The organism is Corynebacterium gottingense (genome assembly GCF_002285125.1).
In the GTDB taxonomy this organism is placed as follows: domain Bacteria; phylum Actinomycetota; class Actinomycetes; order Mycobacteriales; family Mycobacteriaceae; genus Corynebacterium; species Corynebacterium gottingense.
This window is the reverse complement of record NZ_NSGN01000003.1, coordinates 171605-227587: the sequence shown is the minus strand read 5'-3', so window position 1 is coordinate 227587 and position 55983 is coordinate 171605. Positions and strand designations below refer to the sequence as shown.

Genomic DNA, 55983 nt, shown 5'->3' with positions numbered 1-55983 from the left:
AGATCCTGCCCGCCGAGGTCGCCGCGCGCGAGGAGGCCGGCTTTGTCCTCCCCGAGGGCGAAGGTGAGGTGTACGAGGCCACCGCGGCGCTGTACGCGGAGCTGGAGAGTTTCATGGGCATCCAGACCTCCATCAAGCAGTCGGCCGAGGAGCTCTCGCGCGCCTGCCAGACCCTGTTGGAGGAAAACGCTGTGACCAACCGGGTCAAAGGCGAGATGGAAAACGTGGTGGCGGAGGGCGCCACCCGCACGCTGTTGCTCGCACCGCTGCAGGTGTGGGCCACCATGCGTGGGATTATTGATGAAAACGCGCAATCGCTCGCCGAGGTCGCCGAGGAACTCCAGGACCGCGCGGCGAAGGCCCGCACTGCGATCGCCCTGGCCCGCCTGCACGCCGCGCAGACGGCGACGTTCTCCGCGGAGGAGGACCGGATTGAGTCGATGCAGATGCTCTATGACGCCATGGAGGTCGCCCTCCGCGACATGGACAACGCGGTGTTCCTGCACTCCTCGCTGGCCAACCGCGTAGAGCTGAAGGTGAACTCCATCTCCGAGCTGACCAAGATGCCGCTGGAGATGATCCGCCGCTGGTCCCAGTCCACCGCGCAGCAGCCGGTGGGCCAGAACATCGACCCGCTGGTCGCGCAGGTGGAGCAGGCCATTCAGGCTGCCGACGCCTCCATCGCCCAGCTGCAGCTCTCCTCCAAGGACCTCGGCGAGGACCCCTCGGTCGACGGCGTGCACGACGCGCTTGAGCGCCTTCGCCGGGCCGTCTACTAGGCGCGCGCACGCACGGGCGCGCCGCTTCCTATGGAATTTTGCGCCAACGCCTACTAGTTTTTATGGAAGGCTCATGCGCCCCCTTCTCTGGCGCGTGTCGTGCTCTAGTCCGGCGGAAAGTTTGGGAGAACTGAAATGCGTGGACGGATTGTTCGTTCTGCAGTAGCACTTGTCACCACCACCGTGACTGCCGTCGCGTTGTGCGCGCCGCCAGCGTCATCAGCCCCTGCGGCCTCCAACGTGTCCAACTCGGCTGAGGCACCGCTTGGCGACGCCGGCGCGAGCGATTACCCCCTGTTCACCTTCTACCGGCCCGAGTTTGGCAACTGGCTGTACGTCCTGCGCGACCAGGTCGAGCGCGGCGACGCGTTCAACCCGCCGGTGTACGCGCACTTCATCCCCGAATACGAGCGGGTGACGCCGCCGCAGCCGCTGACCTACACCAAGCTCGACGGCCCGGAGTGGTTGGAGGTGGACTCCAACACCGGGCAAATCCGCATCACCAACGACATCTCCGCGTACCTCCGCATGACCAACAAGCTGACCACGCCGGAGCAGGTGGCGTCGCTGAGCGTGAAGGTGACCTACCCGGACGGTCACGACTGGACGCAGCACCTGACCGTGGTGTTGTTTAACAACGAGGAGAGCTACGAGGCGTACAACAACCCGGCCACGGTGGAGGAGCCGCGGTTTGCGCGCCGCCCGATCCCGCTGACCCCGGGAGAGACGCTCACGCTGACCCGGAAGGACATTTCGTGGAAGGACCCGCAAGTACAGTGCGGGGAGAAGCCGGGCGAGGAGCTGGTGCGGTGCAAGGAGCGCGAGACGCCGGGGTTCTGGCCGGACGGGATCTGGGACGCCGACCTGGTGGTGGAGCCGCAGCCGCAGGAAGAAAACCCTGGCAATCCGCTCCTTGATCCCCAGTACGTCAACGTCGAGGTGGTCAACGACGCGAACGGCCAGTTCCAGGAGCTGCGCATCCACGCGGAGAAGAAGCTGGAGGAGCTGACCAACCAGGGCTACGCGGGTGGGGCATTGCCGGTCCGCTTCCGCTGGAAGGCCCGCGACGGCGAGTCCTTCACCACGTTCAACGACAGCACGATGGAAGAGGCGTGGGACACCGTCCCGCTCTACGTCTTCTTTGGCAACCTGTCCGACAAGGACAACTACGTCCCCCGGGCGGTCGCACCGATCACCACCGTGACGGGGCAGGAGGGAAGCGCCGCGCTCCCGGAGTTTGATTCCGCCGGCATCGCGGGCGACCCGGAGCAGCCGGTGAACCCCACGTTCACCGTGGTTGGCAAGGACGCCGAGTGGGTATCCGTGGAGGATGGCCGCATCGTGGCGCGCCCGACCGCGCCCGAGCATGTGGGTAAGCACAAGGTCCAGATGCGGGTGGACTTCCAGGACGGGTCGCACTCCCGCTTCGGTGTCGACGTGACCGTGACCCCGCTGGCCGCCGAGTACGAGCCGCGCTGGGAGGACGCCACGCTGGAGCGCGGAACGACCACGGTGCGCGTCCCGCTCGCCGGCACGCTGCCGGGCGAGGACGCCACGACTTCGGTCGCGGCCGACACCGACGGGTTCGCCGCCACCGCCAACGCGGACGGCTCCATCGACGTCACCGTGCCCGCCGACGCCAAGGTCGGCACGACCGCGACGCTCACGGCGACAACGAAGTACTCCGACACTACGGAGGGCAAGCCCGACACGGTTGACACCGACACCTTCACCGTCACCGTCGTCGCACCCCCGGGGGATAACGTCGCTGACCTGGGCGATGCCCCTTACCCGCCGCAGCGGATCACCCGCGACGAGGAGCGTAAGGTCGCCGCCCCCGCGGGCGAAAACATCGCGTTCGCGCCGGTCACGGAGGCTGACTCGGGCGCGCCGGGCTACACCGGGCCGACGCCGACGTGGGCGCAGGTAGACGCCGACGGCACGATCACGCTGCGCCCGGACGCGAAGGTCCCGTCGGGCCTGGTGCGGGTGCCGGTGCGCGCGGAGGATGGCAGCGGCAACGTCCGCATCATCGAGGTCCCCGTCACGGTCGGCGCGAACCGCTCCGAGGTTGCCTACCCCACGCGGACCGAGGCGCAGGTGGGCGAGCCGGTGACCATCGCGCCGCTCGAGGGCGTGCGCGAGGGGTTGGAGTTTGCGGTTGTTGGGGGTGAGGGGAGCGTCGATAAGCAAGGCACCATTTCGTACACCCCGAAGCTTTCGCAGGCCGGCGAGCGGACGCTGCGCGTGCGCGTGACCGACCACAGCGGCGCGACGCGCGACATCGAGGTCCCGGTGACGGTGCGCACGGTCAGCGACCGCACCGCGCCGACCTGGGCCGATGCCAGCGCGCCGCAGGGCGAGCCGATCGAGGTCGCCAACTCGGGCGACTCGGTGGAAGGTGCGGTGGTCGAGGCATCGCTTATCGACGCCACATCCTGGTCCACCTCCGCCAACGGCGACTCCGTCACCGTGCACCCCGGCGCGGGCGCGAAGGCGGGGGACCGCGCGACGCTGCGCATCACCGCCACCTATGGCGACGGCAGCAGCGACACGCAGGACGTGACCGTGCGGGTGACCGACGCGCGCGCCTACCCCGAGGGGACGGTCGTGGCGCCCGCGGGGGAGACAACCCGGTCTGAGGCCCCGGGCGGGTTCGGCGAATCGGCCACGTTCGCCCTGGCAGAGGGCTCGCCGCACGGCAACTGGGTGGCGATCGACCCCGCCACCGGCGCCGCGACGCTCACGCCCGCCGCACGGAAGCGCGACGCCGAGTTCGTCGCGGCCGGGTCCTACGACATCCCGGTGGTGGCCACGCTGCCCGGCGGCGAGCGCGTCCAGCTGACCCTGCCGGTAGCGGTGACCTCGCTGGCCGCGAACCTGCACCCGAAGTGGCGCGACGTCGCCGGCGCCGCCGGGGCGCAGTTGTCGTCCGCGAACGTCGGCGACGCGCTGCCGGAGGGCACCGTCGTCGCCGCGACCGGCCCCGGCGGCTGGGACGTCGCGCTCGCGGACGGCGCGGGCACCGTGACGCTGCGCCCGCCCGCCGGTGCGAAGGTCGGGGACGCCACCCCGGTGCGCCTGACGCTGACCTACCCGGACGGCAGCACGCAGGACGCGGCGTTTACCGCGAAGGTGGCGCGCGGCGGCCAGTCGACTACGGCGGCCCCTCAGACGACGCGGGCGACTGCGACGACGCAGGCGGCTGCGACAACGCAGGCGAGCGCGATGACGCAGGCGAGCGCGACGACCGTGACCGCAGAACCAACAGCGACTGCGCAGCCTTCCGGGCCGGCGCAGACTGCAAAGCCGGTTCGGTCGACGGCCACGACGCCCGCTGCGCCGACAACCGCGACAACTGAGGCGTCGTCAACGACAACGACCACTGTCACGGCTCACACGACAACCTCTGTGCCCACCACGGCGCCAACCACCACCCCGCCGCGGGACGGGGTGCAGGGCAAGCCGGGCTCGTCGAGTAGTGGGTCTACGGGGAGTGGGGTCGGCGGGTCGTCGACAAGCATGCTCCTCGCGCTGGCGGCCAGCCCGCTGCTGCTGCTCGTCCCGATTGCGCTGGCACAGCAGGTACAGGTGCCGGGGCTGACACCGGCGCTTGATGAGCTCGACGCGCAGCTGCGCGCGCTGCCACCCGAGGTCACCGGTGCGCTGGATGCTGCGCTGGAGGGTTCAGGCTTCCATCTCGGCGGAGCCGCCGCCGCTGGCGGAGTGGTGCTGACCAGCATCGTTGCGCTTGGCGTTGCGGTTGCGGCGGGTCAGGCGCAGGGGCAGGGAGGATCGTCGGCCCCGCAGTAGGCCGCGGTAGACAGGGCCAACTGGGCGCGCGTGGTGCCGCGGCGGGGCCGTGGGCTAGACTCTGTGCCGTGACTACTCCGCAAAATCGCCCCGTTCTTGTCGTCGACTTCGGCGCCCAGTACGCGCAGCTCATCGCCCGCCGCGTGCGCGAGGCTCGCATTTACTCCGAGGTCGTTCCGTCCACCATCTCCGCCGCTGAGGTGCGCGAGAAAAACCCGGCCGCGCTGGTGCTCTCCGGCGGCCCGTCGTCGGTGTACGCCGAGGGTGCGCCGCAGCTGGACCCGGAGATCTTCGAGTTGGACCTGCCCATCTTCGGCATCTGCTACGGATTCCAGATCATGACCCAGACGCTCGGCGGCAAGGTCGCCGAGACCGGGTCCAGGGAGTACGGCCGCACCAATATGCTTGTCGACGGGGGCGTGCTCCACGCCGACACCCCGCAGGAACACCCGGTGTGGATGTCCCACGGCGACTCCGTGACCGAGGCGCCGGAGGGCTTTACCGTGACCGCGTCGACCCCGGGTGCACCGGTGGCCGCCTTCGAGTGCGTGGACAAGAAGCTCGCCGGCGTGCAGTACCACCCCGAGGTCATGCACTCCCCGCACGGCCAGGAGGTGCTCACCCGCTTCCTCACCGAGGTCGCCGGCCTGGAGCAGAACTGGACCGCTTCCAACATCGCGGAGCAGCTCATCGAGCAGGTGCGCGAGCAGGTCGGCGACGGCCGCGCCATCTGCGGCCTGTCCGGTGGCGTGGACTCCGCCGTCGCCGCGGCGCTGGTGCAGCGCGCGATCGGCGACCGCCTCACCTGCGTGTTCGTGGACCACGGCCTGCTGCGCCAGGGTGAGCGCGAGCAGGTGGAAAACGACTTCGTCGCCGCCACCGGCGCGAAGCTGGTCACCGTGGACGAGCGCGAGGCCTTCCTGGGCAAGCTCGCCGGCGTGACTGAGCCGGAGGCGAAGCGCAAGGCGATCGGTGCGGAGTTCATCCGTTCCTTCGAGCGCGCCGTCGCAGGCGTGCTTGAGGGCCAGCAGGTTGACTACCTGGTCCAGGGCACCCTGTACCCGGACGTGGTGGAGTCCGGCGGAGGCACCGGCACCGCAAACATTAAGAGCCACCACAACGTCGGTGGCCTGCCGGACGACGTGGAGTTCGAGCTGGTTGAGCCGCTGCGCCTCCTGTTCAAGGACGAGGTCCGCGCTGTCGGCCGCGAGCTCGGCCTGCCCGAGGAGATTGTGAACCGTCAGCCGTTCCCGGGCCCGGGCCTGGGCATTCGCATCATCGGCGAGGTCACGCAGGAGCGCCTGGACACGCTGCGCGCCGCCGACGCGATCGCGCGCGAGGAGCTGACCAAGGCTGGCCTGGACGAGCAGATCTGGCAGTGCCCCGTCGTGCTGCTTGCCGACGTCCGCTCGGTCGGTGTCCAGGGCGATGGCCGCACCTACGGCCACCCGATCGTGCTGCGCCCTGTCGCCTCCGAGGACGCGATGACTGCGGACTGGGTCCGCGTGCCGTACGAGACGCTCGAGGCGATCTCCACCCGCATCACCAACGAGGTCGCGGAGGTCAACCGCGTTGTGCTGGACGTGACGTCCAAGCCGCCGGGGACCATCGAGTGGGAGTAAGCCTGCGTTTGTAGGCGTGCACGCGCCGCTGGCCGCGTGAGGACACCGACCATCCGTGTCCCAGGCGCTGGCCAAAGCGTGAACGCTAAATAGCATTAGTTGGACCCCATCAATATGCCCCAACCGCAATGAATAACTACATGAATCATATCCTGCCAAAGACCCAAATATACGGAATGATTCATACCCGGTGGGAGTAGTTACAGCTTGGTGCTCCTCCGATCCCGGGGGTGAGCGTGTGGAGTCAACGGGTTCTCGCTGTCCTAACTATGTCAACCTCTACAACCAACTGCGCCTCTAACTATCAGGATAATGCTATTAGATACAAGTCGACAGCTTGATGAGCGGTTCTTCCATTCTTGCCAGGGGCTCAAATCAAGGTCATCACTCGTACGTCTAGCGTCAGTGTTTGATTTGCTTCATATCGCTGATGAATGGGCAGCGCTGGACCCCGGCTCTGTTGCGGGTCGGTTACAGGAGATCGTTGATGTTTTGATCACTTTCATTCACTCAGGCGATCCTCAACAACAGGGCCAGGATCCGACTTTGCGCGCCCGCATCGCCGCTTTCGAGGGTCTTTCCGCAAGGTTGAGCGCCCCGTTGCAGGGCGAACAGGCTGGCATACCCACACCTGCGAGTTGGGATGAGTTTTCCCCCAACTACAGCTGGGCATCACTGGCTCCCGGGTCGGGGGTGCGAAATGCGCAAGTTCGGGTGAATTTCTCGGATATCAACCTGAGGGGTGTGAGGGTGCGCGGCGCCCGACTATCGGGGTTGATGTGGCAGGGTGCGTGCCTGAATTACGCCGAATTCAACAACTGCGTGTTGGACGAGGGGAATTTCAAAGGTGCGTACCTTGATTCGACGACGTTCAGTGGGAGTCTGAAATGGTGCACTTTTTCCCATGCACACGTCAACGCATTGATCGTTCAACAAGCCGATATGCGTGGTTCGGACTTCACGATGTGCGACTTGAGCATGTCCCTTTTCGAGGATTCAAAATTAGAGGAATGCGATTTTCGAGGCGCGATTCTTGTCGCAGCGAATTTAAACGGGTGTAGTTGCGACGCGAACACTTTTGATGGAGCAACGATTGACGAGCGGACGGTGTTCCCCGATGGGTCCAGTCTGCAGGAAGTGGGCAAAGCGGAAATCTGCGAGAGGTGGCCCGGCATCATAATTAAGAATGCAATCTATTAAAGACGCTCCGGCCCCCTGGACCGCCCTCGTCATGGGCAACCAATCACACACGATGGCGTTCTTGTTCACACCGTGTTCCGCATATGAAAAGGTATCTTAGTCGCGCCCCGGGGGTCCCCTAACGGGGTTTAGCTAATGGGGTCCAACTAATGGGGTTTAGGTAACGCTATTTGGCGGGTGACTGCCACGGCCACGTGACCGTTCGGGGCTGCGTTACTGCTCGCGGACGGTGACGTTGCCGATGTTGGTGGTGGCGTTGATACGCAGTGTCTTGCCTGGTGCATCGGGGTTGACGGTATCGGTGGGGCAGTCGGTCGAGCCGAGGTTGGTCGAGCAGTGCACCTCGACCGGCACGTCCTTCGGCAGCACGACGTCCACGTTGCCGATGTTGGTGTGCAGCGTGGCGGTGCGCTCCTGATCGAGGGACGGGAGGTCGCGATAGTCCACGTTCACGTCGCCCATGGTCTCGGAGACGTCGTTGACCTCGGTTTCCGTGGTGGTGGTGATATTGGAACCGCCGAACATGTTGCCTGCGTTTCCGCTCTCGACGACGGCGGAGATCACTCCCAGGACGAGCACACCGACTACGACGGCGATGGCGATCCACCAGCTGCGCTTGGAGCCTTTCGGGGGCGTGTCGTCGTCGGAGGCGTCGGCCTCGCTGTTCGGATCCGGCAGGTGCCACAGCTCCGGTGCAGCACCGAGTGGGTCCCACGCCGGCGGGGTGGCGGGGTGCGGGAATTCCGGCGGGGTGGTCAGGTTCGCCGTGGCGGATTGCGCGTAAGGGTTCTCTGGGGATTCGGCCGCGTCTGCTCGCCACGCGGTGGATCCGCCTGTGTCGGTGTTACCGGGGGCGGTGTAGGGACCGGACGGGTGAGCGTCGTGAAGCGTGCGCCCCTGCTGCGGCACGAGCAGACCGGCGGGTGGCTCCGGGGCGCGCTGGTAGAGCAGGTACCAGCCCAGTCCGAAGAGCGCGAAGGTGATGGCGGCGCTGTAGATGGTGGTGCCGTCGCTGGCGTAGGACAGGGACGGGAAGAAGACGAACATGCCGATGAGCAGCCAGATCGCCAGAGTGCGTTCCTTTTTGCCCGTCTTCGACTCGCGCGCGATGTTGCCTCGGCCGGTGGCGAGCGCGGACCAGGGGCTGAACGGGACGCCGAAGCGGCCCATGTTGATCCAGCACAGGAAGTAGAGGAACAGGCCGCCGCCGAAGCAGAGGGTGAGGACGACGAAGGCGATGCGGATGATCACGGGGTCGATGTTGTAGCGTGCGCCGAAGCCTTCGGCCACACCGGCGAGGACCGCGTTGCCGCCCTGGTCCTTCGGGATGCGGGGCGGGCGGGTCTCCCACATCTTGGTGAAGGTCTGTGTCGTTTCCATACCTTCATTATCGCCGGTCAGAGGTGGTTCGACCATCCGGAATTCCCCTGAACTTTGCGCGCGGCGGGGTGTGCGGAAAAGTCAGGGTTGTCCCCGATCCGCGCTGCAGGTGCGGGTGGAAGAATTGAGGGCATGGCAAAATCCACCCCGTACGCAGCGCAGCCCCCCGCACTGTATTCGCGCTTCACCCGCAGCCGCCGCAACCTCATGGTGGCAGGCATCGCCTCGGGCCTGGCGCGGTATCTCGGGGTGGACGAGCGCTGGGTGCGCCTGTTTTTCATCGTTGGCGCATTCGTCGGCGGCGCTGGCGCGTTGGCCTACGCGGCGCTGTGGATGACCACGCCGCTGGAGCCGAAGACCACCGACGCTGAGCCGGCGGTGACGCCGGAGATTGTGGGACATCAAAGCTGGACGCGGGTGGTCAACCTCGTGCTGGTGGCGGTGGCGGTCGCGGGCGCGCTCGTCTCGCTGAAGGTGTCGAGCGGCTTCGGCAGCTCGGTGGTGCTCGTCCTCGGCCTGTTTACCGTGGGCGCGGTGCTGGCGCTGCAGGCCTACGACAGGGAGATGGGGACGACGGCGAACGTGATCGCCTTGTCGGTGGGTGCGCTGCTGGTGATGGGCGGGGTGTTTGCAATCGCGATGCTGGGCGAGCGCGCAGGCATCACCGGGGTGGTGGTGTCGGTCCTGGTCACGGTGTGCGGCGTGGCGGTGCTGGTCATCCCGCTGCTGATGCGCCTGACTTCCTCGCTGCTCGCGGAGCGCGAGGCGAAGGCGGTCGCGGATCAGCGCGCGGAGATCGCCGCCCGGCTGCACGATTCGGTGTTGCAGACCCTCGCCCTGATTCAAAAGCAGGCCGAGCACCCCGAGGAGGTCGCCCGGCTTGCGCGTGGCCAGGAGCGCGAGCTTCGCGCCTGGCTTTTCGACGCCCCCGAGCACCCCTCGACGACGCCCGCCTCACTCTTCCAGGCGCTCAACCGGGCGGCCGGGGAGGTCGAGGACGCCTTCGGCGTGGTGATCCGCCCCGTCACGGTGGGCGAGGACCCCGCGCTCACGGAGGACAACGAGCCGGTGGCGCTGGCCGCGCGTGAGGCCATGGTGAACGCCGCGAAGCACAGCGGCGCCGAAGCGATCGACGTCTACGCCGAAAACCTCGCCGGCCAGCTCGCCGTGTTCGTGCGCGACCGCGGCGCGGGCTTCGACCAGCGCTCGATCCCGGAGGACCGCCACGGGGTGCGCGACTCCATCGTTGGACGCATGGAGCGCACCGGCGGGACTGCCCGGATCACGTCGGCGCCTGGAGAGGGGACGGAAGTGGAGCTGACGCTGTAGGCACCGTTAGCCTGGTTGTTATGGTTCGCGTCTTTCTTGTAGATGATCACTCCGTGTTCCGCGCCGGCGTGCGCGCCGAGCTGGCGGAAAAGGTCGAGATTGTCGGCGAGGCCGGCACCGTCGCCGAGGCGATCGAGGGCATCCGCGCGAGCACTCCGGACGTCGTGCTGCTCGACGTGCACATGCCGGACGGCGGCGGGCTGGCGGTGTTGCGCGCGGTGCAAAAGACGCAGCAGGCCGCGAAGTTTCTGTGCCTGAGCGTGTCCGACGCCGCCGAGGACGTCATTGCGTTGATCCGCGCGGGTGCCCGCGGCTACGTGACCAAGAACATCGACGGCGCGGAGCTCGCCGAGGCGATCGCCCGAGTTGACGGCGGCGACGCGTACTTCTCGCCGCGCCTGGCCGGCTTCGTGCTCGACGCCTTCGCCTCCGGCGGGGTGGTCGAGGACCCGGCGGGCGAGCCGGTCAAGGTGGAGGACCCTGCGGTGGACGCGCTGACCCGGCGCGAGCTGGAGGTGCTGCGCCTGCTCGCCCGCGGCTACACCTACAAGGAGATTGGCAAGCAGCTGTTCATCTCGGTGAAGACGGTGGAGACGCATGCGTCGAATATCTTGCGCAAGACGCAGACCTCCAACCGCCACCAGCTCACCCGCTGGGCTGCGGACCGGGACTTGGACTAGCTAGGCGTAGGCGAGCCGCCGCGAGCCGTCGACGTGAGGAAATAGTAGCCACGCGAGCGCGAAGAGCCCCACGAACACGAGCAGCGCGCCCCACACCGGCCACTGCAGCAGCGGCGCAAGCATGAGCAGCAGCCACCACAGCATCAACGGCACGAGCATGCTTATCGACGCCACCGTGGACGCACCCTTCTGTGCCGCGTACTCGCGCATCGCGCGCCGGTAGGGGTGCGCAAGCGTCACACCGAGCGCCACCGCGATGCAGGCAAGCGCGACGCCCGCCCGGACCGCGATTGGCGCCGACGACGCCATGATGGCGACCGACCCGGCCACCCCCGCGGACCCCGCGGCGCGCACGGCGAGTGGGGTGGGGATCGGGGTGACGTGGGAGCGGATGTCGCTGGGGAACATGGGCAGTACTGTAGCAGGGGTAGGTGGGGTGGCGGAGGGGGTGGCGTCGAGAAGCGCGGCTCACTATATTCGCAAACCCGTGCGACCTCGACGGTTGCTCATGTTCGGGGCGGGGTGCATACTATGTGGCGTGAACAGAACGTCCATTCGAGCGCTCAGCGGGGTGCAAAACGGCGCAGGTCAGGGTGTGGAAAGTGTCCCTGACGTGGATCGGCATGCCCGGATTGCGCAGCTCCGCGCTCGGATGGCGGAGATGGGCGGGCAGGCAGCGCCGAACGTTGTGGTGGGCGAGGATGTGCTGCCTGTGGGCGGCGGTTTTTCGCAGGTGTTGCCGAATGGCGGGCTGCCGCGCCACGCTGTCACGCAGGTGAGCGAGACGCCCGCGCTGGTAGTCGAGCTGCTCGACCGCGTTGCCGGGGCGGGAGGCAGCGCGGGTGTGATCGGGTGGCCGGAGCTCTCGTACGCGGGCGTGGCGGCCAGTGCGCTCGAGCGGGTGATCGCGGTGCCGGAGCCGGGGATCGAGGACCTCGCGGTGGCGGGCGTGCTCGCAGAGGGGCTCGACCTGGTGGTGCTGCGCACCCGGACTGCGCTCCAGCTGAGCCCGGTGCGCGCCCGGCCACTGCTCGCGCGACTGCGCAAGGGCAACGCCGCGCTGGTGGCGGTGAACGTGTCGGTGCCTTCGCCCGCGCTGCGGGTCACCGGGCAGATTGCGCAGTTCCACGGCATCGGCCGAGGCACGGGGCGCATCCGGGGGATCGACGTGCGCGTGCGCGCCGAGGCGAAGGGGTGGCCGGGCGCGACGGTAACGCTCACGCTCGGCGCAGGTGCTGCGAGCGCTGTGGGTGCTGCGAGCGCTGCCCCCGGCCGCCGTCTGAAGGCGGTGCCTTAAATGCGGGTGGCGGCGCTGTGGTTCCCCGACTGGCCCGTGCAGGCCGCCACCCTAGACGCGGCCGATACGCTGCAAGAACCGCTAGCCATTGCCGCGCAGCACCGGATCAAGGTGTGCTCGCAGGCCGCGCGCCGGGCGGGCGTGCGCCGCGGGATGCGGGTGCGCAACGCCCAAGCGCTCGCGCCGGAGCTCACGGTGGTGGAGGATAACCCGGACCGCGACGGGCGCATGTTCGCCTCGCTCGCCGGCGGGCTCGACGACGTCGCCGCGTCCGTCGAGGTCTTGCGCCCCGGCCTGATTGTGGCGGACCTGCAGGCGGCGGCCCGATTCCACGGCAGCGAGGACACAGCGCTGGAAATGATGCTGGACGCCGCCCAGCGCAGCGGCATCGAGGCCTTCGTGGGCGCCGCCGACGAGCTGGCCACCGCAGTGATTGCCACGCGCACCTCCCAGCTCGTCGCCCCGGGCGCGTCCGCGCAATTCCTCGCGCAGCAGCCGCTGAACATCCTGGTCGCGGAGGTGGCGCTCGGCGCGGACATCCCGACCGTCAACGCGCTCGGCCAGCTGGGCATCACCACGTTGGGCCAGCTCGCGCAGCTGCCTCCGCAGGCGGTGACCACCCGCTTCGGCGCCGGCGGGATGCGCATCCACCGCATCGCGAGCGCCGCACCGGACCGCCGCGTCGCCCCCGAACTCCCGGCCGCGGACCTGGCGGTCGGGCTGACCCCGGAGGACCCGATCGAGCGCGTCGACGCCGCCGCGTTCGCCGCCCGCGCGCTGGCCGCCACGCTGCACGAGCGGCTCGCCGAGCGCGGCGCGAGCTGCCTGCGCCTGAAAGTGATTGCGGAGCTGGCCACCGGCGAGCGCGTCGAGCGCGTCTGGCGCACCCGCGAAGCACTTACCGAGTCCGCCACCGCGGACCGGGTGCGCTGGCAGCTCGACGGTTGGCTCACCGGCGGCGGCGCCGGCGCGATCACCTCCCTCATCCTGGAGCCACTCGAGCTGGCCGCGCCCGAGGCGCGCGAGCTCTTCGGCGGCGGGGCGGCGCAGACGCGAGGCGAGGCGCGACGCGTGATCGAGCGCGTGCAGTCCCAGCTGGGCATCGACGCAGTAGTCCAGCCGCGCGCCGTCGGCGGCCGCGGCGTGGCCGAGCGCATCGCCTTTTCCCCCTTCGGCGAGCAGCCACCCGCCACAGCCACCCAGCCGTGGCCGGGCGCGATCCCCGCGCCGCTGCCAGCCCGCCTCGGCGGCGGCATCGACCACCCGGCCTCGCGCATCATGCTTATCGACGCCCACGCGCACCCCATCACCGTCACTGCCGAAGCCCTCCTGTCCTCGGACCCCTACGCGCTGGCCTGGGGCGAGCACAAGTACCTGGTCACGGGGTGGGCCGGCCCCTGGCCCGTGGACGAGGGCTGGTGGGGCGCGGCCGGGCAGCGCGTGGCGCGACTCCAGGTCGTCGGCGAGGAGCCGGAGGCGGGCAGCGCCGTGGAAGCCTGGCTGCTGGTGTGGACCCGGCGCAGCTGGCGCGTCGAAGCGGTGTACTGAGGTGGTGTATTAGGGCCGTGTATTAGGGCACCCTAAAGGTTGTAGGGTAGAGGCCATGAGTGAGGAAACGTTGACCAGTACCCCGGCCGCGTCCTGTTCCGACGTCCAGGTCGAGTCGCTTCCCGGCACGGCGAAGCCGGGCTCGACGTACGTGCTCTTCGAGTGGCCGCACGCCTGGACCCACGACGTGCTCGACGGCGGCACGCTCGGGGAGGAGCTCACCGAGAAGCTCAAAGCGCACCTCGCCGAGTACGACGCCTCCCTGCTCCTCATCCGCCACCCCACGCGCGAGGGCCGCCAGATCGACGACCACCACGTCTACCTCGTCTTCGCCGAGGACGAGGCCACCGAGGTCATGCACGTCGACGGCCCCGAAGCACTCCTGGAGCTGGACCTGTCCGGCCCGGGCAAGAATGCCGCAGTGGGCGCGACTGCGCGCACCAAGCCACTGCTGCTCGTATGCACGCACGCCAAGCGCGACCGCTGCTGCGCGGTGAAGGGCCGCAGCATGATCAACAAGCTGGTGCAGAAGTACCCGTTCGGTAAGGGCAACGACGTGGTGTGGGAGACCTCGCACATCAAGGGCCACCGCTTCGCGCCGACGATGCTGCTCATGCCGTGGGCCTACAGCTTCGGCCGGATGACGTTCGAGGCCACCGACGCGATGCTGGAGGCAGCGCTGCGCGGCGAGTACTTCGTCCCCGGCAACCGCGGGCGTGGCACGCTGAGCGCGCCGGCGCAGGCCGCCGAGGTCGCGGTCGCCGCCGAGCTTTCGCGTGCGGGCGAGCAGGTGCGCTACGGCGAGCTAGAGGTCACCGACGTTGCGGTGACGGGTGATGGGGGATACGTGCGCGTCGATAAGCACGGGGCGTCCTACACCGTGGAGCTGGCGCGCAAGGAGATTTCGGGGGTCGTGCCGTCGTGCGGCAAGCCCGCGAAGGACGGCGAGAGCTGGGTGCCTACCGCGGTGACAGCGCGTCCGCCACGCGCCTAATCACGTGGTCGGTGGCCGCGCGGACATCGGCCGGGGAGTGGGTGAAGCTGTGCGAATGGTCCGCGATGGTGTGCATGGACATGTCGTTCCATGAGTCGCCGAACGTGTAAAGCTCCACGTCAGCGCGGTCAATGTGCAGGCGATCGAGGAGCTCAAGGATGCCGGCGCCCTTCGTGCGACCCGGCGCCATGATGTCCACGTACTGCTGGTTCTGCGCGACGGTGTAGTCCCCGGCAAGCGACTCGCCCCAGGCCACGACCTCGCGACGCAGCGCCTCATCCGTGGGCACCCAGATCGGCACCACCGCGAACTGATGCTCCGGGATGTCCGCGCGAGTCATGGGGGTGAAGTGCTCGGTGAAGTGGCTCACCCCGCCGGTGTTGTCAGCGAAGACGCCGTCGACGGGGCCGATCGTCGTGCCGTAGATGGCCAGGCCGGCGCGCTCGCCGAAGGCGTCCAGCGCGACGAGGAGCACGTCCGGGTCGATGGTGTAGCCGAAGAGGAGCTCGCGGTTGTCGCCCGTGGTGGCGGACGCGCCATTGGAAAGGACCTGGTAGTCGAAGGCGAGCGTGCTGCCACGCATGCCGTAAGCGAGGGCGGAGCGGGAGCGGCCCGTGGCGGAAATGGCGAGGTGGCCGGCGTCGCTCCACGCCTGGATCGCGGCGAGGTCGGCGGGGCTGAACCCGTTCGGTTCGTCGGGGTGGTGGAGGGTGCCGTCGAAGTCAAAGGCCGCGATCTTCATACTGACGAGTCTAGGGGTGCAGCACGAGGCCATGAACTTGCACCGACAGCATCGCGTCCGCGCCCATATACTTCCCATATGGCTATCGCACAATGGGAAACACAAGCTGGCGGCGCACCCCTGCAGATCCAGGCCGAGGTCGCGCCGCGTTTCTTCCGCCCCGAGGACGAGGAGCAGGCGGAATTCGCGCAAGCGCTCGTCGACGCGGTGCGGGAGGCCGCGGACGAATACACCGGCTCCGAGGAGCTGCCGACCGAATACCCGAACGAGGCGGTCGAGTCGCTGGCACACACGCTCAACGGCATCGGGGAGCTGCGCGAGGCGCTCGACGAGGGGATCTCGCCCGCAGAGGCAATGTTGCGCCTGAACCGGATCGACAAGGAACTGGCGCGGCTGTCGGAGCTGGACCCGCGCTTTGTCCCGGCTCGGTACTTCGCCCGCCGCGGGTGGATCGCGGCCGGCGACTTCGACCTGGGCGCGGTCGAGCAGGTCTGCGCGGAGCTGCCGGGCCTCCTGCCCGCGCCGGAGCAGACCGACGAGGGGCTGGCGTTCCACGCCTCGCTCTGGACCGAGGACCCGGCGCCAGAGCTGGAGGTGTACGCCGAGGTTGCGGACATCATGGCGGCCGTGACGCTGCGCACCGACGGCCCAGCGTTCGGCGTTCTCCGCGCGCTCGCCGCGGTGCCCGAGCGCATGCTCGACGCCCTCCCGGGCCTGCCTCCCGCGTCTTTCTACGCCGAGGCGGCCTATGCCAAGCAGGTCAGCGACCTGCGCTTCACCGACGCCTTCCAGGAGGACAACGCCTATCGACGCCTTGTCATCGACGCCCTGGCGCAGTCCCTGAAATTCCTCGCGGCCCACTCGCCCCGCTACGAGTTCCCCCTGCACATGTCGGACGTCGTGGCCAGGATGGCCGAGCGGACCGAGCCGGAGGCGCTCGGGCTGGACGCGCTGATGGGGCTCCTCGAGCACATTCAGTCCTGGCTGCCGCGCGCCGTGAACGACCTGGTGCCGCCGTGGTGGTTCGGCGAGGACAACGAGGACACCATTGAGGGCCTTGTTGCCAGCCTGACCGCCGACCAGTACGTCCGGATGGTCGCTGTGATGGACGCCAGCGCCGGGCAGCTTACCGACGAGGGCCTGCCCGACCGCGCGGCGTTCCAGGCCATCCCCGTCGACGACCTGACCATGGAGATGCTGGCCGCAGAGAACGTCACGCTCTTCGCCGAGGAGCTCTAGGCTGACCGTCGGGCTGCGGGGGCCACGGGGTTGCGCGGCCGACGGGACGTGCGCGGCCCCGACAAGACACATGACGAGAACCCCTTGACGAGATCGCTGGTGAATCCCAGCACCTTCGTCAAGGGGTTCTCGTCAAATAGAACCGGCGCAGCCTACACCTACCGGCGCATGACCTTCTTCGACAGCACGTTGCCCAGCAGCTGCGCGAGCTGGACCACGACCACGATGACGATCACGGCCGCCCAGGTGACCTGCGGCTCGAACTGGCGGTAGCCGTAGACGATGGCGAAGTCACCGATACCGCCGCCGCCGATGTAGCCGGCCATCGCGGACATATCGATCACGGCGATGAAGATGAAGGTGTAGCCCAGGATCAGGGGCCCGAGCGCCTCGGGCAGGATCACGGACTGGATGATCTTCCACGGGCCGGCGCCCATGGAGCGGGCCGCCTCGATCACGCCCGGGTCGATGGCCACCAGGTTCTGCTCCACGATGCGGGCCACGGTGAATGTGGCGGAGAAGCACATGACGAACGTGGCGGCGCCGCGGCCGATGGTCGTGCCCACCACACCGAGCGTGATGGGGTAGAGCATGGCGATCATGATGATGAACGGGATCGGCCGGAAGAAGTTCACGGCGATGTTGATGATCCAGTACACCACCGCGTTCTGCAGAATGCCGCCCGGCCGGGTGGTGTAGAGGAAGATACCCAGAAGCAGGCCGAAGAAGCCGCCGACGACCATGGTGATGCCCACCATCCACATGGTGTCGCCGATGGATTCGATGAAGGTGGGACCGAGGCGGTCCCAGTCGGGTTCGGCGAGGATCATTTCGTTCATCGGGTGATCTCCTCAATGTCGGTAGTGGACTGCAGGGTGTGGAGGAACTCGTTGATGGCGGCGTCGTCGCCGTTGAGGCGCACCGTCATCTTGCCGAAGGAGTGCGACTGCAGGGTGGCAATGCCCGCGTGCACGGGCTGGATGCTCACGCCACGTTCGCGCGCCTTAGAGGCCGCGCCGAAGAAGCCGGAGTCCTCGGAGAGGTCGACGGTGAAGAGGCGGCCGGGTGCGGCGTCGAGAAGCTCTTGTGCCTCGACCTCGTTGGGGGTGTTGCGCAGGCTGGTGGAGACGAAGCGCTTGGCCACCGCGGTTTGCGGGTCGGAGAAGACGTCGTAGACGCTGCCGTACTCGACGACCTGGCCGGCCTCCATGACGGCGACCTTGTCGGCGATGGAGCGGATCACGTCCATCTCGTGGGTGATCACCACGATGGTGATGCCGAGCTCTTCGTTCACGCGGCGCAGCACCTCGAGGACCTCGTGCGTGGTCTCGGGGTCGAGCGCGGAGGTCGCCTCGTCGGCGAGCAGCAGCGAGGGGTTGGTGGCCAGGGCGCGCGCAATGCCGACGCGCTGCTTCTGTCCGCCCGAGAGCTGCTCGGGGTAGTTCTTGCCGCGCTCGGCCAGGCCAACAAAGTCGAGCAGTTCGTTCACGCGGCGTGTGCGCTCTTGCTTATCGACGCCCGCGAGCTTCAAGGGGTACTCAATGTTGCCAGCGGCGGTACGAGAATTGAAGAGGTTGAACTGCTGGAAGATCATGCCAACATTGCGGCGAATGTTGCGGAGCTGGCGCTCGGACTTGCCGACGACGTCGGTGCCGTCGAGAAGCAACTGCCCACCCGTGGGGGAATCGAGGCCGTTGATGAGGCGGACCAGCGTGGATTTGCCGGCACCCGAGTAGCCGATGACGCCGAGGATTTCACCCGGCTCGACAGTGAGCGTGACGCCGTCGACGGCGGTGACTTCGCGGTTGCCGGTTTTGAAGACCTTGGAAACGTCCCGGAACTCGATCCGGGTGCCGGTGTTGGGCATTACTTGTACTCCTCCACAAGCTCATCGAGGATCTTGTTCAGGTCCTCCTTGGAGCGCTGGACCTGCACGGCGGTGCCGTTAGAGTCCTCGTTGAGCGCCTCGGTGACCTCGGCGGACTGCCAGATCTCCACGAGCTTCTCGTAGGTCGGGTTGTCCACCTCGTCCGCCTTCACGGTGAAGACGTTGATGTACGGCTCGGCCAGCTCGGAGTTCGGGTCGTCCGCGGCGACGGAGGAAGCCGGGTCGATGCTGGCGCGCTGCAGCCAGTTGTTGTTGATGATCGCCGGGCGGCCCTCGTGGTACGCGTTCGGCGTCTGGGAGGCGTCGACGGCGACGACCTTCACCTTGGAGGCGGCCTCGTCGATGTCTGCCGGGGTCGGCGTGAGCTTCGGCGCGCCCTCCTTCAGCTTCAGCAGGTCGGCCTGGACGAGCACGTTGATCGCGCGGCCCTGGTTGGACGGGTCGTTCGGGATCGCGACCTCCTGGCCCTCGATGCCGTCGACGGAATCGTGATCCTTCCAGAACAGGCCCAGCACGTTGATCTCGCCGGAGCCGACGATGCGGAGATCCTCGTCGGAGGTGGCGTTGTACTGCGCCTGGTAGTTGATGGTCTGGAACTTCGACACATCCATCTGGCCCTCGGTGTGCGCCGGGTTGACCTGCGGGTACTCGGAGAAGCGGACGATGTCCAGCTTGATGCCCTGCTCCTTGGCCTGCTCCTCAAACACGGACCACGCTTTCAGATCGGCGTCGGTGGTGCCGATCTTTACCGTGGTGGTATCGCCGGAGCTATTCGACGAATCCGACTCGGAGCCGCACGCCACAAGGCTCGTCGCGGCGATAACGGAGGCCGCTGCTGCGGCGAGGAAACGGTTGGTACGCATGACGGTAAATTCCTTTGCTAACTACTTGCTCTGCAGGCGGTCGAGGATGTCGTTGAGCTCGTTGGCCGGGCGGCTGACCTCAACGGCGGTGCCGCGGGAGTCCTCCTGGACCGCCTCGGTCACGGCCGGGTCGTGCCACAGCTCGGCGAGCTTGACGTAGGTCGGGTTTTCCACGTCCTCGGCGCGGGAGGCGAACACGTTGATGTACGGCTCGCCCTGCTCGGAGCCCGGGTCGTCCTGGAAGATGGCCTGATCCGGCTCGATGCCGGCGCGGTCCAGCCAGGAGTTGTTGATAATTGCCGGGCGGCCCTCGCCGTACGCAGACGGGGTCTGGGATGCGTCCACCGGGACCACGGAGACCTTGGACGCCTCGGTGTCTACATCGACCGGAGCCGGCGCGTACTCGTCAGCGCCGTCCTTCAACTCCAGCAGGCCTGCCTGGACCAGCACGTTGATGGCGCGGCCCTGGTTGGTGTCGTCGTTGGGGATGGCCACCTCTTCGTCCTCAATGCCGTCGAGGGAGTCGTGATCCTTCCAGAACAGGGCGAGCGGGTAAATCTCGGAGGAGCCGACGACCTTGAGGTCGTTGCCGGAGTCCTTGTTATAGGAGGACAGGTAGAGGATGTGCTGGAACTTGTTCAGGTCCAGCTCGCCCTGCGCGAGCGCCTCGTTGACCGGGGCGTAGTCGGAGAACTGGACGATGTCCAGGTCGATGCCCTCGTCGGCGGCTAGGTCCGAGAAGACGGACCACGCCTTCTGGTCCGCATCCGTGGTGCCGATCTTGACGGTGACGTTGCCGTCGCCGTCGGTGTTCTGGCCGGCCGTGTCGTCGGACTCGTTCGAGCAGGCGACGAGGCTGGTGGCAAGAAGGGTGGAGGCCGCGATCGTGGCGAGAGTGCGCGAGATACGCATGTTGGCTCCTTTGTTGAGTTCGGGAATTGTTGACGGATAGAAATCTAGCACCCAATATACCGCTTAGTCTATTTTTGCGGGATATTGCTTACTAAGCTGTCTATCTTGTCTTTGGAATTGGCCCATGCGTATCTCTGCGAGCTGTGTTTGCTTCGGCATTTTGCGCGTCCGTTGCGATGCGTCGCAGTGCGTCGCGCAGATGGTCGGTTTCGGGGCTGGAATCCATGAGTAGTTGAGTGTCTAAATCGCGATATACCCAGAGCAAATGCCATGCAAGATCGTCCCAGTCCGGCGCACCGGTGATGAAGCTAGAGCCGTGATCAGTAGCTTCGATCTCTGAGCGGTACGGGGAGGGGATTCGGGCGGCGACTTCTTCCGGGGCCGCTGTGAGTTGGACGCGAGCCACGCAGCTGAAACGTTGTGCGATGTTGGCGCTTAAAGCTGGAGGTGGGGCTTCTCGAGGGCTAAACCTGCCGCAAGTTCCCCGGCCACAGCGTGATCACCGGCGTCGATGGCGTGCTCTGCCCGCCTGGCATGGCCATTCGTCTCGTCGAGCGGCACCGATTTTCTGGTCGTTGCACCGCGCGCAGACGACGTCTGGCTCAACCACTGCGCGCTGCGCGCCGGGTACGTCTGTCGCAAGTGAACCTCTCCGGCGGTAACGACCCCAAATCGCCGCGACGTATGCATGAGAAGACGTGGCCAAGCTACGTGCTGCGGGAGTTAGAGGGTCTGTGCCCGTTAGTCTCAGTCCATCTGGAGCACGGTGCGAAGCTCCTCGAACAGCTCTGGGCGCAGCCGGTGTATGACCGTCCTGCCCTGGCGGCTCTTTTCTAGGAGACCGGCCTCGGTAAGCATTTTGAGGTGGTGGGAAACTGTCGGTTGGCTTAGCCCAGAGCGCTGCGTGAGTTCGCCCACGCTCATCGGTTCGCAGCCATCTTCGGCGATCCTGGAAAGTAGTTGCAGCCGGCCGGGGTCCGCTAAAACTTTGAATAGGGCCGCGTAACGCGTCGCGTCGTCTTCGGAGAGCAAGCCGGAGCCCAGCGAGCAGCAGTCGAGGCCGGTGTTTTCTGTGGTGGCGACGTAATCGTTCATTCTTCCTACCTCGTCATATTGACAGTGATAAATATGCTGTTTAGTGTTCGTTTTGAATGCTGTCAATAGATAAGGATTCCAGATGGAAGACACAACCTCTCAGCCGGTAGAGCGTATGTCGTTTCTTGACCGCTTCCTGCCGGTGTGGATCATGCTCGCCATGGCGGCGGGCCTCGCCCTCGGCCGAGCGGTGCCGGGGCTTTCGGGCGCACTTGAGAGTCTCGAAGTCGGAAGCATCTCGCTTCCGATCGCGCTCGGCCTCCTGGTCATGATGTACCCGCCTTTGGCCAAGGTGCGCTACGACAAGACCCGCGAGATTGCCACCGACAAACGTCTCATGACCGTGTCCATCATCTTGAACTGGATTGTCGGCCCCGCGTTCATGTTCGCGCTCGCCTGGATCTTCCTGCCAGATGCCCCGGAGCTGCGCACCGGTTTGATCATCGTCGGTCTCGCCCGCTGCATCGCCATGGTGTTGGTGTGGTCCGACCTCGCCTGCGCTGACCGGGAAGCCACCGCAGTGCTGGTAGCTATCAACTCGGTGTTCCAGGTGGTCATGTTCGGCGTACTCGGCTGGTTCTACCTGCAAATCCTGCCTGCCTGGCTGGGGCTGGAAACCACCTCGGTGAAGTTCTCGTTCTGGGCGATCGTGTCCTCCGTGCTGGTCTTTTTGGGTATCCCGCTGTTGGCCGGGCTGCTGTCTCGCATTATCGGCGAGCGCACCAAGGGCCGCGACTGGTACGAAAACACCTTCCTGCCCCGGATCTCCCCACTCGCGCTGATCGGCCTGCTGTACACAATCGTCCTGCTTTTCTCGTTGCAAGGCGACCAGATCCTCTCCCAGCCGTGGACGGTGGCACGGGTGGCGATCCCGCTGCTGTGCTACTTCGTCGGCATGTTCGCTATTGCACTCGTGGTAGCCAAACTGTCCGGCATGGACTACGCCCAGTCGGCCTCGGTGGCGTTCACGGCTGCCGGCAACAACTTCGAGTTGGCCATCGCAGTGGCGATCGGCACGTTCGGCGCCACCTCCGCCCAGGCGCTGGCGGGCACCATCGGGCCGCTTATCGAGATCCCTATCCTCGTCGGCCTCGTCTACCTCATGCGTGGGATCGGCCCGAAACTGTTCCCGGGTGACCCAACCCTGCCCAAATTGTCCTAAGGAGACGTTATGAAGCCCTCAGTCTTGTTTGTGTGCGTCGGCAACGGCGGAAAGTCCCAGATGGCGGCGGCGCTCGCCGAGAAGCACGCGGGTAGCCAGCTCGGCATCCACTCCGCGGGCACCAAACCTGGCACGTCGCTGAACCAGGAATCGGTCGAGGCGATCGCAGAGGCCGGCGCCGACATGTCGCACGGCACGCCCAAACCCATCGATCCGGAACTGCTGCGCAGCGTTGATCGCGTTGTGGTGCTCGGCGAAGACGCGCAGGTGGACATGCCCGACGACGCACGCGGCACGCTGGAGCGCTGGCGTACCGACGAACCCTCGCTCCGCGGCATCGAAGGCATGCAGCGCATGCGCCTCGTACGCGACGACATTGACGCCCGTGTGCGCTCGCTTATCGACGAACTCCTGTAACGGCCTTTAATACGCCGGAGTCATCGGGATGCGCTGCTTATTGCGGAACCGTGACGCCTGCATGCGTGCCGGCGACGTGCCGCGGTAGTGGGTGGTGGAGGGGGAGGTTGCGTACTTCGGATTGCTGGACGGTTTTCGGGAGCGTTGCTTCTCGATCCTCACACCGCCGCATTGTGGCACGAATTAAACGATTGTGCTTTGTGAGTGGTTGCTTTGTGACCCTTCGGCCTGCGCCCGCAGCCCGTCGATAAACACGTCTACGAGCCACCCCCTGCTACGGGCGAACACCTCTTCTGCGATGGTTGGCAGCGGCCGCGACAGTGTGATGATGCCGAAATGGAAGTCTAGGACGTCGAGGTCGCCGGGGCACAGCCCGTACTTTTTCGCCTCCGTGAGGAGGGGACGGTAGAGGGCTTTTACCTTTTCTATCAGTATGTTTCGTTCCTCTTGGCCCATGTGGGGTGCGAACACGGGCAGGAATTCTTGGCCGACGGCAGGGAAGCCGTTGTCCACCATCTCAGTGATGGCGCAGCGCCACGTCGCCTCGGGGGCGCCGGGGAGGCGGGGAACGTGCTTGTCTACGATCGCGCGCATCTTGTCGATGATGTTTTCCAGCACCGCGCGGTAGAGGTCATCCTTGGTAGGGAAGTGGCGGCTCGCGGTGGCAACACCCACCTCTGCTTCCTTCGCAATGGTGCGCAGCGAGACCTTCGGCCCCATCTGGGCAATGAGCGTCGTGGCCGCCTCTACAAGCGCTTTGTGGTTTTCAGCAGCATCTTTTCGCATATCCGGCACTTTACCCTTGACAACCGAAAAATGAAACAATATGATCCACTTCGTAAAAGCGAAACAGTCTGTTCCACTTGGAGGAAACGATGAGCACAACCGTGGTGCAACAGGAAACCGCCACCACCGATGGCAGCCGCATCAACAACACCAACAGCACCGTGAAAAAGACCATCGCCCTGATTTTGGGCCTGCCGATAATCCTCGGCCTCATGCTGTGGGCGTTTCTTGCGCCCACCTTCGCCTCCGGCCCGGACGGGGTGCCGGTGGCAGTGGCGGGGCCGGAGCCGGTCGTTGAGAAGCTGCGTGCTCAGGCGGAGCAGCAGGAGGAGCACCCGGACTTCGTCGTGGTGAGCTCACAGGACGAGGCTGAAGATATGGTGCGAAACCGCGACGCGGTCGGCGCGATCGCAATCGGGCAGGGCAGCGCCACGGTCTACACCGCTTCCGGTAACGGTGCACCGTACGTGCAGATGCTCAATGGCCTTGCCCAGAACATGCAGTCCTCCGGCATGCCGGTGGAGACCGAGGATCTCGCCCCCACGACCGAGGATGACCCGCAGGCCCAGGGCCTCGCGTTGCTCGGCCTGCCGCTCGCGTTCGGTGGCGTGATCTCCGGAATGCTTGCAACCGTGCTGCTTCGTGGCCGCAAGTGGTCGAAGGTCGCAGTCATCACGGGTGTGTCCATCCTCGGCGCGGGTGTTGCGGTTTGGATGCTGCACGGCATCTACGGCTCGCTCAGCGGCAGCGTGGGCATGGAGTGGCTGGCTATCGCTGCCGGCATCGCCGCAACCTCGTCGGTCACCGCCGGTCTTGGCGCACTTCTTGGCGTGCCGGGTGCTGGCCTCGGCGCGGTGCTGACCATCTTTGTGGCTAACCCGCTGGCCGGCCTGGCCACAGGCCCATGGCTGCTGCCGGTCGGCTGGTCCGCACTGGGCCAGCTCATGCCGATTGGTGCGACCGGCTACCTCGTGCGCTCGCTGAGCTTCTTCGACGGCGCGGACGCGCAGGGTTCCTGGATCGTCCTGTGCAGCTGGATCGTCGTTGGCCTGATTCTGCTGGCCTTCGACCGTTCGAAGGAGAAGACCGCGTAGGTTGTCTCCACCCAAACACCCGTCGAGCGTCGGCGGGTGTTTCTCATGTCCTGTTAGATTCGGCGCACATGGCAACGACGACACAGCTCTATGTTTCTTTCCCCGGCAACGCACGCGAGGTGCTGGAGTTCTACCAATCCGTCTTCGGCGGCGATCTTGAGCTGCTCACCTACGGCGAACAGCTGGATCAAGGGGTGAAGTTCCCCTTCGACCCGCCGTGCGAGGCTATCGCCCACGCCACGCTTACCGGTCCGTTTTCCATTTCGGGCGGAGACGACCTCGAGCGCAATGAAACCAGCCTCAACCGGGGCGACTTCGGCTTCACCGCGTACGTGGAGACGCCGGAGGAAGGTGAGGCGCTCTACGCAACGCTTGCCGACGACGGCGGCAACGCCGTGATCAGTAGCTTCGATCTCTGAGCGGTACGAGGAGGGGATTCGGGCGGCGACCTCTTCCGGTGCCGCTGTGAGTTGGACGCGAGCCACGCAGCTGAAACGTTGCGCGATATTGGTGCTTAAAGCTGGAGGTGGGGCTGCGTGAGGGCTAAACGTCCATGTAGTGACGTGGGGCTCTGCTATCCGGTCGAGTCGGAACGTTCGCCAGTCGTTGCGGCCTCTGTCGAAGGCTTGGAGGTACCAGTACTCTCCTTGGGTTAAGAGCTTGGCTGGCTCAACCTCGCGCTCCGTAGGGGTGGCGGACGGTTTGTGGTACGTAAAGCGCACCAGTACGTGATCTCGGAGAGCGTTGGTGAGCTGCTGGAGCAGCTTTAGATTGCTTTTTTGTTGTTGCTGGGTAGCGGAACCCTCGTGATTGAGTGTGGTCGAGGCGCCTGTGAGCGTATGCGTGATGGCTCGCAGGCGTGGCGGCATGACGTGGTCGAGTTTGGTAAGGGCTCGGAATGCGGCCTCGCCGAATTCGTCGGTGCCGGAAAGGGCGTTCATACGCAGACTGGCCACGAGTGCGATGGCTTCGGAATCGTCGAGCAGGAGTGGCGGTAGATGTCGGCCTGCGCCGAGCTGATAGCCGCCGTCAAGACCGCGGCTCGAATGGACTGGATAACCGAGGTCTCTCAAGCGAGTGATGTCTCTGCGAACCGTGCGTTCCGTGACGCCGAGTTTCGCTGCGAGCTCGTGTGCCTGCCAAGTGGCGCGCGCTTGCAAGAGTCCGAGGAGTTGGAGGACTCGCTGTGTTGTATCCGCCATTGCTCTATTGTGCTTCACACTGCGGACAAGAGCTGTCCGGAAGGCATTTTAGGGTATCGGTGTCATCGTTCGACAGAAAGGAAACCTGATGTACTTCCCACGCAAGGACAATGAGCTGGATACTCTGTGCAACTACCTCGATGCGCAACTCGATGCGGTCCGTGCCAGCGCCTACGGGCTTGATGATGCCGCTGCGCGCCGCACACCACTGCGTAGTGATCTGAGTGTCAGTGGCATTCTCAAGCACGTCACGTTTGTGATGGCACAGTCGCTCTCCCGAGCCGGAAACGAAGGTTACAAGGATGCGGCTGTGGACTTTGCCTCGAGCTTTGTGCCGACCGAGGAAGAAGTGCTGGAGGTTTTGTTGGAGCGCTTCGATGTGGTTCGTGCTGACTTTATGCAGATGAGTCGTGGCGGCGACTTGGAGGCGGAGCTGCCTGTCGGCCCCTTCCCCTGGTATGGCATGGATGAGGCGCGTCCGGCGAAGCTGCGTTACCTCTATGTGCACTATGTGGAAGAGTTCGCGCGGCATGCGGGACATGCGGACATCATGCGCGAGGAACTTGATGGCGCGCAGGCGGCTGAGCTTCTTGCCGCAACCGAGGGGTGGGAGCCTAACGAGTACGTCACCCCCTGGGCGAGGTAGCACGGAGGTTCGAAACCTGTTAGCGTTTCGAACATGCGATTCAATGGAGGCGCGCCACTTTCGTGGTCCAAGCTGGAGCGGATCCTCTCCGGCGCGGAGACGGCTGCACCCGTGCCGGTGCAGCACACCGCGCCTGCTCAGAGCCCGCAGCGCGTGTCGAGCACCTCGCGCGTCCCGTTCGCCGAGCTCCACGCCGTGAGCGCCTACAACTTCCTCTCGGGTGCGAGCGAGCCGGAGGAGATGGTCGCGCGAGCCGCGGCACTGGGCGTCGAGACGCTCGCGCTGCTGGACAGGGACGGTTTTTACGGGGCGGTAAAGTTCGCGGAGGCCGCCGCGGCTGCAGGAGTGGGTACCGTCTTCGGTGCGGAGCTGACCCTGGACGGGCGCGTCCTCCCCGTCATCGCACGCGGGCCCGAGGGCTACAAGCGCCTGTCGCACCTCATGGCGGAGGCGCACATGGCAACGCGCGAGAAGGATAAGGTGGCCTACCCGCCGTTGGAGCTGATCGGCGAGGAACTCGGCGGGACCTGCGTGGTGCTGGCGGGCTGGCAGTGGGCAGAGGAAAAGGGTGCCATCGATCGTCTGGTCGATGCGTTCGGGCCCGGAAACGTCGTGCGCGAGTATGAGGCGTCCATGACCCCGCAAGACGCGGAGCACCACGAGCTTTTGGACCGTCACGACACACTGCCCGCCATTGTTACTGCCGCTCCCGGCGCAGCCACGCGGGAACACGCGCGCCTCGCGCAGGCGAAGCGCGCGCTGGCCAGGCGCGACTCGCTCGCCCAGGCCAACGGCCACCTGCATCCGATGGGTGCGAATTGGCTGCGTTCCGGCGAACAGCTCGCCCGCATGCTCCCGGGCTGCGAGGACAAACTGGCTTACACGGTGGAGCTGGCGAAGCAGTGCGCGTTTACGCTCAACCTGGTCGCCCCGGAACTGCCGCGCTTTGATACCCCGGACGGGCGCAGCGAGATGGAGCACCTGCGCGCGCTCACCCTCGCCAGCGCGAAGCTGCGCTACGCCTCCTGGTCGGAGGAGGTCCGCGCCAAGGCGCTGGCGCAGATCTGCTACGAGCTGGACGTGATCCAGGAGCTGAACTTCCCCGGCTACTTCCTCATCGTCCACGACTTCGTGGAGTTCTGCCGCCGCGAGAATATCCTCTGCCAGGGCAGGGGGTCGGCGGCCAACTCGGCGGTGTGCTTCGCCCTTGGCATCACGAATGCGGAGCCGATCTCTGCCGGGCTGCTTTTCGAGCGTTTCTTGTCCCCGGACCGGGAGGGCCCGCCCGACATTGACATCGACATCGAGTCCGGCCGCCGCGAGGAGGTCATCCAGTACGTTTATGCCAAGTACGGGCGCGACAACGCCGCGCAGGTGGCCAATGTGATTACGTACCGCCGCAAGGGCGCGGTGCGGGACGCGGCTCGCGCGCTGGGGTACGCGCAGGGGGCCGCGGATGGGTGGGCCAAGGGCGTTGAGGAGGTGCCTGGTAGCGTCGATAAGCTTGCTGCTCAGTTTGAAGGGCAACCCCGCCACCTGGGCATTCACTCGGGCGGCATGGTGATCTGTGACCGCCCGATCGCCGATGTGGTGCCCGTGGAGTGGGCGCGTATGGAAGGGCGCTCGGTGGTGCAGTGGGACAAGGACGACTGCGCGTCGGCAGGCTTGGTCAAGTTCGACATGCTGGGCCTGGGCATGCTCGAGGCGCTGCACCACATGATCGACCTGGTGCGCGACACCACCGGTCGCGAGGTGCACCTGTGGGAGCTTTCGCTTGACGACGCCCACGTCTACGACATGCTCTGCCGCGCCGATGCCGTCGGCGTGTTCCAGGTGGAGTCGCGCGCGCAGCTGGGCACCCTGCCCAGGCTCAAACCGCGCGTGTTCTTCGACCTGGTCGTGGAGGTCGCGCTCATCCGCCCCGGACCGATCCAGGGCGGCTCCGTCCACCCCTACCTGCGCAGGCGCGATGGCCTCGAGCCGGTGGTGTACGACCACCCGGTGCTGGAGAAGTCGCTGGGCAAGACGCTCGGCATCCCGCTGTTCCAGGAGCAGCTCATGCAGATCGCCGTCGACGCCGCGGGCTTTTCCGGCCGCGAGGCGGACGCGTTGCGGCGCGCCATGGGCTCCAAGCGCTCACCCGCCAAAATGGCCGCGCTGAAAGCCCGCTTCTTCCGCGGCTGCTGGGAGACCAACCAGATCGGGGAGGAGGTGGCGGAGAAGCTGTGGACCAAGATCGTTGCCTTCGCTGCCTACGGGTTCCCGGAGTCGCACTCGCAGTCGTTCGCGTCCCTGGTGTACTTCTCCGCCTGGTTCAAGCGCTACTACCCGGCGCAGTTCTGCGTGGGCCTGCTGCGCGCGCAGCCGATGGGGTTCTACTCGCCGCAGTCGCTCATCCAGGACGCGCGGCGCCACGGCGTGACCGTGCTGCCGGTGAGCGTGAACGAGTCGGGCCGCGAGGCGCGCTGCCTGGACAACGAGACGATCCGGGTAGGGCTGAACCTGGTGCGCGGGCTTGGCGACGCGGCCGCCGACCGCGTCGAGGCTGCCCAGCCGTTTAGCGGGATCCCGGACCTGTCGCGCCGGGCGGAACTGAAGGTGGAGCAGGTCGAGGCGCTCGCGCGCGCCGGGGCGCTCGACTGCTTCGACGTGGACCGCAGGCAGGCACTGTGGCAGGCGGGCGTGGCCGCCACCGAGCGCGAAGGCATGCTGCCCGGGCTCTCCGCCATCGACGCGCCCGCGCTGCCGGGGATGAACGCGTTCGAACTGCTCGCCGCCGATGTCGCCGCCACCGGGGTAACGCCGGATGCGCAACCGATGGAGGTACTGCGCGACCAGCTCCAGGCTGCGGGGATCCTGCGCGCGGTGGACCTGAAGCGCGTGGAGGACGGCACCCGTGTGCGCATCGCCGGGGTGGTGACGCACCGGCAGCGCCCGCACACTGCCCAGGGCCTGACGTTTTTGGGGATGGAGGATGAGACGGGCTTGCTTAACGTGATGGTCTCGCCTGGCCTGTGGGGCAGGCAGCGGGTGCTCGCGCGCACGTCGCGGGCGTTGATTGTGCGCGGCATCGTGCAAAACGCCACCGGCGCGGTCAGCGTGGTGGCGGACAAGTTCGAGCCGCTCGAGGTAGGGGAGTGGCTCTCGCGTGGCTCGCGCGACTTCCGGTAGGCATGCGCTGAGTCTTTGGTAGGTTGACCACCATGTCAACCACCCCGATTCCGCAAGAACCCGCGGTTCCGCAGCTGCCGACGTCCGTGGAGCAAATGCACCGCGTCTCGCCGAAGCTGATGGTGCCGAAACTGGTCTCCAACACGATCTGGGCGCTGATCGTCCTGGGCTTTCTCGGCTTCGCCTGGTGGAAGTGGGGCTGGGGCTGGGCCATCCCGCTCGGGGTGTGCGCGGTCTACTTCGTCTGGCAGTACTTCCTCATCCCGTTCCAGGTGCGCAACATGGGGTGGCTGGAAACCGAGGATGACCTGGTGCTGAGCAAGGGCAAGATGTGGCACACCATGACGGTCATCCCGTACGGCCGCGTGCAGTTTGTCGACGTCACCTCCGGCCCCGTCGCCCGCGCCCTCGGATTGAAAAAGCTGGTGGTCAACACCGCGTCCACCACCTCGGATGCCAGCCTGCCCGGCCTGCCGGAGGCGGACGCGGATGCGCTGCGTGATCGCCTGGCCGCCAAGGCTCGCGAACGGATGAGTGGCCTGTGACTCAGCCTGCGCAAGACCAGAAACAGCACCAGCCCCAGTACCGCAGGGTCCACCGCCTCACCCCGCTGCTGCGCGTGTGGACGACGCTGCTTGCCCTGCTCGCCATCGCCGTTTTCAACTTCACCATGCCGATCTATCACTGGCTGGAAGAGGAAGACGTCGGGCTCACCGACGCCGCGTGGGCGCTCGGTGCCGCGGTGCTCGCCCTGATCGTCATCTTCGGGGTGTCGCAGCTGTGGTGGGCGCGCACGGGTTTTCGCGTCGACGACGAGGAGATTGAGATGCGCCGCGGCGTGCTCACCACGCAGATCCGCACGGCGCGCTATGACCGAGTCCAGGCCGTAGACATTGTCGAGCCGTTCGCCCCGCGCCTGTTCGGCCTGGCCGGTGTGCGCATCGAGGCCGCCGGCGGCGCGCAGGCCAACATCGAAATCGCCTTCCTCCCGCGCGGCGAGGCCGAGTCGCTGCGCAAAGAGATCCTCGCGCGCATGCACGGGCAGGCCCCGCTTGACGACGCCACATTTACCGTCCCCACCGCATCCCCCGACCTCGTCGCGCCGATCCCCATCAAGCGCTCGCTCGCCGCGGCGGCGCTGCAGTTTTCCACGCTGTTCACGCTTGCGTGGGCAAGTATTCCGATCTGGTCCGGCCTGACCATCGCCGCGGTCGTGCCGGTGGTGGTGAGCTTCCTGCCGCAGATCTGGCGCACGATCGACCAGTCGTGGCGCTTCAACTCCTCCCTCGACGGCGACGTGGTCAACCTGACCTTCGGGCTGGCCAACCGCCGCCGCCAGGCGGTGCCCCTGGACCGGATCCACGCGGTGCAGCTGAAACAGTCCATGCTGTGGCGCCCGTTCGGGTGGTGGCAGGTCACGGTGACGGTGGCGGGGTACGGCTCTGAAATGAACAAGGCCTCGGGCACCTCGAAGCTGCTCCCGGTGGGCACCTACGAGCAGGCCGCCCGCGTGGTCAACGCGATCGGCCCGCTCACCGCCGCCGAACTCACAGGGCCGGCCGTGCCCACTGTGCCTACTGTGCCTACTGTTACCGTCTCAGCGCGCAGCCCGCGCCAGGCACGCTGGGTCTCCCCGGTGGATTGGCGGCAGCAGAGCGTCGCGGTGGATAGCGGCCGAGGCGTTGCGCGTGTGACCTTCGGGCGGCTGACCCGCCGCTTCCAGGCAGTCAAGATCCCGCACATCCAGGAGCTCACCTACAGGCAGGGCCCGTGGCAGCGCCGGCTCGGCCTGGCGCACGTGCGCTTCGACCTCGTCCCAGGCGCGGTGAAGGTCACCGCCCGCGACCTAGACGACGCGCAGGCGCGCACGCTTGTCGACGCCCTCCGCGCCCGCACCCTGCCCGCCCTGGAGCCCACGGACGTGATAGGTGAGGATGCGGTTGATGGGGTGGCAGAGGGGCGTCGATAAGCGGTGAGCTAGGTGTGGAGGGTGAGGCCCCAGTGCTCGATGGCCCCGGCGATCTCCATCCCACCCAGCATGGTCTTGTTGGTATCCGAGCCGTTGGAGGTCACGCCGAGCGCCCACGCGCCCTGGTTGTTGACGGCGAAGATCGCGCCGCCCGAATCGCCGCGGTCCGAGATGTTGCGGAAGTAGAACTGCCCGTCGTGGCCGATCTCGGTGAACTCGCCGCAGGAGTATCCGGTGGTCGCGCCGAGGCGGCAAATCGCCATGCCCTGGCGCTGCGCCTCCTGCGGGGTGATCCAGCCTTGCAGCGGGCGGTCCAAGGGCAGCGAGGACGAGTACTGGGATTCGCCAGAAAGCTCGATGAGCCCGATGTCCGTGCCGAATTCGGTGGTCCGCTGGTCTTGCTGCCACAGCGACTCCACCATCGTGCCCGCGCGCGTCCAATTGCCGTTGGAATCCTTGACGTAGAAGTCGTCGCCAACCAGGCCACAGTGGCCTGCGGTGATGATAAAGAGGCGGTCGCCCTTGGATGCGAGGAAGCCCGTTGAGCACTCAGTGTCCGTCGTGGCGTTGTGGATCATGCCGCCTGGAACGACCCCGCCCGGCGCCTGGAGCCATTTCCAGTCCGTGGAGTTGTGGTAGTAAATGCCCAGGTTATCGTCGCGTCCGCGCTGGCCGGACGCGTCGTTGTCCGGGTCGATCGCGCGCCGATCGATGGGCGGCTCGGCCGAGCGCTGCGCGGAGGACGTGGTCGACCTGGACGTGGTCGGCTTGGATGAGGTCGAGGTATTCGCCTCGACGGGCGCATTGAGCATCTCCGAGATCTCGGCGGCGGCGGAATTCTGGGAGGAGGTCGTGGGCTCTGAATCGCCCGGGTCGCCCGAGTCGCCGCAGCCGGCCAACAGCGCCGCGGTGCTGAGCGCGGCCGCGACTGCGGCGAGGCTGCGACGACGCTGTGCCGTCAGAGTGGGAAACATGTGCGCCTCTTTTCAAAGCGTTGTGTGTAAACGGGGGAACAGGGGCAAATCCTAACAGTCGGGGTGTACGCTACATCACTATGAGCGGATCTGAGTCGCACGAACGTGCGACAGTGCTGAGTGCAAACGTCGCCCGCCCGCAGCGCGACCCGGGCGGGGCAGCGCGGCAGAGTGGCATTCATAAGCAACCTGCCGAGCGGCTCGACGTGATCATTCCGGGGCCGCACTACGGCGATGGCAGCGGCGTGGTCGGCGACACGGTGGGGGATACCGCCCACCACGGCGGGCTACAGAAGGCGGTGTACGCGTTCAGCCGCGAGCGCCTCGACTGGTGGGGCAACCAGCTCGGGTATCCGCTGGACAACGGGATGTTTGGCGAGAATCTCACCACCCGAGGTATTGACTGGACCGCAGTGCTGATTAACCAGCGCTTCCGTATCGGCGAGGTGGAGCTGGAGGTGAGCGTGCCGCGCTCGCCGTGCCGCACGTTCGCGGCGTGGATGGGGGAGCCGCAGTGGGTGAAGGCGTTTACCTTAAGCGGGGACTGTGGCTGCTACTTCCGCGTGAACAAGGAGGGCACGATCACGCCGGGCGATGCCATTGAGGTGCTGGACGAGCCTTCGCACGGGTTCACCATGGGCGAGGCGTTCCGCGCGAAGATGGGCGACGCGGAGTTGTCGCGGCGCTTGTGGGAGCTACGCATCATGCCACCGATGTATCAGCAGCGGTTGGACGCCCGGTTCGGGTGAGGCTTGGCCTAGACAGGCCTACACCCCACCGGGGAACCCCAGCTGCCGCCACGCCTCAAATACTGCGACGGCCGCCGAATTAGACAGGTTCATTGACCGCCGGCTGGGCAGCATGGGAATCCGCACCTGGTCAGTGACCTTTGGGTGGTGGCTGTGTGCTTCGGGCAGCCCGGTGGGTTCGGTGCCAAACAGGAGCGCGTCGCCGTCCCGGTACGCCACGTCCTGGTAGTACGTAGTGGCCTTGGTGGTGAACGCGAAGACGCGCGCTCCGTCCAGCGCGGCAAAGCAGGACTCTATATCTGGGTGGATCTGCACGTCCGCGAGGTCGTGGTAGTCCAGGCCCGCGCGCTTGAGGTGCTTGTCGTCGAAGTTGAAGCCGAGGGGCTCGACCAAGTGCAGGACGGCACCAGTATTGGCGCACAGTCGGATCGCGTTGCCGGTGTTGCCGGGGATGACTGGGTTATCAAAGATGACGTGAAGTGCGCACACACCGACAGTCTAGGATGGGGTGCGTGACTGCGATCAAATTGGACGGAAAACTCTACCGCGAGGAGATTTTCGCGGACCTTGAGGCTCGCGTTGCTCGTCTCAAGGAGGAACACGGCGTGACCCCGGGCCTGGCCACCGTGCTGGTGGGGGAGGACCCGGCGAGCCAGAACTACGTGCGCATGAAGCACCGCGACTGCGAGGAACTCGGCATCGCCTCCATTATGAAGGAGCTGCCAGGCGACACTACGCAGGAGCAGCTCGAGCAGGTGATCACGGAGCTGAACGAGGACGATGCCGTCACCGGCTACATCGTCCAGCTCCCCCTGCCGAAGCACCTGGACGAGAACCGCATCCTCGGGCTCATTGATCCGGTCAAGGACGCCGACGGCCTGCACCCGGTAAACCTGGGCAAGCTTGTCCTCAACGAGCCCGCCCCGCTGCCGTGTACCCCGAACGGCTCGATCAAGCTGCTCGAGCGCTTCGGCGTCGACCTGGACGGCGCGATCGTCTGCGTCATCGGCCGCGGGGTGACCGTCGGCCGGCCGATCTCGCTGATGCTCACCTCCCGCGACGTCAACGCCACCACCGTCCTGTGCCACACCGGCACGAAGGACCTCGCCGCGGAAACGCGCCGCGCCGACGTCATCATCGCCGCCGCAGGCAAGCCGCACATGATTACGGCCGACATGATTAAGGAGGGGGCAGCGCTTCTCGACGTCGGCGTGTCCCGCGTCGACGGCAAGACCGTCGGCGACCTGCACCCGGATGTCTGGGAGAAGGCCGGCTGGGTCTCCCCGAACCCGGGCGGCGTCGGCCCGATGACGCGTACCTTCCTGGTGCGCAACATCGTGGAAAGCGCTGAGCGTGCCGCCGGCATCGCGTCCGACGCGTAAAGGTTGGGGCATTCGTGCTCTCACTCGATAACCCCCACGACATCGGCAACCCTCCCTCGCGCCTCCCCGAGTGGGCGCAGTGGGCGATGGTTGCCCTCTTTGTCGTGGGGTTTGTCGCCTCCGCACTGTTCGCGGCCACGGAGCACTGGCGCCGCGCGACATTTGTGCTGGGGGCGTCGATGATGTGGCTCGCGGTGATGCGCTACGCCTGCGACTCGCACATCGTCGGCCTGCTCGCCGTGCGCTCGCGCCGGGCGGACGCTGTCTTCTGCGTGTGCTGCGGGCTGGCCATGGTGCTACTCGCGGGTACCGTCGACTCGCTGGGGTCATAGTTTGTGGCGGCCGTCGGCGGGCCGTGTTCACACAAACTTCATACGGGATTTTCCCGGAAGTAACATTGAAGGCCTACTGTCTACCGGGTGTTTGTAAAGAAACGGTCACTTCCCGCGCTTGCGCTTTGCGTTGCCGCAGCGCTCGCGCCCTTTCCGCACGCGGGTGCCGCGGCGGTTGCGGACCCCGACTACCAGGTAAAACTCCGCCTGAGTGATACCGCCGTCGGTGCGGACGGCGCACCGTCCGCGCAATTCCGCTCCTTCTTCGACGTCCGTGAATCCTCTGGGGCGGAGCAGTCGGTGTACTTCGACACCGCCGACGGACTCCTGGCCAACCACGGGTGGACGGCGCGCCTGCGACACAAGGACGGCGCGCAGGGATACGACGTGACGTATAAATATCGCCTGCCACTCGAGGGCAATTCGGTGTCCTCCGAAAGCGTCGGTGCCGGGCTGGAGGAGGCCCGCAAGCAGAACTTTGACGCGTCGGACACCAACTACGCGGCGCAGGTGAACGCGAGCTTCGCAACGTCGACGCTGGACTTCAGCACCAAGAAGAGCGCGGCGTGCGTGACTGCGCAGTGCGAGATTCCGTCTGCCGATAAGGCCGTGGCAATTGTGAAGGACCTGGAACCCGGGAAGTTTGCAAAGGCGACCGGCACTACGCTGGCGGCGTCGGACCTCAAGATGACGCAGACCGTCGAGCAGCGTACGTGGCGCGTCGAGATCGGCGGCGTGAAGACGGAGCTGGAGATCGCCACATTCGGCGGCCAGGTGTGGGCCGAGATCTCCGAGGAGGAGACCTCCCGCAAGGACGCGGTGCGCAAACGCGACACACTAGTTGCGGAGCTGGACCGGGCAGGCCTGCTCGTGCACGAGGACGCATTTAAGACCGGCAACGTGATTGAAAGCGGGTGGCAGCAGTGACGACGGCACAGGTCGAATTGGACAGCGTGCGGCGGGAGTTTCCTGACGGGACGGGGTTGCACGCGACGTCGATAAGCATTGCGAAGGGCGAGTTCGTCTCCATCCTCGGGCCCTCTGGCTGCGGCAAGTCCACGATGCTGCGCTGCATCGCGGGGCTGGAGACGCCGGATGCCGGCACGATCACGTTTGCCGGGCGCGAGGTGTTCGGGCCGAAGACGAACACCCCGGTGAACAAGCGCAACCTGTCGATGGTGTTCCAGGACCTGGCGCTGTGGCCGCACATGACCGTGGCGAAGAACGTGGAGTTCCCGCTGACTACGGGGGCCGGGAAGGTGGACGCGAAGGAGCGCGAGCGCCGCGTGGCGGAGGCCATGGAGATGGTCAATATTGCCTCGAAGGCGGACCAGCGGCCGAACGAGCTGTCCGGCGGGCAGCAGCAGCGCGTGGCGATCGCGCGTGCGCTGGTGTCGCAGCCCGACCTGCTGCTCATGGACGAGCCGCTGTCCGCGCTGGACGCGGCGCTGCGCACTCAGATCCGTAGCGAGCTCACCCGGCTGGCGTACGACCTGGACCTCACCGTCATCTACGTCACGCACGACCAGTCGGAGGCGCTGGCCATGTCAGATCGCGTCGCCGTGATGAACGAGGGCGAGGTCCGCCAGTTCGCCGCGCCGGTGGAACTCTACGACCACCCGGCGGACTCGTTCGTCGCCGGGTTCGTCGGCGTGACCAACACGCACGACACGCTGCCAGACAACCGCCCCGAAAACGTGCAGGTCACGGTGCTGGACGATGGAAAGCGCCCGGAATTGCTTCCGGAGAACTCCGTCATTGGCAAGGTCGTCGAACGGCAGTACACCGGCGGGCGGTACGAGATCCGCTGCCAGGTGGACGGCGCCCCCGAGCCGTGGCTCGCCTACACCCGCGCGTCGATCGGGCGCGGGGACACCGTCCTGCTGACGGTGGCCACACCATAACCACCCGTCATCACGTCCTCCTCCTGGGCCGACCGGCCTGCGAGCACTGAACAGAAAAATAGGAGACAACAATGAAGAAGATTGCTGCCGCCATCGTCGGCCTGACCGCAGCGCTCACCATGACTGCCTGCGGCTCCGTCGAGTCTGCGGACAACGCGGAATCCACCGGCTCCGAAGGCGCCTCCGAGAGCCAGGCCGTATCCGCCGAGAAGTGGGAGGCCCCGGAAGGCCTCTCCGGTGAGCTGGACTACTACTCCGCGAACCCGCAGGGGCTTACCGACGCCCTCGTCGAAGCCTTCGAGGAACGCACCGATGTGAAGGTCAACGTCTTCGCCGACACCACCGGCAAGATCACCGCCAAGCTCAAGGCTGAGGAAGCGAACCCGCAGGCCGACGTGGTCTACCTGGCGTCCTGGAAAGCGGCCGCGAAGCAGGCAGAGGCCGGCGCGCTCGAGGCGTACAAGCCCGCCAACATTGAGAACTCCAACCCGAAGTGGAACGCGCAGGACGACACCTTCCACGGCCGCGACGGCTCCGCGCTGACCCTGGTGGCCAACACCGACGTCATCGACGAGGCCCCGACCGACTGGGAGGACCTGGCCGACCCGAAGTACAAGGACATGGTCATCATGCCTGACCCGCGTGAGTCCGGCACCGCCGCCGATCTGCTCGCCGCCATGGTTGCGGAGTGGGGCGAGGACAAGACCTGGGAGCTCTTTGACAAGCTGTTTGATAACGGCATGATCGTCGAGGGCGCGAACGGACCTGCGCTGGACAAGGTCACCTCCGGCTCCAAGGGCATCGTGCTCGGCGGCGTGGACTACTCCGCGTACTCCAAGAAGGACAAGGGCGAGGCCCTGGAGATCAGCCTGCCGCTGTCCGGCACCACGGTCTCCCCGCGCCCGGTGATGATCATGAAGACCTCCGACAACAAGGAGGCAGCACAGGCCTTCGTCGACTTCATGTTCTCCGAGGAAGCGCAGCAGATCTCCGCGTCCAAGTACATGATCCCGGCCAACCCGGAGGTCGAGCCGAAGGAAAGCCCGAAGCTGGACGACATCACGCAGATCTCGGACGACTGGGAGGCCATCTCCGCTGAGTCCAAGAACGTTCGCGAACAGTTCGCCGAGCGTTACCTGTAACACCCACCCGCGGCGCGACTGGCGCCGCCTGCGCGAGGAGCGAGGAAGTACGTGACGACCTTGAACACGGGAACGCCGGGAACGCCGCTGGCCGAGCCGGGAACGCTGTCGGCCGAGCCAGGAAGCAACAACGCGCGGGCGGGGCGGCGCCCGGGGCGTAACACCAGGCGGGGCAACGGCCCCGGCATCTACGTGGTGCTGCTCCTTCTCCTCGTCCTCGTCGCTGCCCCGCTGCTCTCCGTGCTGGTCACCGCGGTGACCGGCTACCGCGATGAGCCGTCCGCGCTAGGCGAGCTGGTCGAGCCCGGCATGCTCAAGGTCCTGGGTAACACGATTGTGCTCTCGCTCATCGTCGTCCTCTTCGCCACGCTCTTCGCCGCCCCACTCGCCCTGTTCCGCGCCTGGACCCCCATGCGCAAGGCGGGCTGGGTGGAAGTGCTCATCATGGTGCCGTTCATGACCCCGCCGTTCGCCGCGGCGATGGCGTGGATGGACTTCACCCGCGTGCGCGGCGTGGCCGACATGCTGCTCGGCGAGACGCTCGGCGGGTTCGCCCACGACGCCATCTACTCCGTCTGGGGCATGGGCTTCATCATGGCGGCGGAGCTCTTCCCGTTCCTCTACCTCATCCTGCGCAACTGCTTCGAGGGCATCCCCGCCTCGCAGCTGGAGATGGCGCAGGTGGCGGGCGCGTCCCGCTGGCAGCAGTTCACCCGCATCATCGCGCCGATGGTGGTCGGCCCGTACTCGTTGGGCGCGCTCATCGTCTTTATCAAGGCGGCCGGCGAGTTCGGCACACCGGTGACGCTGGGCAACGCGATCGGATACAAGGTGCTCGTGTCCTCGATCTACGAGGACGTGACCATCGACCCGCTGAGCTTCAGCAGCGCGGCCGCGACCTCGTCCGTGCTGTTCGCCCTCGGCGTCACAGCGTGGGCCATCCAGCAGTGGGCGAGCCGGAAAGACCTGACCGGAGGGGGAAGGGCGTCGCGGCCGGTGCGGCTGCGGGCGTCGAAAAGCGCAATGGCCCTCGCTTGGGTCTACAGCATGGTGGTGTTTGCCCTGTCCGTGTTCATCCCGTACATCTCCATCGTCCTGGCGGCGATGACGATCCTGCGGTCCAAGGCGCCGACGCCGAACAACCTCACCTTCGACTACTTCGCCATCGTGCTGTCCATGCCGTCTGCGCAGGAGGCGCTCACCCGCTCGATCGTGCTCGGCGCGATCGGCGCGACGACCGCGGTGCTGGTCGCCCTCGCGATCACGCTGCTGACCATGCGGCGCTCCACCATCGTGGCGAAACTCACCGACTTCCTCGCTGTCGCCCCGGACACCGTCCCCGGCATCGTTCTGGCCATCGGCTTTATCCTCCTGTGGAACTCCCCCAACCTGCCGTGGACACCGTACGGCACCCAGATCATCCTGGTCATGGCGTTTACCGTACTGTTTACGCCGATGGCGGTGCAGAACGTGAAGACGTCCGCGGCGTCAATGTCTCCGACGATGTTGGAGGCCGCCGCGATCTGCGGCGCCACCCCGGCGCAAACTTTCACGCGCGTGACCGTGCCGCTGCTCGCACCGGGCCTGTTCGCCGGCTGGCTGCTCGCATTCTTCGTGGGCATCCGCGAGCTGGTCATGTCCTCGCTCATCCGACCGAGCAACATCAACCTGCTCGCGCCGTGGATCATGAACCAGTACGACCAGGGCCACCGCGCCGAAGCGATGGCGATGACGCTCATCGGCGTGGGCACCTCCACGCTCGTGCTCGTGCTCGTGCGCTGGTGGCAGTCCCGCCACGCGCGTTAGCCTGGGGCAATGACCGCTCCAATCCTCGTCCTGGCAGACATCCACCTTGGCCGCCCGCAATCCGGCGCGAAGAAAACTGGTCCCGGCATCGAGTGGGCGCTCGAAGCGCTGCAGCGCGGGGCGCAGGCAGGGGCTGGGCACATGGTGATGCTCGGCGACGTCATCGACCGCTCCCGCTTCACCAGCGCCACCTTCGGCGAGGTCACGCGCTTCTTCGCCCGCGCCCTCGAGCTGTTCGACACCACCGTCTTCATCGCCGGCAACCACGACGTCCACCACGACCTCTCCGCAGTGATCCCTCCAGGAGTCGCGGTGGCGGGCACTCGGCCGCAGACGATCCGCGCGGGCGGGTGGGCGCTGCATACCGCCGCCGTCGAGGTCGACCGCGACCCGCGGCGCTTGGTGCCGTCGTTCCCTTCGCGTATCAGCGGCGCGCCCAACCTCGGCCTCCTACACACCTCTGTGACCGGTGAGTACTCCAACAACGCCTGCCTGCCCTGCGACGTCGCGGAGCTCGAGGCGTGCGACTACGACGCCTGGGCGCTCGGCCACGTGCACCAGCGGATCGCGCTGGACGCGGCCGTGCCCGTCGGCTGGGTGGGTATGGGGCGCGGGCTCATCGCCTCGCTTGACGACGCCCACGTGACCCTCCGCGACCTCTGAGCCCCGACCTAGATGTCGTAGTCGCCGCGGGCGGCCGCGATGTCGTGCGCGGACGGGGCCTCGCGGGTCAGCGCGATGAAGTTGCGCAGGACGCGGTCCATCTGGCGCGCCTCGACGAGGAACGCGTCGTGACCGACGGGCGAGGACAGCTTCGCCATAGCCAGCAGGTTGCCCAGGTTGCGGGAGAGGTGTTCCTGCTGGTGGTAGGGGTAGAGGATGTCGGTGTCCACGCCGACGATCATGGTGGGCACGGTTGATGAGGCCAGCGCCTTGTTGAGGCCGCCGCGTCCGCGCCCCACGTCGTGGCGGTTGAGTGCTTCGGTGAGGGTGACGTAGGAGGCGGCGTCGAAACGCTCGGTGAGCTTGCGCCCCTGGTGCTCCAGGTACGACTGGACGGCGAAGCGCTCGCCGTCCTCGCGGTAGGCGCCGAGCGGATTTTCGCCGGGCTGGGCGGAGGTGCCGAAGCGTTCGTCGATCTCCAGCTCGCCCCGGTAGGTGAGGTGGGCCAGACGCCGCGCGGCGGCCAGGCCCGCGTCCGGGGCGCGGCCCGTGCCGTGGTAGTTGCCGCCCTGCCAGTGAGGGTCCTGCGTGATCGAGGTGATCTGCGCCGTCTGGATCCCAATCTGCCACGCGCTTGCGCGCGCGGAGACGGCAATCACCAGCGCGTAGTCCACCTGCTCCGGGTAAAGCAGCGTCCATTCCAGCGCGCGGGCGCCGCCCATCGAGCCGCCCAGGATCGCGTGCACGCGCGAGATACCCAGGGCTTCGAGGAAGCGGTGCTCGGCCAGCACCATGTCGCGGATGGAGACGGCGGGGAAGCGGGAGCCCCACACTCCGGTGCCGCCCGGGCAGGGGGACGCCGGACCCGTCGACCCGTAACAGGAGCCGAGGGCGTTGGTGCAGATCACGCACCACTCGTCGGTGTCCAGCGCCTTGCCGGGGCCGATCGCTTCGCACCACCAATCGGAGGCGTCCGGGTCGCCGGTCAGTGCGTGCTCGACAAGCAGGATGTTGTTGGTGCCGTGGGGGTCACCGGCCGGCTCGCCCCATCGTCGGTAAGCAATGTGCACCTCGTCGATCTGGGCGCCTGTCTCGGTGCGGAGGGTGCCGATGTCGACGGTGGCGAGCTGGCCTTCTGGAGCGAGAGTGAACATGGGACCGCCTAGATCGCCGCGAATCCGCGCTTGAGGTCGTCGATGATATCGGTGATGTCCTCGATGCCAACCGACAGGCGGACCGTGGCCTGGCTGATGCCCGCGCGCTTGAGCCCCTCCGCGTTGGACTGCGAGTGGGTGGTGGAGGCCGGGTGGACCACCAGGGAGCGCACGTCGCCGATGTTGGCCAGGTTGGAGTGCAGCTTGAGGGCGTCGATAAACGCCCAGGCCTTGGTGCGATCGTCCGGGTCGCCCGCGACCTCGAAGGAGAGCACGGAGCCAGTGTGGGCAAGGCCGAGCTTGTCCTTGACCGCCTTGTACGGCGAATCCGGCAGGCCGGCGTAGTTGACCTTGGCCACCTTGTCGTGGCCGGCGAGGAATTCCGCGACGGCAGCCGCGTTCTCGTTGTGCTTGTTCACGCGTAACTGGAGGGTGTCCAGCCCCTGCAGCGCGACCCACGCGTTGAACGGGGAAATCGCGGCACCCGTGTCGCGCAACAGGCCCGCGCGGGCCTTGAGCGCGAAGGCGGGTGCGCCCAGGTCTGCGTACTTCAGGCCGTGGTAGGCCGGGTCCGGGGTGGTGAAGTAGGGGAAGACGTCCTTGCCGTCGCGCTGGACGGTCCAGTCGAAGGAGCCGCCGTCGATGATCGCGCCGCCGATGGCCGCGCCGTTTCCCGTGTAGAACTTGGTGGTGGAGACTACGACGACGTCCGCGCCCAGTTCGAGCGGGCGCACGAGCGCGGCGGTGGCCATGGTGTTGTCTACGATCAGCGGGACCTGGTTGGCGTGCGCGACCTCGGCGACGGCCGGAATATCCAGCACGTCAGCGATCGGGTTGCCGAAGGTCTCCGCGTAGAGCGCCTTCGTGTTCGGCTGGATAGCGGATTGCCAGCTGGCCGGGTCGTCCGGGTCATCTACGAAGGTGACATTGATGCCCAGGCGCGGCAGCGTGACCTGGAAAAGCGTCTCGGTGCCCCCGTAGAGGCGCGGGGAGGTAACGATGTGGTCGCCGGCCGAGGCGAGGTTGAGGATCGCGGCGGTTTCCGCGGCCATGCCGGAGGCGAAGGCGACGGCGGCGACGCCGCCCTCCAGGGAAGCGAGGCGATCCTCCAGCGCCTGCTGGGTGGGGTTTGTCAGGCGTGTGTAAATCGGGCCCGCGTCCGAGAGGTTAAAGCGGTTCTCCGCGTGCTGCGCGTCGTCGAAGACGTAGCTGGTGGTCATGTAAATCGGCTGGTTGCGCGCGCCGGTATCGGAGTCGACGGGCTGGCCTGCGTGGATGGAGCGGGTGGCGAAGGCCCACTCGTTGGCGTTGGAGTTGTCGTAGTTGCTCATGGCTCCCGACCGTAACGTGCGGTCGGCCCGTTGTGTACCAAGCTGTCTATTTTGCGTGTTAAATGGCTGAATAAAATTGAGGCAGTTTACCCAGCTCGTGGAAGTGTGATGTGCGTTGCGGTGAGCGGGTATGTGATCTGGTTTACATTAGATGGTGTGCCGGACACCGCCTAAGAATTCGAAGCTGTAAGGAGACACCACGTGCCAACCCAACCCGCAGACCACGTCCGTGAAGACATCCGACTGCTCGGGCGGGTGCTTGGCCGGGTGATCGCCGAACAGGAGGGGCAGGAAGTCTTCGACCTGGTTGAATCCACCCGCCGCACCGCCTTCGACATCGCGCACGGCGACGCCACCCCGGATGACCTGCTCACCGTGCTCCGCGGGCTGGACACCGCGAAGATGAACCTTGTCGCCCGCGCGTTTAGCCACTTCGCGCTGCTGACCAACCTTGTCGAGGACCTGGACGACGAGAAGGTCCCCGCCCCGGTATCGCTGCGCAACACGTTCGCGCACCTGCACGACCGCGAGGTTGGCGCAGATCGGGTCGCCGAACTGGTCGCCGGCGCGCAGGTCTCGCCGGTGCTCACCGCGCACCCCACCGAGACGCGTCGGCGCACCGTCTTTGACACCCAGACACGCATCAAACGCCTGCTCAGCGAGCTTCACGCCGGCGCCGATCCCGAGGCGATCGAGCGCGAGATGGAGCTGCGCATGACGCTGCTGTGGCAGACCGCCCTCATCCGCATCGCGCGCCCGCGCCTCGAAGACGAGATTGACGTCGGCCTGCGCTACTACAAACTCTCGCTGCTCGAGCAGATCCCGGAGCTCAACCGCGCCATCCAGCAGTTGCTTGCCGACGCCACCGGGACCGCCCCTGTACTCACCCCGGTCCTTCGCCCGGGCTCCTGGATCGGCGGCGACCACGACGGCAACCCGTACGTCAACGCGGAAACGCTGACCTACGCCACTCGCCAGGCCGCCGACACAGCGCTGGCGCACTACCTGGACGAGCTGGCCGACCTGGAGCGCGAACTTTCGCTGTCGGACCGCTATTCCACCTGCTCGGCAGAGCTTGCCGAGCTCGCTGACGCCGCCAACAATACCGCCGAGTCCCGCGTGGACGAGCCCTACCGAAGCGCCGTGTACGGGATCCGGCACCGCGTTGCGGCGACGCGCGCGGCGTTGGCGGGGGAGCAGGTGGGCGTCGACAAGCATGCGCCCTACGCCGACCCCGCGGAACTGCTCGCCGACCTGGACTGCATCGACGCCTCGCTGCGCGAGCACGGCGGCGCGATTATCGCCGATGACCGTCTCGCGCGTCTGCGCTCGGCCGTGACCACCTTCGGCTTCCACCTGTACACGCTGGATCTGCGGCAGAATTCCGAGTCCTTCGAGGCGGTCGTGGCGGAGGTGCTCGCGACAGCCGGTGTCTGCGAAAACTACGCGGAGCTCGTGGAGGAGGACCGAGTGGAGGTGCTCGTCGAAGAGCTGCGTACACCGCGACCATTGCTGCGCGCCGAGGTGCAGCTTAGCGACGCCACGCGCAAGGAAATGGGCATCCTCACCGCAGCAGCACGCGCCGTTCGCGACCTCGGACAAGGCGCGATTGCCCAGTGCATCATCGCTATGACCGGGGCCGTCTCCGACATCCTCGAACCAATGGTGCTGCTCAAAGAGGTTGGGCTCGACGCGGTCAACGTTGTGCCGCTGTTTGAAACGATCGACGACCTCGCGCACGGCGCCCGTATCCTCGAGGACCTGTGGTCGCTGCCTTTCTACCGCGACTACCTGCGCGAACGCGGCGACGTGCAGGAGGTCATGCTCGGCTACTCCGACTCCAACAAGGACGGCGGCTACCTGCAGGCCAACTGGGCGCTTTACGACGCCGAACTCGCTCTCGTCGAACTCTGCAACCGCCACGGCATCCGCCTCCGGCTCGCGCACGGCCGTGGCGGGGCGGTCGGCCGCGGTGGCGGGCCCACCTACGACGCCATCCTCGCTCAACCCAAGGGCGCGGTTGACGGCTCGATCCGCATCACCGAGCAGGGAGAGATCATCTCCGCCAAATACGGCTCGCCCGAGACCGCGCGTCGCCACCTCGAGGCCTTTGTGGCCGGGGCGTTCGAGGCGTCGCTGCTGGACACCGAGCCGATTGCCAATCCCACGCGTGCCTACGACATCATGCGCGCGCTGTCATCGTATTCCGGCGAGAAGTATTACGAGCTCGTCCGTGACCCCGGCTTCATCGACTACTTCACACAGTCCACGCCGTTGCACGAGATCGGCGAGCTTAACCTCGGCTCCCGCCCCGCTTCCCGTAAGCAGACCACGGCGATTTCCGACCTCCGAGCAATCCCCTGGGTCCTGTCCTGGGCGCAGTCGCGTACCAACGTGCCCGGCTGGTTCGGCGTCGGTACCGCGGTGGAGCGCTGGGCGGGCGAGAGCGAAGCACGCTGGGACGAGCTGCGCGAACTCTACCGTGACTGGCCCTTCTTCCGATCTGTAATGGCAAACATGGCGCAGGTGATGGCGAAGGCGGAGGTGTCGCTGGCGCGCCTCTATGCCGACCTGGTGGAGGACCGCGAGGTAGCCGAGCGGATTTTCGGGCTCATCTCCGACGAATTCGAGCGCACTCGCCAGGTGTACTTCCGTATCACCGGGCACACGGACCTGGTTGCCGAGAATCAGCGGCAGGCCCGCTCGCTCAAGCGTCGCTACCCCTACCTGCTGCCGCTCAACGCCGTCCAGCTCGAGCTGCTTCGCCGCTACCGCGCCGGCGACGAAACGTTCCTGGTCTCCAAGACCATCCAGGTCACCATGAACGGGCTCGCCACAGCGCTGCGCAACGCGGGGTAGGTTTCCGCGAAGTGAGGGAACCTGGACCTGGTTTTCTTCGTCAAACTAGGTATGGGGATTGACAGAGAAAACCAGGTCGAACTGCGGCGGTGGGAAGCACGGAAGGGGGAGCTGCGGCGGGGGATCGTCGATAAGCGCGCGCTGTCGCGGGAGGCACTCGTGTATCTCGCTGAGCACTATTTGGCGCTGAGCTCAGTGATCTACTACCCGCGTAGCGTGTGGGAGGAGCTGCGATACCATGAGCGGCAATGGCTGCGCGTCGAAGCCGCTGGCAGGACAAGTAACAGCGCGATCCTAGTTGGACGTTCGGCTGCGCGGATGCACGGTATGTGGGTCATTAGCACGTCAGCGGAACACATTGAGCTCGCCTTGCCATCCGGGGGTGTCTCTACCAACAGAGATCGTAGTCAGGGCCTGGTGTTTCGTCGATCGAAACTGCTCCCGATGGACATTGGCGACGTTGACGGGCACCGACTGACAACCGGTTTCCGCACTTTCGCTGACATCGCCCGCTACCACGGATTCGTCGAGGGACTCGTGGCGGCCGACTACCTACTCCGGAGAGGGTTCGATCTGGAGATGCTGCATACACATGCTGCCTTGCTCGGAAGAGCCAAGGGAATCGGTACGGTAAGAAAATGTTTGGACCACGCGGTAGCCAACTCCGATTCACCGTACGAATCCCTCGCGCGTGGGCTGCTCATCCAAGCAGGAATTGGTCCGGTGACAACGCAGTATGAGGTGGCTGGGCGGTATGCCGATCTGTGCATCGATGGCTGGCTGCTCATCGAGATCGATGGTGAGGTGAAATACCAAGGCCCAGACGCAGAACAGGTGAGGCAGAAGGAATTTCGCCGGCAAAAGCGGATAGCGAACCAGGGGTATGTGTTCCTGCGGTACTCGCCGGGCTTCCTGCGCAGAAATCCGGAGACGTTTGTGCAAGAAGTGCGCGACACTCTGGTGGGGCAGCAGAAAGCGGTGCGGCGGAGGCTACGTTGATGCGGCTGACACGAAAGCTAAAACGTAGCGGGAGAAGCGTAGCCCCTAAAACGTAGCCCTTCGAGTAAACGGAAAAACTTTGGCCAACTCAAACATGATTTACTCGAAAGGCTACGTTCTAGAGGCTACGCATTAGGGGCTACGCTTCTGAGGCTACGTAGTGCGATATTGACAGGCCAGGTCAAGAGCCGCAAACCAAAACCCCGGCCACCGCGAAAACGCAGCAACCGGGGCCGGAATGGCCGAGCGCCTACTTCTTCAGCGCGTCGATGACCTTGTTGAAGGTCCCGGACGGGCGCATGACCGCGGTGGTCTTCTCCTCGTCCGGCCAGTAGTAGCCACCCAGGTCAGCGGCGGAACCCTGTGCGGCGAGCAGCTCGGAGTCGATCTGCTCGGCGTTGGCGCGCAGGTCCTTGGCGATCGGGGCGAACGCGGAGGCCAGCTCGGCGTCGTCGGTCTGGGCGGCGAGTGCCTCGGCCCAGAACAGGGACAGCCAGAAGTGGGAGCCGCGGTCGTCGATCTCGTTGACCTTGCGGGACGGGGACTTGCCTTCGTCGAGAAGCTGCTCGGTGGCCTTGTCCAGCGCGGCGGCCAGGACACCGGCGCGCTCGTTGCCGTTGGTGTTCTTCTCGTGGCGGAAGGACTCAGCCAGCGCAAGGTACTCGCCGAGGGAGTCCCAGCGCAGGTGGTTTTCTTCCTGGACCTGCTGGACGTGCTTCGGGGCGGAGCCGCCGGCACCGGTCTCGAACAGGCCGCCGCCTGCCATCAGCGGGACCACGGAGAGCATCTTCGCGGAGGTGCCCAGCTCGAGGATGGGGAAGAGGTCCGTGTTGTAGTCACGCAGCACGTTGCCGGTCACGGAGATGGTGTCCTCGCCGCGACGGATGCGCTCGATGGAGGTCTTGGTGGCCTCGACCGGGGACTGAATGGAGATGTCCAGGCCCTCAGTGTCGTGGTCGGCCAGGTACTTGTTCACCAGCTCAATGAGGTTGCGGTCGTGGGCGCGCTCCTCGTCGAGCCAGAAGATGGTCTTCATGCCGGAGAGGCGTGCGCGGTTGACGGCAAGCTTGACCCAGTCCTGGATCGGGGCGTCCTTGGTCTGGGTGGCGCGCCAGATGTCGCCCGCCTGGACGTCGTGCTCGATGAGCACGTCGCCTGCGGAGTTGACCACCTGGACGGTGCCGTCGGCCGGGATCTTGAAGGTCTTGTCGTGGGAGCCGTACTCCTCGGCCTTCTGCGCCATGAGGCCGACGTTCGGGACGGTACCCATGGTGGTCGGGTCGTAGGCGCCGTTGGCGCGGCAGTCGTCGATCACGGCCTGGTACACACCGGCGTAGGAGGAGTCCGGGATGACGGCCAGGGTGTCCTGTTCCTGGTCGTCGGCGTTCCACATGTGGCCGGAGGTGCGGATCATGGCCGGCATGGAGGCGTCGATGATCACATCCGACGGCACGTGCAGGTTGGTGATGCCCTTGTGGGAGTTCACCATGGCGAGCGACGGGCCGTCGACAAGCTGCTGCTCGAACGCCTTGCGGATCTCCTCGCCGTTCTCCAGCTCGGACAGGCCGTCGAGAATTGCGCCGAGGCCGTTCTCGCCGTTCAGGCCGGCCTCGAGCAGCTCTTCGCCGTACTTGTCAAAGACGGGCTTGAAGTAGGCGCGCACGACGTGGCCGAAGATGATCGGGTCAGAGACCTTCATCATGGTGGCCTTCAGGTGCGCGGAGAAGAGCACGCCCTCTTCCTTGGCGCGCTTGACGGCCTCGAGCAGGAATGCGTCGAGCGCAGCGGCGGACATGTACGTCGCGTCGATGACCTCGCCGGCCTGGACCTTCAGACCCTCCTTGAGCACAGTGCCGTCGGCCATCTTGATGGTGAGGGTGTCCTCGGACGGGATAATGACGGACTTCTCGTTGTGGCGGAAGTCGCCGGCATCCATGGTGGCGACGTTGGTCTTGGAGTCCTTCGACCACTCGCCCATGGAGTGCGGGTGCTTCTTGGTGTAGTTCTTCACAGCCTCCGGCGCACGGCGATCGGAGTTGCCCTCGCGCAGCACCGGGTTCACAGCGGAGCCCTTGACGGCGTCGTACTTCTCCTGTGCCTCCTCGTACTCCGGCAGGTCGAAGCCGGCGGCCTGCAGCTCGGCGATGGCCTTCTTCAGCTGCACCAGAGATGCGGAGATGTTCGGCAGCTTAATAATGTTCGCCTCGGGCGTCTTGGCGAGCTGGCCGAGCTGCGCCAATGCGTCGTCAAGCTTCTGCTCATCGGTGAGGCGCTCCGGGAACTGCGAGATAATGCGGCCGGCGAGCGAGATGTCGGCGGTATCCACATCGATCCCTGCCTGGGAAGCGAACGCCTCCACGATCGGCTTGAGCGAGTAGGTCGCCAGCAGGGGCGCCTCGTCGGTGCGGGTCCAGATGATCTTAGCCATTGTGCTCCTCATTTTTCTGGTTGGCAGTACTCAACCTCTCAGCGTACAGCGTTTACATACCGCTTGTCCTGTAAAAGGTAGTCTCGGGGGCATGAGTCTCACTATCGCTTCTGTGAATGTCAACGGGATTCGGGCCGCGACGAAGGTCCGCAACGAGGACAACCTGGGCATGCTTGAGTGGCTGCAGCACACCAGCGCCGACGTGGTACTGATGCAGGAAGTCCGTGCGACGGAGGAGCAGGCGCACGCGGCGCTTGCCCCCGCCCTCGATGAGGGTTGGCAGCTGGTAGTTGCGCCCGCTGAGGCGAAGGGGAGGGCCGGGGTTGGCATTTTGTCGAAGCATTCGCTTATCGACGTCCACACGGGCATCCCCGGATTCGAAACCGCTGGCAGGTTCCTGGCGGGGACCCTGCCATGCGGGACGCGCGTCGCCTCCCTCTATCTGCCGTCGGGCGCGGCGGAGACCGCGAAGCAGGACGAGAAGTACGAGTTCCTCGACCAGTTCGAGCCGCTGCTTGCGCAGTGGGCCACGCAGCACCCGCAGATGGTGATCGGCGGCGACTGGAACATCTGCCACCGCCGCGAGGACCTGAAAAACTGGAAGACGAACCGCAAGAAGTCCGGCTTCCTGCCGTCGGAGCGCGCGTTTATGGACTCGGTCTTCGGCGCATTCCCGGACGATGAGGCGCAGGATATAGAGGACAAGGCGAACGCCGGTTGGGTCGGCGCGGTCGACTACGGTCCCGAGGGTGCGGCGCCGCGCACGGCTGCGGCGGAGCCAGCGTGGTTCGACGTGGCCCGTCGCCTGTCGCCGGAAGCTGCGCCGTACACGTGGTGGACCTACCGCGGACAGGCGTTTAACAACGACGCCGGGTGGCGCATCGACTACCAGGCCGCGACCGCAGACATGCTTGCCCGGGCCCGGGGCAGCTGGGTGGAAAAGGCCGACGCGGTGGAGCTGCGCTGGTCGGACCACTCTCCACTGCTGGTGGAATACGCCGACGGGGGTGGCGCATGATCGCTTCTTATGTTGCCAACTTCAGCACCGCGAACCTGGTCTCCATCCTCTACGTCATCGGCATCGTGGCCGAGGCGATGACGGCGGCGGTGGCGGCGGGCCGGATGCGCATGGACCTGTTCGGCGTGATCACGCTCGGCGCGCTGACCGCGCTGGGCGGCGGCACGGTGCGCGACGTGCTGCTCGGCACGTACCCGCTGACGTGGGTGGAGCAGCCGCTGTACCTGGTCACCGTGATCGTCGCGGCTGCGGTGACGGTGCGGGTGAGCTGGTTGCTCGTGCGGCTGCGGCGCAGCTTCCTCGTCGCCGATGCGATCGGCCTGGCGGCGTTCGCCGTGCTGGGTATCCAAACTGCTGTGGAGAACGGGCACGGCTTCATCATCGCGTGCGTTGCGGCGGTGACCACGGGCGTGTCGGGCGGTGTGCTTCGCGACGTCCTCTCCGACCGCGTCCCACTCGTCTTCCACAAGGAGATGTACGCCTCTGCCGCCGTCATCGGTGTTGTGGTGTGGTGGGTCCTGTCCTGGCTGGGCGTCCACGAGTGGGCGGTCATCCTAGTAACGCTCGTCGCGGTGCTCGGGGTGCGCCTGTTCTCGCTCAAGCGGGGCTGGAGCCTGCCGGTCTACGAGTACGACGAGGAGGCCGCCGCGGCGTACGACCCGCGATACGCCCTGACCACCTTCATGTATCACCGCGCTCGCCACATTCCGGGCGCGCGCACCGCGTACCGGGGCTTGAAGAAGATGAAGCTGCCGCCCAGGAGCGAGCGGAAGCGCTCCGACGGCGAGTGATCCTGACATCGCGCACCCCCGCCCCCAGATTCGGGGACGCGGGGGATTTTTGGGGCAACACCTGAACACTGTTCAAGCAATGCGGTAGCCTTTTGGCAGTCATTACATTGAGAACGGAGTTTAACCAATGTCACACGCACCTATTCTTGATATTGCACGCGAAAAGGCCCTGGAGAAGGGCGAGGGTCTGAACCAGGAGGAGATCCTGCAGGTCCTCCAGGTTCCTGACGAGGACCTCCAGGAGCTGCTGGAGATCGCGCACGAGACCCGCATTAAGCACTGCGGCGTTGACGTGTCGCTGGAAGGCATCATCTCCCTGAAAACCGGTGGCTGCCCCGAGGACTGCCACTTCTGCTCCCAGTCCGGCCTGTTCGAGTCCCCGGTCCGCGCCGTGACCCTGGACATCAACGAGCTCGTTGAGGCTGCCAAGCAGTCCGAGAAGATGGGCGCGGCTGAGTTCTGCATCGTCGCCGCCGTGAAGGGGCCGACCCAGCAGCTGCTCGACCAGGTTGCCGCCGCGGTCAAGGCCATCCAGGACGAGGTGGACATCTCCATCTCCGCATCCCTGGGCATCCTCACCCAGGACCAGGCGCGCCAGCTCAAGGAGATGGGCGTGTCGCGCTACAACCACAACTTTGAGACCGCGAAGTCTTACTTCCCCAACGTGGTGACCACCCACACCTGGGAGGAGCGCAAGAACACGCTCGAGTACGTGCTGGCCGAGGGCATGGAAACCTGCTGCGGCGGCATCATCGGCCTGGGTGAGTCCCTGGAGCAGCGCGCCGAGTTTGCCACCCAGCTCGCGGAGATCCAGCCGCACGAGGTCCCGATGAACTTCCTCGATCCGCGCCCGGGCACCCCGTTTGAAGACCGCCCGCTGGTTCCGCAGGGCGAGGCGTTGCGTGCTGTTGCCGCGTTCCGTCTGGCCATGCCGACCGCACAGCTGCGTTTCGCTGGCGGCACCGAGCTCGCGCTCGGCGACGACGGCACCGAGGCCGGCCTCCTCGGCGGCGCCAACGCCATCATCGGCGGCAACTACCTGACCACCCTGGGCCGCCCGATCGAGCAGGACCGCGAGGCCGTCGACCGCGTGCTTGACCTGGGCATCACCCCGGTCGGCCAGAAGATGAAGTCCGGCCACGGCGCGGTCTACGACACCATCAAGGCCCTCTAATGCGCGTGCCGGAGAGCACCGAGCTTGCCGACGCCATCCTGTCCGGCGAGATTCAGCTGCCCGTGAACCCGAACCGCCCCTATGACGCGCCGCGCATCTGCCCGGTGTGCGAGCGTCGCATGGTGGTGAAAATCAGCCCGTTTGGGTGGGAGGCCTGCTGCTCCCGCCACGGGCTGCTGCGCTCGGAGTGGTTGGAGCGGTAGGGGGGGCGAGTGGTTGCTAGGGCACGAAGCGCTTCGTGCTACGAAACGCCACCGCGCTGACGGCGAGTGTGACCAGGCATGCGGCACTCATGCCACTGACTGCGGCGGTGTACCACTCACCTATATGGGATTCAATAGTCCAGCACAGTGTCACCGCGATGAGGAAGGTGGAGAAAGCGGTGATGAGGCCGCGCCCGGTGCCGTAGGAGGCGTAGACCAAACCGAGCGCAACCCCCACGATGGCAGCCACGAAGAAGAACGCGATGTGGAGCAGCATCGTCAGGGTCATAGATGTGGTGTCTTGCCCGGCGTTCGCCATGATGTAGGCATCGCCGTTCGTGTCCGTCCAGGGTACGTCTGCGCCGTTGGTGAATAGGAACAGGTCATAGGGCTGGTAGTACGGGTTCTTGAACTGGTTGTAGATCGAGGATGCCGCGGTGGACACTCCAAGTATCACCGCCGCAATGACGGCGGTGATTGTTGCAGAGTTCATCCACGCGGAAAAGCTCGCGCCGAGCTGGTTTAACGCGCTCCACTGCGTGCCAGCGTGGATAAATAGGGCGGTCAGGGCGAAGCCTCCGAAGATGGTCCAGAAGGAACCGTCTCCACTGTAGAAACGGCCCAGAGGGGCCAGGATTAGTAATACGGCCAACGCCACCAGGTAGGACAGCGGCTTGAAGGGGCTGAGGAAGAGTTTCATCGTGCGGGCCTTTCTGTCGCAAGGAGGTCGATGAGTTCGGCATCGTCCGGGTACTCGATGGGTAGGTGGACATCGTTCTCACTGATGGGTTCGGTGAAAGTGGCGCGTGTCGTCGGCCCGAGGCTCGCTGACTCCGCAACAGGGAAGCGGGCGATAAGTTCTTTGATCTCGGCGGTGGGGCCGGTGACCGTCGGAAAACGCAGGCGGGCGTCGTCGAGTGGGACAGGGCGCGAGACCTCGTGATCGAATGTCTGCATGACATGGGTGGCCAAACCGGCGAAGTCCTCGGCGCGATGCGACGCCATCACTACGCTGCGCTGCGGGTTCTCCGCGATGTAGTCAATCAGCCGTTGGCGGACCTGTTTGCGGGTGGTGGTGTCGATGCCGTCAAACGGCTCGTCGAGGAGTAACAGGTCCTTGCCGATGGCTAGGGCTACCTCGATGGTGAGGAGTCGGCGCTGCCCAACGGAGAGGTCCCTGATACGGGTGTTGGGGAAGTCGAGCTCTGCATGTGGGTGGATGGCCGCGACCGCGCGCAGGTGGTCGTCTACGGTCGTGCCCGCAAACTTCGCGTCCGCACCAGCCGGGACAAACGCGGCGTGCGGGCCCATGAGTGTGTGTAGGAAGTGGGTTTTGCCGGCGGCGTTTGGACCGACCAGCGCGTAGAAGCCGGGGTTCATTGGGGGCGCTCCTTTTTAATCATTGCGGCCAGCTCCTCGGTGGTGATGCCGAGCTGGTTGGCCTCATGGACAAGCGGTTGGACAAAGTTGCGGGCAAATGCCTCGCGACGCGTACCTAATACCTGGTCACGCGCACTCTCTAGAACAAACATGCCGAGCCCGCGACGCTTTTCCAGCAGGCCCTCGTCGAATAGTTCGGTGAGCGCCTTGGCGGAGGTTGTTGGGTTGACGGAGTGATAGGCGGACAACTCGTTGGTGGACGGCACCCGGTCGCCGGGAGCGAGGGCGCCAGCGCCGATGAGGTCACGTAACTCATCGGCAATCTGTTGGTAGATGGGTTTACCACTCATGTGGGTAACCATAGAACCAGCAAGGCTGGCGTGTCAACCCCCAAATTTTCCAACGCGCCGGTAGGGCCGGTTAGGTCGCGAAAGCTGCTTGTCAGCGCTGATTTCTAGCAGTGCTGCATCCCTGTACTACTGGTCGGGTCGAGCAAGTGGTAGGCGAAATCTGAAATACCTACCGCAACTACCGCCACACCTGGGGGGGGCATGGAAGGAGCCGGTGGCGAGGGTGTCGCCGGTATGGGTGAGGCGGTCGACGTGACGCGAGAGATCGTGGGCGACGGTGGTGGCGTCGTAATTGCTGCGTGCGGCCCATTGACCTGCGACATCAGGGGCGCATTCGGGGGAGAACTGCACCGAAACGATGGGGTCGAGCCACATTGCCTGGATAGGGCAGTGAGCACTCGAACCGAGTAGTTGCGCGCCGGGCGGGAGTGACACTACTGCGTCGTGGTGGGATTCGACGACAACCGGCTCGAGGATGAGGGGGCCGAGGAGAGGGTCTGTGCGACCGGCTTCGGTCAGCGACAGCCGTACGGTGCCCTTTTTGTTCTGGCTGGCCAGGCCAACGGAGACGTCACCGCCGAAGCAGTCGGCGATGATCTGGTGGCCGAAGCTCTGGAGCGGGCTGATCGGGTCGAGCTGGAGGGCAGTGATACGCACGTTGAGGAATCAAACGAGACGATGCGACGCATTTCATCAGTGACGCGGATCTGCCGTTGCCCTCGTGTTCTCTTGAGGATCAGCTTCTCGAATGAAGTCTAGCCACGGTGCGGATGTTCTCCCTTGGCATCCTGAACTGTCTCAGGGCGGTTACTTACAGTCATCGCTGCTCTTTTCGTGGGCTTCATCGTAGCGATAAAGAACCCCCGGTTCCCTCGATTACGTATCGGGTTAATATGTGGTGTATGAAACGCGTCCTTTCCGGAATCCAGCCCACCGCCGACTCCTACCACCTGGGGAACTACCTCGGTGCGCTGAAGCAGTGGATCGACCTGCAGGACGAATATGAGGCGTTCTACTTCATCCCGGACCTGCATGCGATCACGGTGGAGCAGGACCCCGAGGAGCTGCGCCAGCGCACGATCGCCGGCTGCGCACAGCTGATTGCGCTGGGCATCGACCCGGAGAAGTCCACCCTGTTCGTGCAGTCGCACGTGCCGGAGCACGCGGAGCTGACCTGGGTGCTGCAGTGTCTGACCGGCTTTGGCGAGGCCAGCCGCATGACCCAGTTCAAGGACAAGAGCCAGAAGCAGGGGCAGGACCGCACCTCGGTCGGTCTGTTTACCTACCCGGTGCTCATGGCCGCGGACATCCTGCTGTACTCCCCGCAGCTCGTGCCGGTGGGCGAGGACCAGCGCCAGCACCTCGAGCTGACGCGCAACCTGGCGGAGCGCTTCAACGCCAAGCGCGGCGAGACCTTCGTGGTGCCGGAGGGCTTCATCCCGGAGGGCGCGGCGAAGATCTATGACCTGCAGGATCCGACCTCCAAGATGAGCAAGTCGGGCCAGAACCCGAAGGG

53 protein-coding genes and 2 pseudogenes (2 of these 55 only partly in view) are annotated in these 55983 nt (G+C 66.0%); 34 read left to right on the top strand and 21 right to left on the bottom strand.

Features of this window, described 5'->3' with window-relative positions; all coding sequences use genetic code 11:
* The 4 genes from CKJ82_RS04625 to CKJ82_RS04610 all read left to right on the top strand — a co-directional run.
* Positions 1-779: the 3' portion of a PAS domain-containing protein gene (locus CKJ82_RS04625; protein WP_095537219.1), read on the top strand. Its footprint begins 514 nt before the window's first position; only the last 779 of its 1293 coding nucleotides appear in the window; its start codon lies beyond the left edge, outside the window; its stop codon occupies positions 777-779.
* A gap of 135 nt (positions 780-914) precedes the next feature.
* Complete coding sequence (locus CKJ82_RS04620; protein WP_133064016.1) at positions 915-4592, top strand: Rib/alpha-like domain-containing protein; 3678 nt, start codon at positions 915-917, stop codon at positions 4590-4592.
* Positions 4593-4660: 68 nt separating this feature from the next.
* Positions 4661-6214 (top strand): glutamine-hydrolyzing GMP synthase, encoded by a 1554-nt coding sequence (gene guaA, locus CKJ82_RS04615; RefSeq protein ID WP_095537217.1) that lies wholly within the window; start codon positions 4661-4663, stop codon positions 6212-6214.
* Between the two features lie 405 nt (positions 6215-6619).
* The gene (locus CKJ82_RS04610; RefSeq protein WP_165765380.1) at positions 6620-7414 is read left to right on the top strand and encodes a pentapeptide repeat-containing protein; all 795 of its coding nucleotides are present in this window, start codon (positions 6620-6622) and stop codon (positions 7412-7414) included.
* Between the two features lie 213 nt (positions 7415-7627).
* Here the strand turns inward: CKJ82_RS04610 and CKJ82_RS04605 are convergent, their stop codons facing one another.
* Complete coding sequence (locus CKJ82_RS04605) at positions 7628-8794, bottom strand: PspC domain-containing protein (protein ID WP_165765379.1); 1167 nt, start codon at positions 8792-8794, stop codon at positions 7628-7630.
* Between the two features lie 132 nt (positions 8795-8926).
* Here CKJ82_RS04605 and CKJ82_RS04600 point away from each other — a divergent pair, with 132 nt between their 5' ends.
* Together CKJ82_RS04600 and CKJ82_RS04595 are read left to right on the top strand one after the other, a co-directional pair.
* Complete coding sequence (locus CKJ82_RS04600; protein ID WP_095537214.1) at positions 8927-10123, top strand: ATP-binding protein; 1197 nt, start codon at positions 8927-8929, stop codon at positions 10121-10123.
* A gap of 20 nt (positions 10124-10143) precedes the next feature.
* The gene (locus CKJ82_RS04595) at positions 10144-10803 is read left to right on the top strand and encodes a response regulator (protein WP_095537213.1); all 660 of its coding nucleotides are present in this window, start codon (positions 10144-10146) and stop codon (positions 10801-10803) included.
* Here the strand turns inward: CKJ82_RS04595 and CKJ82_RS04590 are convergent, their stop codons facing one another.
* On the bottom strand, positions 10804-11211 hold the full coding sequence (locus CKJ82_RS04590) for a hypothetical protein (RefSeq protein WP_095537212.1): 408 nt from the start codon (positions 11209-11211) through the stop codon (positions 10804-10806). It lies immediately after the preceding gene.
* Between the two features lie 205 nt (positions 11212-11416).
* On the opposite strand from CKJ82_RS04590, the gene CKJ82_RS04585 reads away from it, so the two are divergent.
* Genes CKJ82_RS04585 through CKJ82_RS04575 form a run of 3 tightly spaced genes read left to right on the top strand, consistent with a single transcriptional unit; the run spans position 11417 to position 14642 of the window.
* Positions 11417-12100, top strand: a complete 684-nt coding sequence (locus tag CKJ82_RS04585; RefSeq protein WP_205691376.1) for a DnaE2-dependent mutagenesis accessory factor ImuA' — start codon at positions 11417-11419, stop codon at positions 12098-12100.
* Positions 12101-13648, top strand: a complete 1548-nt coding sequence (locus CKJ82_RS04580) for a Y-family DNA polymerase (RefSeq protein WP_095537211.1) — start codon at positions 12101-12103, stop codon at positions 13646-13648.
* Between the two features lie 55 nt (positions 13649-13703).
* Positions 13704-14642 (top strand): sucrase ferredoxin, encoded by a 939-nt coding sequence (locus tag CKJ82_RS04575; RefSeq protein ID WP_095537210.1) that lies wholly within the window; start codon positions 13704-13706, stop codon positions 14640-14642.
* Here CKJ82_RS04575 and CKJ82_RS04570 read toward each other — a convergent pair.
* Positions 14608-15384 carry an HAD family hydrolase gene (locus CKJ82_RS04570; RefSeq protein ID WP_095537209.1) on the bottom strand — a complete coding sequence of 259 codons (777 nt, stop codon included), beginning with the start codon at positions 15382-15384 and terminating at the stop codon, positions 14608-14610. The genes CKJ82_RS04575 and CKJ82_RS04570 overlap by 35 nt on opposite strands.
* A 78-nt stretch (positions 15385-15462) precedes the next feature.
* Between CKJ82_RS04570 and CKJ82_RS04565 the strand changes: the two genes are divergently transcribed.
* Positions 15463-16623, top strand: coding sequence for a hypothetical protein (locus CKJ82_RS04565; RefSeq protein ID WP_095537208.1), 1161 nt, complete (start codon positions 15463-15465; stop codon positions 16621-16623).
* A 158-nt stretch (positions 16624-16781) separates the two neighbouring features.
* Here the strand turns inward: CKJ82_RS04565 and CKJ82_RS04560 are convergent, their stop codons facing one another.
* The 5 genes from CKJ82_RS04560 to CKJ82_RS04540 form a co-directional block, all read right to left on the bottom strand.
* Complete coding sequence (locus CKJ82_RS04560; protein ID WP_095277750.1) at positions 16782-17462, bottom strand: methionine ABC transporter permease; 681 nt, start codon at positions 17460-17462, stop codon at positions 16782-16784.
* The gene (locus CKJ82_RS04555; protein ID WP_095537207.1) at positions 17459-18490 is read right to left on the bottom strand and encodes a methionine ABC transporter ATP-binding protein; all 1032 of its coding nucleotides are present in this window, start codon (positions 18488-18490) and stop codon (positions 17459-17461) included. The genes CKJ82_RS04560 and CKJ82_RS04555 overlap by 4 nt, the downstream gene beginning before the upstream one ends.
* On the bottom strand, positions 18490-19374 hold the full coding sequence (locus CKJ82_RS04550) for a MetQ/NlpA family ABC transporter substrate-binding protein (protein WP_095277744.1): 885 nt from the start codon (positions 19372-19374) through the stop codon (positions 18490-18492). Before CKJ82_RS04550 ends, CKJ82_RS04555 begins: the two co-directional genes overlap by 1 nt.
* A 21-nt stretch (positions 19375-19395) precedes the next feature.
* Entirely contained in the window at positions 19396-20286 is an 891-nt protein-coding gene (locus tag CKJ82_RS04545; RefSeq protein WP_095537206.1) for a MetQ/NlpA family ABC transporter substrate-binding protein, read from the bottom strand.
* 747 nt (positions 20287-21033) lie between these two features.
* Complete coding sequence (locus tag CKJ82_RS04540) at positions 21034-21381, bottom strand: ArsR/SmtB family transcription factor (protein WP_095537205.1); 348 nt, start codon at positions 21379-21381, stop codon at positions 21034-21036.
* An 82-nt stretch (positions 21382-21463) separates the two neighbouring features.
* Here CKJ82_RS04540 and arsB point away from each other — a divergent pair, with 82 nt between their 5' ends.
* Both arsB and CKJ82_RS04530 read left to right on the top strand, forming a co-directional pair.
* Positions 21464-22543, top strand: coding sequence for an ACR3 family arsenite efflux transporter (gene arsB, locus CKJ82_RS04535; RefSeq protein WP_095537204.1), 1080 nt, complete (start codon positions 21464-21466; stop codon positions 22541-22543).
* Between the two features lie 9 nt (positions 22544-22552).
* Positions 22553-22960: an arsenate-mycothiol transferase ArsC gene (locus tag CKJ82_RS04530; RefSeq protein ID WP_095537203.1), complete on the top strand. Its 408-nt coding sequence runs from the start codon at positions 22553-22555 to the stop codon at positions 22958-22960.
* A 6-nt stretch (positions 22961-22966) separates the two neighbouring features.
* Here CKJ82_RS04530 and CKJ82_RS11765 read toward each other — a convergent pair whose 3' ends face one another.
* On the bottom strand, positions 22967-23122 hold the full coding sequence (locus CKJ82_RS11765) for a hypothetical protein (RefSeq protein WP_158221608.1): 156 nt from the start codon (positions 23120-23122) through the stop codon (positions 22967-22969).
* 21 nt (positions 23123-23143) lie between these two features.
* Positions 23144-23746, bottom strand: a complete 603-nt coding sequence (locus CKJ82_RS04525) for a TetR/AcrR family transcriptional regulator (protein ID WP_095536510.1) — start codon at positions 23744-23746, stop codon at positions 23144-23146.
* 89 nt (positions 23747-23835) lie between these two features.
* Between CKJ82_RS04525 and CKJ82_RS04520 the strand changes: the two genes are divergently transcribed.
* Entirely contained in the window at positions 23836-24840 is a 1005-nt protein-coding gene (locus CKJ82_RS04520; protein WP_240510683.1) for an ABC transporter permease family protein, read from the top strand.
* 68 nt (positions 24841-24908) lie between these two features.
* The gene (locus CKJ82_RS12000) at positions 24909-25259 is read left to right on the top strand and encodes a VOC family protein (protein WP_233126926.1); all 351 of its coding nucleotides are present in this window, start codon (positions 24909-24911) and stop codon (positions 25257-25259) included.
* A gap of 159 nt (positions 25260-25418) precedes the next feature.
* Here CKJ82_RS12000 and CKJ82_RS12175 read toward each other — a convergent pair.
* Positions 25419-25592: pseudogene (locus CKJ82_RS12175) on the bottom strand (WYL domain-containing protein); the annotation flags it as partial.
* An 87-nt stretch (positions 25593-25679) separates the two neighbouring features.
* Between CKJ82_RS12175 and CKJ82_RS11995 the strand changes: the two are divergent.
* On the top strand, positions 25680-25838 hold the full coding sequence (locus tag CKJ82_RS11995) for a hypothetical protein (protein ID WP_233126927.1): 159 nt from the start codon (positions 25680-25682) through the stop codon (positions 25836-25838).
* Between the two features lie 30 nt (positions 25839-25868).
* On the opposite strand, the pseudogene CKJ82_RS12150 reads toward CKJ82_RS11995, so the two are convergent.
* Positions 25869-26042, bottom strand: a pseudogene (locus CKJ82_RS12150) (HTH domain-containing protein); the annotation flags it as partial.
* An 88-nt stretch (positions 26043-26130) separates the two neighbouring features.
* On the opposite strand from CKJ82_RS12150, the gene CKJ82_RS04510 reads away from it, so the two are divergent.
* Genes CKJ82_RS04510 through CKJ82_RS04495 form a run of 4 tightly spaced genes read left to right on the top strand, consistent with a single transcriptional unit; the run spans position 26131 to position 31828 of the window.
* On the top strand, positions 26131-26688 hold the full coding sequence (locus CKJ82_RS04510) for a mycothiol transferase (protein WP_095277736.1): 558 nt from the start codon (positions 26131-26133) through the stop codon (positions 26686-26688).
* Positions 26689-26721: 33 nt separating this feature from the next.
* Positions 26722-29859, top strand: coding sequence for an error-prone DNA polymerase (locus CKJ82_RS04505; protein ID WP_095277733.1), 3138 nt, complete (start codon positions 26722-26724; stop codon positions 29857-29859).
* A gap of 32 nt (positions 29860-29891) precedes the next feature.
* Positions 29892-30404: a PH domain-containing protein gene (locus CKJ82_RS04500; protein ID WP_233125502.1), complete on the top strand. Its 513-nt coding sequence runs from the start codon at positions 29892-29894 to the stop codon at positions 30402-30404.
* A complete protein-coding gene (locus tag CKJ82_RS04495; protein ID WP_095277730.1) occupies positions 30401-31828 on the top strand; it encodes a PH domain-containing protein in 1428 nt (475 codons plus the stop codon). The genes CKJ82_RS04500 and CKJ82_RS04495 overlap by 4 nt, the downstream gene beginning before the upstream one ends.
* Before the next feature lie 8 nt (positions 31829-31836).
* Here CKJ82_RS04495 and CKJ82_RS04490 read toward each other — a convergent pair whose 3' ends face one another.
* The gene (locus tag CKJ82_RS04490; RefSeq protein WP_095537202.1) at positions 31837-32802 is read right to left on the bottom strand and encodes a chymotrypsin family serine protease; all 966 of its coding nucleotides are present in this window, start codon (positions 32800-32802) and stop codon (positions 31837-31839) included.
* A gap of 80 nt (positions 32803-32882) precedes the next feature.
* Here CKJ82_RS04490 and CKJ82_RS04485 point away from each other — a divergent pair, with 80 nt between their 5' ends.
* A complete protein-coding gene (locus tag CKJ82_RS04485) occupies positions 32883-33551 on the top strand; it encodes an MOSC domain-containing protein (protein WP_095537201.1) in 669 nt (222 codons plus the stop codon).
* Positions 33552-33569: 18 nt separating this feature from the next.
* Here CKJ82_RS04485 and CKJ82_RS04480 read toward each other — a convergent pair whose 3' ends face one another.
* On the bottom strand, positions 33570-34040 hold the full coding sequence (locus tag CKJ82_RS04480) for a tRNA (cytidine(34)-2'-O)-methyltransferase (protein ID WP_095537200.1): 471 nt from the start codon (positions 34038-34040) through the stop codon (positions 33570-33572).
* Positions 34041-34063: 23 nt separating this feature from the next.
* Between CKJ82_RS04480 and CKJ82_RS04475 the strand changes: the two genes are divergently transcribed.
* The 7 genes from CKJ82_RS04475 (at position 34064) to CKJ82_RS04445 (ending at position 40780) form a co-directional block, all read left to right on the top strand.
* The gene (locus CKJ82_RS04475; protein ID WP_095537199.1) at positions 34064-34933 is read left to right on the top strand and encodes a bifunctional methylenetetrahydrofolate dehydrogenase/methenyltetrahydrofolate cyclohydrolase; all 870 of its coding nucleotides are present in this window, start codon (positions 34064-34066) and stop codon (positions 34931-34933) included.
* Between the two features lie 14 nt (positions 34934-34947).
* A complete protein-coding gene (locus tag CKJ82_RS04470) occupies positions 34948-35265 on the top strand; it encodes a DUF3017 domain-containing protein (protein ID WP_095537198.1) in 318 nt (105 codons plus the stop codon).
* Between the two features lie 87 nt (positions 35266-35352).
* Complete coding sequence (locus CKJ82_RS04465; protein ID WP_095537197.1) at positions 35353-36192, top strand: hypothetical protein; 840 nt, start codon at positions 35353-35355, stop codon at positions 36190-36192.
* Positions 36189-37169 (top strand): ABC transporter ATP-binding protein, encoded by a 981-nt coding sequence (locus CKJ82_RS04460; protein WP_095537260.1) that lies wholly within the window; start codon positions 36189-36191, stop codon positions 37167-37169. Before CKJ82_RS04465 ends, CKJ82_RS04460 begins: the two co-directional genes overlap by 4 nt.
* Positions 37170-37240: 71 nt before the next feature.
* Positions 37241-38311, top strand: coding sequence for an ABC transporter substrate-binding protein (locus CKJ82_RS04455; RefSeq protein WP_095537196.1), 1071 nt, complete (start codon positions 37241-37243; stop codon positions 38309-38311).
* Between the two features lie 51 nt (positions 38312-38362).
* Positions 38363-40117 (top strand): ABC transporter permease, encoded by a 1755-nt coding sequence (locus CKJ82_RS04450; protein WP_240510682.1) that lies wholly within the window; start codon positions 38363-38365, stop codon positions 40115-40117.
* Positions 40118-40126: 9 nt separating this feature from the next.
* A complete protein-coding gene (locus CKJ82_RS04445) occupies positions 40127-40780 on the top strand; it encodes a metallophosphoesterase family protein (protein ID WP_095537195.1) in 654 nt (217 codons plus the stop codon).
* Positions 40781-40788: 8 nt separating this feature from the next.
* On the opposite strand, the gene metX is transcribed toward CKJ82_RS04445, so the two are convergent.
* Together metX and CKJ82_RS04435 are read right to left on the bottom strand one after the other, a co-directional pair.
* A complete protein-coding gene (gene metX, locus CKJ82_RS04440; protein WP_095537194.1) occupies positions 40789-41934 on the bottom strand; it encodes a homoserine O-acetyltransferase MetX in 1146 nt (381 codons plus the stop codon).
* Between the two features lie 8 nt (positions 41935-41942).
* The gene (locus CKJ82_RS04435) at positions 41943-43265 is read right to left on the bottom strand and encodes an O-acetylhomoserine/O-acetylserine sulfhydrylase (protein ID WP_095537193.1); all 1323 of its coding nucleotides are present in this window, start codon (positions 43263-43265) and stop codon (positions 41943-41945) included.
* 201 nt (positions 43266-43466) lie between these two features.
* On the opposite strand from CKJ82_RS04435, the gene ppc reads away from it, so the two are divergent.
* Positions 43467-46124, top strand: coding sequence for a phosphoenolpyruvate carboxylase (gene ppc / locus CKJ82_RS04430; protein ID WP_095537192.1), 2658 nt, complete (start codon positions 43467-43469; stop codon positions 46122-46124).
* 51 nt (positions 46125-46175) lie between these two features.
* The gene (locus CKJ82_RS04425; protein WP_095537191.1) at positions 46176-47123 is read left to right on the top strand and encodes a putative endonuclease domain-containing protein; all 948 of its coding nucleotides are present in this window, start codon (positions 46176-46178) and stop codon (positions 47121-47123) included.
* Positions 47124-47373: 250 nt separating this feature from the next.
* Here the strand turns inward: CKJ82_RS04425 and CKJ82_RS04420 are convergent, their stop codons facing one another.
* Complete coding sequence (locus CKJ82_RS04420; RefSeq protein WP_095537190.1) at positions 47374-49551, bottom strand: NADP-dependent isocitrate dehydrogenase; 2178 nt, start codon at positions 49549-49551, stop codon at positions 47374-47376.
* Between the two features lie 91 nt (positions 49552-49642).
* Between CKJ82_RS04420 and CKJ82_RS04415 the strand changes: the two genes are divergently transcribed.
* The 4 genes from CKJ82_RS04415 to bsaP all read left to right on the top strand — a co-directional run bounded on the left by CKJ82_RS04415 (position 49643) and on the right by bsaP (position 52737).
* On the top strand, positions 49643-50569 hold the full coding sequence (locus tag CKJ82_RS04415) for an exodeoxyribonuclease III (protein ID WP_095537189.1): 927 nt from the start codon (positions 49643-49645) through the stop codon (positions 50567-50569).
* Positions 50566-51360: a trimeric intracellular cation channel family protein gene (locus CKJ82_RS04410; protein ID WP_095537188.1), complete on the top strand. Its 795-nt coding sequence runs from the start codon at positions 50566-50568 to the stop codon at positions 51358-51360. Before CKJ82_RS04415 ends, CKJ82_RS04410 begins: the two co-directional genes overlap by 4 nt.
* A gap of 127 nt (positions 51361-51487) precedes the next feature.
* A complete protein-coding gene (gene bioB / locus CKJ82_RS04405; protein WP_095277691.1) occupies positions 51488-52534 on the top strand; it encodes a biotin synthase BioB in 1047 nt (348 codons plus the stop codon).
* Positions 52534-52737, top strand: a complete 204-nt coding sequence (bsaP, locus tag CKJ82_RS04400; protein ID WP_095537187.1) for a biotin synthase auxiliary protein BsaP — start codon at positions 52534-52536, stop codon at positions 52735-52737. Before bioB ends, bsaP begins: the two co-directional genes overlap by 1 nt.
* Before the next feature lie 16 nt (positions 52738-52753).
* On the opposite strand, the gene CKJ82_RS04395 is transcribed toward bsaP, so the two are convergent.
* The 4 genes from CKJ82_RS04395 to CKJ82_RS04380 all read right to left on the bottom strand — a co-directional run bounded on the left by CKJ82_RS04395 (position 52754) and on the right by CKJ82_RS04380 (position 55124).
* Positions 52754-53437, bottom strand: a complete 684-nt coding sequence (locus CKJ82_RS04395) for a hypothetical protein (RefSeq protein WP_095537186.1) — start codon at positions 53435-53437, stop codon at positions 52754-52756.
* Entirely contained in the window at positions 53434-54117 is a 684-nt protein-coding gene (locus CKJ82_RS04390; RefSeq protein ID WP_095537185.1) for an ATP-binding cassette domain-containing protein, read from the bottom strand. The genes CKJ82_RS04395 and CKJ82_RS04390 overlap by 4 nt, the downstream gene beginning before the upstream one ends.
* Positions 54114-54467, bottom strand: a complete 354-nt coding sequence (locus CKJ82_RS04385) for a GntR family transcriptional regulator (protein WP_095537184.1) — start codon at positions 54465-54467, stop codon at positions 54114-54116. The genes CKJ82_RS04390 and CKJ82_RS04385 overlap by 4 nt, the downstream gene beginning before the upstream one ends.
* A gap of 126 nt (positions 54468-54593) precedes the next feature.
* Positions 54594-55124, bottom strand: a complete 531-nt coding sequence (locus CKJ82_RS04380; RefSeq protein ID WP_095537183.1) for a type 1 glutamine amidotransferase — start codon at positions 55122-55124, stop codon at positions 54594-54596.
* Between the two features lie 236 nt (positions 55125-55360).
* Between CKJ82_RS04380 and trpS the strand changes: the two genes are divergently transcribed.
* Positions 55361-55983, top strand: the 5' portion of a protein-coding gene (gene trpS, locus CKJ82_RS04375; protein WP_095537182.1) for a tryptophan--tRNA ligase. Its footprint extends 385 nt past the window's final position; only the first 623 of its 1008 coding nucleotides appear in the window; the start codon lies at positions 55361-55363; the stop codon falls past the right edge of the window.

Excerpts from the sequence above, each read along its gene's own strand:
- CKJ82_RS04445 (WP_095537195.1), top strand. The coding sequence starts at position 40,127 with ATGACCGCTCCAATCCTCGTCCTGGCAGACATCCACCTTGGCCGCCCG.
- CKJ82_RS04395 (WP_095537186.1), bottom strand. The coding sequence starts at position 53,437 with ATGAAACTCTTCCTCAGCCCCTTCAAGCCGCTGTCCTACCTGGTGGCG.
- CKJ82_RS04545 (WP_095537206.1), bottom strand. The coding sequence starts at position 20,286 with ATGCGTATCTCGCGCACTCTCGCCACGATCGCGGCCTCCACCCTTCTT.
- CKJ82_RS04385 (WP_095537184.1), bottom strand. The coding sequence starts at position 54,467 with ATGAGTGGTAAACCCATCTACCAACAGATTGCCGATGAGTTACGTGAC.
- CKJ82_RS04505 (WP_095277733.1), top strand. The coding sequence starts at position 26,722 with ATGCGATTCAATGGAGGCGCGCCACTTTCGTGGTCCAAGCTGGAGCGG.
- CKJ82_RS04390 (WP_095537185.1), bottom strand. The coding sequence starts at position 54,117 with ATGAACCCCGGCTTCTACGCGCTGGTCGGTCCAAACGCCGCCGGCAAA.
- CKJ82_RS04435 (WP_095537193.1), bottom strand. The coding sequence starts at position 43,265 with ATGAGCAACTACGACAACTCCAACGCCAACGAGTGGGCCTTCGCCACC.
- CKJ82_RS04595 (WP_095537213.1), top strand. The coding sequence starts at position 10,144 with ATGGTTCGCGTCTTTCTTGTAGATGATCACTCCGTGTTCCGCGCCGGC.
- bsaP (WP_095537187.1), top strand. The coding sequence starts at position 52,534 with ATGCGCGTGCCGGAGAGCACCGAGCTTGCCGACGCCATCCTGTCCGGC.
- CKJ82_RS04525 (WP_095536510.1), bottom strand. The coding sequence starts at position 23,746 with ATGCGAAAAGATGCTGCTGAAAACCACAAAGCGCTTGTAGAGGCGGCC.
- bioB (WP_095277691.1), top strand. The coding sequence starts at position 51,488 with ATGTCACACGCACCTATTCTTGATATTGCACGCGAAAAGGCCCTGGAG.
- CKJ82_RS04580 (WP_095537211.1), top strand. The coding sequence starts at position 12,101 with ATGCGGGTGGCGGCGCTGTGGTTCCCCGACTGGCCCGTGCAGGCCGCC.
- CKJ82_RS04530 (WP_095537203.1), top strand. The coding sequence starts at position 22,553 with ATGAAGCCCTCAGTCTTGTTTGTGTGCGTCGGCAACGGCGGAAAGTCC.
- metX (WP_095537194.1), bottom strand. The coding sequence starts at position 41,934 with ATGTTCACTCTCGCTCCAGAAGGCCAGCTCGCCACCGTCGACATCGGC.
- CKJ82_RS12000 (WP_233126926.1), top strand. The coding sequence starts at position 24,909 with ATGGCAACGACGACACAGCTCTATGTTTCTTTCCCCGGCAACGCACGC.
- CKJ82_RS04500 (WP_233125502.1), top strand. The coding sequence starts at position 29,892 with ATGTCAACCACCCCGATTCCGCAAGAACCCGCGGTTCCGCAGCTGCCG.
- CKJ82_RS04540 (WP_095537205.1), bottom strand. The coding sequence starts at position 21,381 with ATGAACGATTACGTCGCCACCACAGAAAACACCGGCCTCGACTGCTGC.
- CKJ82_RS04410 (WP_095537188.1), top strand. The coding sequence starts at position 50,566 with ATGATCGCTTCTTATGTTGCCAACTTCAGCACCGCGAACCTGGTCTCC.
- CKJ82_RS04455 (WP_095537196.1), top strand. The coding sequence starts at position 37,241 with ATGAAGAAGATTGCTGCCGCCATCGTCGGCCTGACCGCAGCGCTCACC.
- CKJ82_RS04510 (WP_095277736.1), top strand. The coding sequence starts at position 26,131 with ATGTACTTCCCACGCAAGGACAATGAGCTGGATACTCTGTGCAACTAC.
- CKJ82_RS04555 (WP_095537207.1), bottom strand. The coding sequence starts at position 18,490 with ATGCCCAACACCGGCACCCGGATCGAGTTCCGGGACGTTTCCAAGGTC.
- CKJ82_RS04425 (WP_095537191.1), top strand. The coding sequence starts at position 46,176 with ATGGGGATTGACAGAGAAAACCAGGTCGAACTGCGGCGGTGGGAAGCA.
- CKJ82_RS04605 (WP_165765379.1), bottom strand. The coding sequence starts at position 8,794 with ATGGAAACGACACAGACCTTCACCAAGATGTGGGAGACCCGCCCGCCC.
- CKJ82_RS04575 (WP_095537210.1), top strand. The coding sequence starts at position 13,704 with ATGAGTGAGGAAACGTTGACCAGTACCCCGGCCGCGTCCTGTTCCGAC.
- CKJ82_RS04550 (WP_095277744.1), bottom strand. The coding sequence starts at position 19,374 with ATGCGTACCAACCGTTTCCTCGCCGCAGCAGCGGCCTCCGTTATCGCC.
- CKJ82_RS04520 (WP_240510683.1), top strand. The coding sequence starts at position 23,836 with ATGAGCACAACCGTGGTGCAACAGGAAACCGCCACCACCGATGGCAGC.
- CKJ82_RS04565 (WP_095537208.1), top strand. The coding sequence starts at position 15,463 with ATGGCTATCGCACAATGGGAAACACAAGCTGGCGGCGCACCCCTGCAG.
- CKJ82_RS04485 (WP_095537201.1), top strand. The coding sequence starts at position 32,883 with ATGAGCGGATCTGAGTCGCACGAACGTGCGACAGTGCTGAGTGCAAAC.
- CKJ82_RS04600 (WP_095537214.1), top strand. The coding sequence starts at position 8,927 with ATGGCAAAATCCACCCCGTACGCAGCGCAGCCCCCCGCACTGTATTCG.
- CKJ82_RS04570 (WP_095537209.1), bottom strand. The coding sequence starts at position 15,384 with ATGAAGATCGCGGCCTTTGACTTCGACGGCACCCTCCACCACCCCGAC.
- CKJ82_RS04415 (WP_095537189.1), top strand. The coding sequence starts at position 49,643 with ATGAGTCTCACTATCGCTTCTGTGAATGTCAACGGGATTCGGGCCGCG.
- arsB (WP_095537204.1), top strand. The coding sequence starts at position 21,464 with ATGGAAGACACAACCTCTCAGCCGGTAGAGCGTATGTCGTTTCTTGAC.
- CKJ82_RS04490 (WP_095537202.1), bottom strand. The coding sequence starts at position 32,802 with ATGTTTCCCACTCTGACGGCACAGCGTCGTCGCAGCCTCGCCGCAGTC.
- CKJ82_RS04560 (WP_095277750.1), bottom strand. The coding sequence starts at position 17,462 with ATGAACGAAATGATCCTCGCCGAACCCGACTGGGACCGCCTCGGTCCC.
- CKJ82_RS04590 (WP_095537212.1), bottom strand. The coding sequence starts at position 11,211 with ATGTTCCCCAGCGACATCCGCTCCCACGTCACCCCGATCCCCACCCCA.
- CKJ82_RS04620 (WP_133064016.1), top strand. The coding sequence starts at position 915 with ATGCGTGGACGGATTGTTCGTTCTGCAGTAGCACTTGTCACCACCACC.
- CKJ82_RS04420 (WP_095537190.1), bottom strand. The coding sequence starts at position 49,551 with ATGGCTAAGATCATCTGGACCCGCACCGACGAGGCGCCCCTGCTGGCG.
- CKJ82_RS11995 (WP_233126927.1), top strand. The coding sequence starts at position 25,680 with ATGCGTGATGGCTCGCAGGCGTGGCGGCATGACGTGGTCGAGTTTGGT.